The 55854-nt window shown below is 75.1% G+C and carries 53 protein-coding genes (1 of these 53 running past the window's edge); 22 read left to right on the forward strand and 31 right to left on the reverse strand.

What is annotated here, in order from left to right; all coding sequences use genetic code 11:
- The 6 genes from QP089_RS38805 to QP089_RS38830 form a co-directional block, all read right to left on the reverse strand.
- Nucleotides 1-1480 carry the 5' portion of an MMPL family transporter gene (locus QP089_RS38805; RefSeq protein ID WP_285918913.1) on the reverse strand. It extends 662 nt beyond the left edge of the window, so 1480 of the gene's 2142 nt are visible here — the first part of the coding sequence; it begins with the start codon at nucleotides 1478-1480; the stop codon falls past the left edge of the window.
- 202 nt (nucleotides 1481-1682) lie between these two features.
- Nucleotides 1683-2471 (reverse strand): alpha/beta fold hydrolase, encoded by a 789-nt coding sequence (locus tag QP089_RS38810; protein ID WP_285918915.1) that lies wholly within the window; start codon nucleotides 2469-2471, stop codon nucleotides 1683-1685.
- Between the two features lie 119 nt (nucleotides 2472-2590).
- Nucleotides 2591-3370, reverse strand: coding sequence for a class I SAM-dependent methyltransferase (locus QP089_RS38815; RefSeq protein ID WP_285918918.1), 780 nt, complete (start codon nucleotides 3368-3370; stop codon nucleotides 2591-2593).
- 37 nt (nucleotides 3371-3407) lie between these two features.
- Nucleotides 3408-4454 (reverse strand): 4-hydroxyphenylpyruvate dioxygenase, encoded by a 1047-nt coding sequence (gene hppD, locus QP089_RS38820; protein ID WP_285918919.1) that lies wholly within the window; start codon nucleotides 4452-4454, stop codon nucleotides 3408-3410.
- A gap of 110 nt (nucleotides 4455-4564) precedes the next feature.
- Entirely contained in the window at nucleotides 4565-6094 is a 1530-nt protein-coding gene (locus tag QP089_RS38825; RefSeq protein WP_285918921.1) for a 4-hydroxyphenylacetate 3-hydroxylase family protein, read from the reverse strand.
- A complete protein-coding gene (locus tag QP089_RS38830) occupies nucleotides 6094-6873 on the reverse strand; it encodes an SDR family NAD(P)-dependent oxidoreductase (RefSeq protein WP_285918923.1) in 780 nt (259 codons plus the stop codon). Before QP089_RS38830 ends, QP089_RS38825 begins: the two co-directional genes overlap by 1 nt.
- Before the next feature lie 184 nt (nucleotides 6874-7057).
- Here QP089_RS38830 and QP089_RS38835 point away from each other — a divergent pair, with 184 nt between their 5' ends.
- The 13 genes from QP089_RS38835 (at nucleotide 7058) to QP089_RS38895 (ending at nucleotide 22937) form a co-directional block, all read left to right on the forward strand.
- Nucleotides 7058-8284: a glycosyltransferase gene (locus QP089_RS38835; RefSeq protein ID WP_285918924.1), complete on the forward strand. Its 1227-nt coding sequence runs from the start codon at nucleotides 7058-7060 to the stop codon at nucleotides 8282-8284.
- 7 nt (nucleotides 8285-8291) lie between these two features.
- Nucleotides 8292-9038, forward strand: coding sequence for a class I SAM-dependent methyltransferase (locus tag QP089_RS38840; RefSeq protein WP_285918925.1), 747 nt, complete (start codon nucleotides 8292-8294; stop codon nucleotides 9036-9038).
- A gap of 78 nt (nucleotides 9039-9116) precedes the next feature.
- Nucleotides 9117-10463 carry a condensation domain-containing protein gene (locus QP089_RS38845; RefSeq protein WP_285918926.1) on the forward strand — a complete coding sequence of 449 codons (1347 nt, stop codon included), beginning with the start codon at nucleotides 9117-9119 and terminating at the stop codon, nucleotides 10461-10463.
- 10 nt (nucleotides 10464-10473) lie between these two features.
- The gene (locus QP089_RS38850) at nucleotides 10474-12225 is read left to right on the forward strand and encodes a non-ribosomal peptide synthetase (RefSeq protein ID WP_285918927.1); all 1752 of its coding nucleotides are present in this window, start codon (nucleotides 10474-10476) and stop codon (nucleotides 12223-12225) included.
- Between the two features lie 15 nt (nucleotides 12226-12240).
- Nucleotides 12241-13896 (forward strand): MFS transporter, encoded by a 1656-nt coding sequence (locus QP089_RS38855; protein WP_285918928.1) that lies wholly within the window; start codon nucleotides 12241-12243, stop codon nucleotides 13894-13896.
- Nucleotides 13841-14620 (forward strand): alpha/beta fold hydrolase, encoded by a 780-nt coding sequence (locus QP089_RS38860; RefSeq protein WP_285918929.1) that lies wholly within the window; start codon nucleotides 13841-13843, stop codon nucleotides 14618-14620. Before QP089_RS38855 ends, QP089_RS38860 begins: the two co-directional genes overlap by 56 nt.
- A 146-nt stretch (nucleotides 14621-14766) precedes the next feature.
- Nucleotides 14767-16716: an ArnT family glycosyltransferase gene (locus tag QP089_RS38865; protein WP_285918930.1), complete on the forward strand. Its 1950-nt coding sequence runs from the start codon at nucleotides 14767-14769 to the stop codon at nucleotides 16714-16716.
- Nucleotides 16713-17726: a fatty acid desaturase family protein gene (locus QP089_RS38870; protein ID WP_285918931.1), complete on the forward strand. Its 1014-nt coding sequence runs from the start codon at nucleotides 16713-16715 to the stop codon at nucleotides 17724-17726. Before QP089_RS38865 ends, QP089_RS38870 begins: the two co-directional genes overlap by 4 nt.
- Nucleotides 17723-18703 carry a class I SAM-dependent methyltransferase gene (locus tag QP089_RS38875; RefSeq protein WP_285918932.1) on the forward strand — a complete coding sequence of 327 codons (981 nt, stop codon included), beginning with the start codon at nucleotides 17723-17725 and terminating at the stop codon, nucleotides 18701-18703. Before QP089_RS38870 ends, QP089_RS38875 begins: the two co-directional genes overlap by 4 nt.
- A gap of 100 nt (nucleotides 18704-18803) precedes the next feature.
- Nucleotides 18804-19913 carry a glucose-1-phosphate thymidylyltransferase gene (locus QP089_RS38880; protein ID WP_285918933.1) on the forward strand — a complete coding sequence of 370 codons (1110 nt, stop codon included), beginning with the start codon at nucleotides 18804-18806 and terminating at the stop codon, nucleotides 19911-19913.
- Nucleotides 19910-20935, forward strand: a complete 1026-nt coding sequence (gene rfbB / locus QP089_RS38885; RefSeq protein ID WP_285918934.1) for a dTDP-glucose 4,6-dehydratase — start codon at nucleotides 19910-19912, stop codon at nucleotides 20933-20935. The genes QP089_RS38880 and rfbB overlap by 4 nt, the downstream gene beginning before the upstream one ends.
- Nucleotides 20936-20991: 56 nt before the next feature.
- Nucleotides 20992-22251 (forward strand): class I SAM-dependent methyltransferase, encoded by a 1260-nt coding sequence (locus QP089_RS38890; protein ID WP_285918935.1) that lies wholly within the window; start codon nucleotides 20992-20994, stop codon nucleotides 22249-22251.
- A 149-nt stretch (nucleotides 22252-22400) separates the two neighbouring features.
- A complete protein-coding gene (locus QP089_RS38895; protein WP_285918936.1) occupies nucleotides 22401-22937 on the forward strand; it encodes an SRPBCC domain-containing protein in 537 nt (178 codons plus the stop codon).
- Between the two features lie 11 nt (nucleotides 22938-22948).
- On the opposite strand, the gene rfbD is transcribed toward QP089_RS38895, so the two are convergent.
- The 6 genes from rfbD to QP089_RS38925 all read right to left on the reverse strand — a co-directional run bounded on the left by rfbD (nucleotide 22949) and on the right by QP089_RS38925 (nucleotide 28896).
- Entirely contained in the window at nucleotides 22949-23812 is an 864-nt protein-coding gene (gene rfbD, locus QP089_RS38900) for a dTDP-4-dehydrorhamnose reductase (protein ID WP_285918937.1), read from the reverse strand.
- Entirely contained in the window at nucleotides 23809-25326 is a 1518-nt protein-coding gene (locus tag QP089_RS38905; RefSeq protein WP_285918938.1) for an FAD-binding oxidoreductase, read from the reverse strand. Before QP089_RS38905 ends, rfbD begins: the two co-directional genes overlap by 4 nt.
- 20 nt (nucleotides 25327-25346) lie before the next feature.
- Nucleotides 25347-26129 (reverse strand): SDR family oxidoreductase, encoded by a 783-nt coding sequence (locus QP089_RS38910; RefSeq protein WP_285918939.1) that lies wholly within the window; start codon nucleotides 26127-26129, stop codon nucleotides 25347-25349.
- A 67-nt stretch (nucleotides 26130-26196) separates the two neighbouring features.
- Nucleotides 26197-26544, reverse strand: a complete 348-nt coding sequence (locus QP089_RS38915; protein ID WP_285918940.1) for an MmcQ/YjbR family DNA-binding protein — start codon at nucleotides 26542-26544, stop codon at nucleotides 26197-26199.
- The gene (locus QP089_RS38920) at nucleotides 26541-27839 is read right to left on the reverse strand and encodes an activator-dependent family glycosyltransferase (protein ID WP_285918941.1); all 1299 of its coding nucleotides are present in this window, start codon (nucleotides 27837-27839) and stop codon (nucleotides 26541-26543) included. Before QP089_RS38920 ends, QP089_RS38915 begins: the two co-directional genes overlap by 4 nt.
- Nucleotides 27840-27861: 22 nt before the next feature.
- On the reverse strand, nucleotides 27862-28896 hold the full coding sequence (locus QP089_RS38925) for a methyltransferase (RefSeq protein WP_285918942.1): 1035 nt from the start codon (nucleotides 28894-28896) through the stop codon (nucleotides 27862-27864).
- A gap of 226 nt (nucleotides 28897-29122) precedes the next feature.
- On the opposite strand from QP089_RS38925, the gene QP089_RS38930 reads away from it, so the two are divergent.
- Genes QP089_RS38930 through QP089_RS38940 form a run of 3 tightly spaced genes read left to right on the forward strand, consistent with a single transcriptional unit; the run spans nucleotide 29123 to nucleotide 31790 of the window.
- The gene (locus QP089_RS38930) at nucleotides 29123-29335 is read left to right on the forward strand and encodes an MbtH family protein (protein WP_285918943.1); all 213 of its coding nucleotides are present in this window, start codon (nucleotides 29123-29125) and stop codon (nucleotides 29333-29335) included.
- Nucleotides 29336-29388: 53 nt separating this feature from the next.
- The gene (locus QP089_RS38935; RefSeq protein ID WP_285918944.1) at nucleotides 29389-30531 is read left to right on the forward strand and encodes an epoxide hydrolase family protein; all 1143 of its coding nucleotides are present in this window, start codon (nucleotides 29389-29391) and stop codon (nucleotides 30529-30531) included.
- Nucleotides 30532-30545: 14 nt separating this feature from the next.
- Nucleotides 30546-31790, forward strand: coding sequence for a cytochrome P450 family protein (locus QP089_RS38940; protein ID WP_285918945.1), 1245 nt, complete (start codon nucleotides 30546-30548; stop codon nucleotides 31788-31790).
- A gap of 190 nt (nucleotides 31791-31980) precedes the next feature.
- Here QP089_RS38940 and QP089_RS38945 read toward each other — a convergent pair whose 3' ends face one another.
- Nucleotides 31981-33165: an acyl-CoA dehydrogenase family protein gene (locus tag QP089_RS38945; protein ID WP_285918946.1), complete on the reverse strand. Its 1185-nt coding sequence runs from the start codon at nucleotides 33163-33165 to the stop codon at nucleotides 31981-31983.
- A 212-nt stretch (nucleotides 33166-33377) separates the two neighbouring features.
- Between QP089_RS38945 and QP089_RS38950 the strand changes: the two genes are divergently transcribed.
- Nucleotides 33378-33791, forward strand: coding sequence for an SgcJ/EcaC family oxidoreductase (locus QP089_RS38950; protein WP_285918947.1), 414 nt, complete (start codon nucleotides 33378-33380; stop codon nucleotides 33789-33791).
- A 34-nt stretch (nucleotides 33792-33825) separates the two neighbouring features.
- Nucleotides 33826-35175, forward strand: a complete 1350-nt coding sequence (locus QP089_RS38955) for an FAD-dependent oxidoreductase (protein ID WP_285918948.1) — start codon at nucleotides 33826-33828, stop codon at nucleotides 35173-35175.
- A 110-nt stretch (nucleotides 35176-35285) separates the two neighbouring features.
- Here the strand turns inward: QP089_RS38955 and QP089_RS38960 are convergent, their stop codons facing one another.
- From QP089_RS38960 to QP089_RS39040, 17 genes are read right to left on the reverse strand one after another with little or no spacing between them, the layout of a single operon-like run.
- Complete coding sequence (locus QP089_RS38960; RefSeq protein ID WP_285918949.1) at nucleotides 35286-36515, reverse strand: cytochrome P450; 1230 nt, start codon at nucleotides 36513-36515, stop codon at nucleotides 35286-35288.
- Nucleotides 36512-38053: an AMP-binding protein gene (locus QP089_RS38965; RefSeq protein ID WP_285918950.1), complete on the reverse strand. Its 1542-nt coding sequence runs from the start codon at nucleotides 38051-38053 to the stop codon at nucleotides 36512-36514. The genes QP089_RS38960 and QP089_RS38965 overlap by 4 nt, the downstream gene beginning before the upstream one ends.
- Nucleotides 38054-38066: 13 nt before the next feature.
- A complete protein-coding gene (locus tag QP089_RS38970; RefSeq protein ID WP_285918951.1) occupies nucleotides 38067-38846 on the reverse strand; it encodes a class II aldolase/adducin family protein in 780 nt (259 codons plus the stop codon).
- Entirely contained in the window at nucleotides 38843-39001 is a 159-nt protein-coding gene (locus QP089_RS38975) for a hypothetical protein (RefSeq protein WP_285918952.1), read from the reverse strand. Before QP089_RS38975 ends, QP089_RS38970 begins: the two co-directional genes overlap by 4 nt.
- Nucleotides 38998-39639 (reverse strand): 2-hydroxychromene-2-carboxylate isomerase, encoded by a 642-nt coding sequence (locus QP089_RS38980; RefSeq protein WP_285918953.1) that lies wholly within the window; start codon nucleotides 39637-39639, stop codon nucleotides 38998-39000. Before QP089_RS38980 ends, QP089_RS38975 begins: the two co-directional genes overlap by 4 nt.
- On the reverse strand, nucleotides 39636-40574 hold the full coding sequence (locus QP089_RS38985) for a thioesterase family protein (protein WP_285918954.1): 939 nt from the start codon (nucleotides 40572-40574) through the stop codon (nucleotides 39636-39638). The genes QP089_RS38980 and QP089_RS38985 overlap by 4 nt, the downstream gene beginning before the upstream one ends.
- Nucleotides 40571-41374, reverse strand: coding sequence for an alpha/beta fold hydrolase (locus QP089_RS38990; RefSeq protein ID WP_285918956.1), 804 nt, complete (start codon nucleotides 41372-41374; stop codon nucleotides 40571-40573). Before QP089_RS38990 ends, QP089_RS38985 begins: the two co-directional genes overlap by 4 nt.
- Complete coding sequence (locus QP089_RS38995; protein ID WP_285918957.1) at nucleotides 41371-42204, reverse strand: beta-ketoacyl synthase N-terminal-like domain-containing protein; 834 nt, start codon at nucleotides 42202-42204, stop codon at nucleotides 41371-41373. Before QP089_RS38995 ends, QP089_RS38990 begins: the two co-directional genes overlap by 4 nt.
- Nucleotides 42201-43310 (reverse strand): beta-ketoacyl synthase N-terminal-like domain-containing protein, encoded by a 1110-nt coding sequence (locus QP089_RS39000; RefSeq protein WP_285918959.1) that lies wholly within the window; start codon nucleotides 43308-43310, stop codon nucleotides 42201-42203. Before QP089_RS39000 ends, QP089_RS38995 begins: the two co-directional genes overlap by 4 nt.
- Complete coding sequence (locus tag QP089_RS39005; protein WP_285918960.1) at nucleotides 43288-44367, reverse strand: beta-ketoacyl synthase N-terminal-like domain-containing protein; 1080 nt, start codon at nucleotides 44365-44367, stop codon at nucleotides 43288-43290. Before QP089_RS39005 ends, QP089_RS39000 begins: the two co-directional genes overlap by 23 nt.
- Complete coding sequence (locus QP089_RS39010) at nucleotides 44364-45569, reverse strand: beta-ketoacyl-[acyl-carrier-protein] synthase family protein (protein WP_285918962.1); 1206 nt, start codon at nucleotides 45567-45569, stop codon at nucleotides 44364-44366. The genes QP089_RS39005 and QP089_RS39010 overlap by 4 nt, the downstream gene beginning before the upstream one ends.
- Before the next feature lie 2 nt (nucleotides 45570-45571).
- Nucleotides 45572-45826: an acyl carrier protein gene (locus QP089_RS39015; protein ID WP_285918963.1), complete on the reverse strand. Its 255-nt coding sequence runs from the start codon at nucleotides 45824-45826 to the stop codon at nucleotides 45572-45574.
- Nucleotides 45823-46866, reverse strand: a complete 1044-nt coding sequence (locus QP089_RS39020; RefSeq protein ID WP_285918964.1) for a 3-hydroxyacyl-ACP dehydratase FabZ family protein — start codon at nucleotides 46864-46866, stop codon at nucleotides 45823-45825. The genes QP089_RS39015 and QP089_RS39020 overlap by 4 nt, the downstream gene beginning before the upstream one ends.
- Nucleotides 46863-47603: a beta-ketoacyl-ACP reductase gene (locus QP089_RS39025; RefSeq protein WP_285918966.1), complete on the reverse strand. Its 741-nt coding sequence runs from the start codon at nucleotides 47601-47603 to the stop codon at nucleotides 46863-46865. The genes QP089_RS39020 and QP089_RS39025 overlap by 4 nt, the downstream gene beginning before the upstream one ends.
- A 38-nt stretch (nucleotides 47604-47641) precedes the next feature.
- Nucleotides 47642-48901, reverse strand: a complete 1260-nt coding sequence (locus QP089_RS39030) for a CaiB/BaiF CoA transferase family protein (RefSeq protein WP_285918967.1) — start codon at nucleotides 48899-48901, stop codon at nucleotides 47642-47644.
- 9 nt (nucleotides 48902-48910) lie between these two features.
- On the reverse strand, nucleotides 48911-50104 hold the full coding sequence (locus QP089_RS39035; protein ID WP_285918969.1) for a steroid 3-ketoacyl-CoA thiolase: 1194 nt from the start codon (nucleotides 50102-50104) through the stop codon (nucleotides 48911-48913).
- Entirely contained in the window at nucleotides 50104-50301 is a 198-nt protein-coding gene (locus QP089_RS39040; protein ID WP_285918971.1) for a ferredoxin, read from the reverse strand. Before QP089_RS39040 ends, QP089_RS39035 begins: the two co-directional genes overlap by 1 nt.
- Before the next feature lie 242 nt (nucleotides 50302-50543).
- Between QP089_RS39040 and QP089_RS39045 the strand changes: the two genes are divergently transcribed.
- On the forward strand, nucleotides 50544-51635 hold the full coding sequence (locus QP089_RS39045; RefSeq protein ID WP_285918973.1) for an LLM class flavin-dependent oxidoreductase: 1092 nt from the start codon (nucleotides 50544-50546) through the stop codon (nucleotides 51633-51635).
- A 30-nt stretch (nucleotides 51636-51665) separates the two neighbouring features.
- Here the strand turns inward: QP089_RS39045 and QP089_RS39050 are convergent, their stop codons facing one another.
- The gene (locus QP089_RS39050) at nucleotides 51666-52295 is read right to left on the reverse strand and encodes a ScbR family autoregulator-binding transcription factor (protein WP_285918975.1); all 630 of its coding nucleotides are present in this window, start codon (nucleotides 52293-52295) and stop codon (nucleotides 51666-51668) included.
- Nucleotides 52296-52516: 221 nt separating this feature from the next.
- On the opposite strand from QP089_RS39050, the gene QP089_RS39055 reads away from it, so the two are divergent.
- The 3 genes from QP089_RS39055 to QP089_RS39065 are packed head-to-tail and all read left to right on the forward strand — an operon-like array spanning nucleotide 52517 to nucleotide 55809.
- Nucleotides 52517-53086 carry a DUF5987 family protein gene (locus QP089_RS39055; protein WP_285918977.1) on the forward strand — a complete coding sequence of 190 codons (570 nt, stop codon included), beginning with the start codon at nucleotides 52517-52519 and terminating at the stop codon, nucleotides 53084-53086.
- Nucleotides 53083-54738: an FAD-dependent oxidoreductase gene (locus QP089_RS39060; protein ID WP_285918978.1), complete on the forward strand. Its 1656-nt coding sequence runs from the start codon at nucleotides 53083-53085 to the stop codon at nucleotides 54736-54738. Before QP089_RS39055 ends, QP089_RS39060 begins: the two co-directional genes overlap by 4 nt.
- 9 nt (nucleotides 54739-54747) lie before the next feature.
- A complete protein-coding gene (locus QP089_RS39065; RefSeq protein WP_285918980.1) occupies nucleotides 54748-55809 on the forward strand; it encodes a carboxymuconolactone decarboxylase family protein in 1062 nt (353 codons plus the stop codon).
- Nucleotides 55810-55854: the final 45 nt, after the last annotated feature.

Genomic DNA, 55854 nt, shown 5'->3' on the forward strand with positions numbered 1-55854 from the left:
CCGACCGGACCCGGTCGACCGTCCGGTACGCGGCGCCGGATCCGGGCTGCGCCGTCAGCGTGGCCTCCAGGTACACCGCGTCGCCGGCGGTGCGGGGCGCGCTCACGCCCGCGACGCCGGGGGTGTGCGACACGGCGGCGGCGAGCGGGCCGCCCGCCGCGGCCCGTCCGACGACCTGCAGCGGCTGTCCGGCGCCGGCGGGGAAGTGCCGGTCGCTGATCTGCTGCCCGACGACCGAGTCGGGCTTGTCGCGGAAGGAGTTCGTGCCGCTGAAGCCGTTGGCGTTCAGCCCGAGCACGCCGAGCGACAGCGCGCCGAGCACCACCGTCGTGCCGATCCAGATCACCCGCGGCCGCGCGGCGATCACCCGGCCCGCCCGCGCCCACAGGCCCTCGTGGCCGGGGTCGCCGGCGTCGGCGGTGGGACGCGCCGGCCAGAACAGCCACCGGCCGAACACCACCAGCAGGGCGGGGAGGAACGTCAGCATCACGGCGAGGCTGACCACGACGCCGATCGCGGCGACGGGGCCGAGGCTCCGGGTGGAGTTCAGGTCCGCGGCCGTCAGGCAGAGCATCGCCAGGGCGACGATGCCGGCGCTGGCGCACAGGCTCAGCGCGGAGCGGCGCAGCGCCGCCGCCATCGCCGCGTGCCGGTCGGTGTGCCGGCGCAGCTCCTCCCGGTACCGGGAGGTGATCAGCAGGGTGTAGTCGGTGGCGACGCCGAACACCAGCACGATGAGCACGAACGAGCTCTCGCCGCTGACGGTCAGCCCGGCGTGCTCGGCGAGCCCGTAGATGATGGCCTGCGCCACGTTCAGCGACACGAACGCGCCGATGAGCGGCAGCACCCACAGCACCGGACTGCGGTAGGTCAGCACGAGGATCGCGATGACGACGAGGACGGTCACCGCGAGCAGGCGGGAGTCCAGCCCCTTGAACGCCTTGCCGGAGTCGGCCTGGAAGCCGGCCTGGCCCGCCACGTGGGCGTGGAGGCCGCCGCCTCCGGCGCGGGCGGTCGAGCGCAGCCGGTCGACCATCGGGCCGAGCGCCGGCCACCCCTTCCGGCCGACGTTGATCTGCACGACCGTCTCCAGGACCCGGCCGTCCTTGGACGCCATCGGCCCGACCACGCCGACGACCCGGCTGTCGACCTCGCCGCCGGACCTCTCGGCGAGCGCGGTGAAGCGGCGCGCGTCAGCGGCGGCCTTGGCGCGGTCGGCGGCGGTGACGGCCGCGCCGTCCCGGTTGTAGACGACCAGCGCGGGATAGGTGTCGCGCGAGTGGAACCGCTGCGCGACCGCCAGGGCGCGGGTCGACTCGGCGTTGCCCGGCAGCCACTGGGACGCGTCGTTCTGCTGCGCGTCCGCGAGCTTGGACGACAGCGACCCGGTGGCGAGGAAGACGACCAGCCAGAACAGCACGACCAGCCATTTGGTCAGCCGCCCTCCGGGGAGCCCGGACAGCCTGTGCACCACGGACATGGGAACTGCAACCTCCCGCTCGTGTCGGATCAGTCGCCCTACCGACGAACGCGGGACGGCGGAAAGGACAGCCGGCGCCGGCGAGATCCCGCACGGAGGAAGTGCGCAGAAGAACGGCGCCCGCCCGGTCCGCGAACGGACCCGGCGGACGCCGATGCGGCCGGGCTCTGCCCCTAGAAATCCGCCCCCGGGAAGAAGGCCCTCAGCCCTCGAAGAACGCGGTGAGCGTCGAGGCGAGCACATCCGGGGCGGCGTCGTGGCTCTGCCCTTCCAGTTCCGCGAGGGTGCCGTCGGGCAGCAGCTCCGCGAGCCGCCGCGCGACCTGCTTCATCGGCTCGGGGCCTGCGCCGCCGTAGGCGACGAGGGCGGGCACGGTGATCCCGGCGATCAGGTCGTCGGGGATCGTGCCGTCGCCGCCCGCCGCGATGGCGGCGTGGTCGTAGGGCAGGGTGTGCGCGATCCCCTCCAGCGCCGGGAACATCGGGGCGTGCCGCATGCCCTGCGCCATCTCCTGCGGCATGCCGATCCCGGTCATGAACTCCACCACCGCGTCGCCGCGGCGGCCCTCGTCGAGCAGCGACTGGACCGCCTCGGCCCGCCGCGCGGCGTGCTTGCGCGCCTCGTCCTCGTCCGGGACGAACGGCACCTCGTACACCGCCACCCGGGACACCGGCACGCCCGCGGCGGCCGCCCGCAGCGCCAGCGCGCCGCCCGAGGAGATCCCGAACAGCGCGGGCCGGCCGCCGACCGCGCCGGCCAGCGCGGCCAGGTCGTCGATCTCGCGGGCTATGTCGTAGTGCGGGTGGTCGCCGCTGTCGCCGCGTCCCCTGCGGTCGTAGCGGACGACGGTGAAGCGCGGCTCGAGATGCTCGGCGAGCGGCACCGCCGAGCCCCGGTCGTTGAACGCCCCGCCCACCAGGATCACCGCCGGGCCCTCCCCGGACCGCTCGAACGCGATCGGGGTGGCGTCTGCCGAGGTCACGATCTCCATGGCTTGTCCCCTTCGTGGTTGCCGTCTGCCTCTTTCGCCCTACCGACGAACGAGGGGCCCCGGAGAGGACACTTCCAGAATCCGCGCCGCGCGCCCGGCGGACGCGCGGCGCGGGGGCCTCACTCGCCCCAGCGGAAGTAGATGACGGGCGGCTCGCGGCCCGGCACCGAGACCTGCCGCAGCGCCACCCGGTCGAGGCCGAGGACCTCGTGCAGCGCGGCCGTCTCCCCCGGCCACTTGGGGTGGGCGAACTCGTCGAACGCGACGATGCTGCCGCGCGTCAGGTGCGGCAGGATCGCCTGCAGCGTGTCGCGGGTCGGCTCGTACAGGTCGAGGTCGAAGTAGGCGAGGGCGATGACGGTCTCGGGGTGGTCGGCCAGGTAGCGCGGCACCGTCTCGCGGACGTCGCCCTTGACCACGAAGCTGCGCCGGGTGTGCCCGAACGGCTCGCCGACCTCGTGCGCCTCCAGCACCTCGCGCAGGTGGCCGACCTCGTCCGGCGGGACGGCGAACCGGCCGTCCACCGCGCTCGGGCTGGCCCGGTCGATGTCGGCGATGCCGGTGAGGCCCTCGAAGGTGTCGAACCCGATGACGCGGCGCAGCGAGTTGTAGGGCTCGTAGACGTGCCGCAGCGCGGTCAGCGCGGCCAGGTGCCGGCCGTGCAGCACCCCGAACTCCATGACCACGCCGGGCAGCTCGGGGATCATCCGGTACAGCGCGTCCATCGACAGCAGGTCGCTCAGCTCGAACCGGCGCAGGTAGACGGTCAGGTTGTCGATCAGGTACTCGGGCGGGATCGGGGTCGCGGCCAGCAGCTTGGCCAGCCGCTCGCGCGACTCGCGCTCCTGCTCGCCCTCGTGCGGGACGGTCCTCGGGTCGCGGTACTGGCTCTCGGTCATCTGCGTCCTTTCGCGCGGGCCGCGGCGGGCCGGGCGGTCACCCCGCCGCCCCGGTGCGGGCGGACTCCACGGCCCGGTAGAGCGCCCGGATGTTGCCGGAGCCGAACGAGCGCGACCCCAGCCGTTCGATCACCTCGAAGAACAGGGTTCCGCGCGGGTGCGCGGACCGGGTGAAGATCTGGAAGAGCTGCCCGTCGTGGTCCTCGTCCACCAAGACGTTCAGCTCCCGCAGCCGCGGGACGGTGTGCCGGGCGACGGTCAGCCGGCCGGGCAGCAGCCGGTAGTAGGAGTCGGGGGTGGTGAGGAAGTCGACGCCGGCGTCGCCCATGGTCCGTACCGTCCGGGTGATGTCGGGCGTGGCGAACGCGACATGCTGCACGCCGGGGCCGTCGTGGACCTTGAGGAAGTCGTTGATCTGGCCCGCGGCCCGGGACGCGTCCGGTTCGATCAGGGTGAGGGTGACCTCCCCGGACGGGCTCTGCACGACGGTGGTCACCATCGCCTGCGCGCCCACCGCGATGTGCTCGGTGAAGATCATCTCGAAGCCGAGGGCGCGGCGGTAGAACTCCACCGTGCCCTCCAGCTCGCCGGCTTCCACGCAGACCGCGATGTGGTCCACCTCGAACAGGCCGGTGTCCGGGCCGTCCTCCCCGGCGGACCCGGGCCGCGCCGGAAGCCCTGGCAGGGAGCGCGCGCCGGCGCCCGCGGGGCGCTGCACGAACGTGTGGACGGTGTCGCCGAACGCGCCGATCGTCGCGGTCACGAACCCGTCCCGCTCGATCGGGGCGGCGACCGGCCGGGCCCCGGACGCGACGGCCCGCGCGTAGGCGGCGCGGGCGTCGGGGACGCCGAGCGCGATGTCGGCGACGCCGTCGCCGTGCCGCGACAGGTAGGCGGCGCCGGGATGGTCGCCGTCCGGCGGGGCGGTCAGCACCAGCCGGATGCCGTGCGCGCCGAGCGCCGCCGAGCGGCCGTCGGCCGCGGATCCGGCGTCCGCGTACGGCCGGAATCCGTAGCCGCCCGCGAAGTGCCGGACACCGGCGTCGACATCGGTGACGTAGAAACGCAGATGGTCGATCGACATATCTGTGAACGGCGACCCTTGTGCCGGTGACATCATTTCCTCCACCGTGGGAGTTCCACTTTCCTCATTGTCGGCGCCGCCCGGCCGCCCGGGCATCTCCGGTATTGCGCTCAGACATCGCGGAATTTCCGCAGCTCGGGGAACGAGTCGAGATCCGGCGCGGTCCAGCCGTCCAGGTCGTACTCGGCCATGCAGCGCTCGGCGAACGCCTTGTAGCCGTCGATCTCCCCGCCGGCGAGCTGCGCGGTGAACAGGTCGAGCCGGGTCGTCTCGTGGCTGCCGAAATGGTTCAGCTCGTACAGTTCGTGGCGGCCGCCGAACTCGGTGCCCACCGCGTCCCACAGCAGTTTCATCAGTTTCACGCGGCCGAGCGCGTCGGTGCCGTCGGAGCCGCGGAGATACCGGTCGAGATAGCCGCGGATCTCGGGGTTCCCGAAATCGGCCGCGGACGAATTGACGTAGATGAGGCCGCTGGCGACGTCCTTGAGGATGTTCTGCCGGATCGCCGGGTACGCCTGCTGCATGAACCACCGGTAGGCCAGGCCGTACTGCAGGTTCGGCAGGACGGCGCCGTCGTGCCACGGCGTGGGGTTGCGGGCCGCCGCGTCCGACAGCGCCCAGAACAGGTTCCGCCAGGCCAGCACCTCGCCGACCCGGGTCTGCACGCCCCGGAACGCGTCGGTGCCGTTGATCTCCAGCGCCTTGACCAGCAGCCCGGCGATGAACTCCAGCTTCACCGCGAGCCGGGTGCAGCTGTGGAACGTGCCGCGCTCCAGGAACCCCGACTGGCCGGTGAACAGCTGCGACCGCCCGACGTCCCCGTAGACGAACACGTTCTCCCACGGGACCAGGACCTCGTCGAACACCAGGATCGTGTCGTTCTCGTCCAGCCGCGACGACAGCGGGTAGTCGAACGGGCCGCCCATCACGGCGGACGCGGCGGTGTAGGACGTCCGGCAGATCAGCTTCACCCCCGGCGCCGCCATCGGCACCGCCGCCACCAGCGCGAACTCCTTCTTCCTGATCGGCAGCCCGTAGTGGGCGATGAAGCTGAAGTGGGTCAGCACCGACCCGGTGGCGACCACCTTGGCGCCGCTGATGACGACGCCGGCGTCGGTCTCCCGGACGGCGTGCACGAACACGTCCGCGACCTCGTCGGGCGGGCGGGTCCGGTCGACCGGCGGATGGACGATCGCGTGGTTGAGGTAGAGGACCTTCTCCTGCGCCTCGGCGTACCAGCGGCGCGCGTTGTCGTCGAAGGGGCGGTAGAAGTCGGCGTTGGCGCCGAGGGTGCTCAGGAACGCCGCCTTGTAGTCGGGGCTGCGCCCCATCCAGCCGTAGCTGAGCCGCGCCCACTCCGCGATCGCGCGCTGCGCGGCCACCAGGTCGTCCGCCGACCGCGGCGTGGTGAAGAACGGATGGGTGTAGCCGCCGCTGCCGGTGTCGGTCGGGCAGGTCAGGACGTCGCGCCGGGCCGGGTCGTGCAGCGCGTCGTACAGCCGGGCCGTCATCGCCACCGGGTTGCGGAACGCCGGGTGCCGGGTCGGGTCCTTCACCCGGTCGCCGTACAGGTACACCTCCCGCCCGTCGCGCAGGCTCTCGACGTACTCCTCGCCGGTCAGCGGCCGGGACCCGGCCATCAGTCGACGACCGTGCCGCAGGAGACGTTCACCACGGTGCCCGTCATCGCCCCGGCGCGGTCGGAGGCCAGGAACGCCGCGACGTCGGCGACCTCCCGGACCGACGGGCGGCGCCGCAGCAGCGCCTCCTGCTCCACCACGTCGGTGATCGTCGCGCGGTGCGAGGCGGGGTCGGGGTCGGCGAACGGCTCGGCGATCCCCTCGGGGCGCAGGCACACCACGCGGACCCCGGACGTGCCGAGCTCCCCGGCGAGCGCGCGGGTCAGGCCCTCGATCGCGGCGCAGGCCACGCCGAAGCCGCCCATCGGGATCGGGGTGCGCAGCGCGACCTTGCTCAGCGTCCCGGTCGCGCTCAACGTGAGGATCACCCCGGACCCCTGCGCGGCCATGCGCCGGGCCGCCGCCCGCGCGGTGAGGAAATGCGCGGTCGTGGCGATCTGGATGGGCCGCAGGTAGTCCTCGGCGGCCAGCTCGACCATCGGGGTGGCCTGCACGTCGCCCCACGTCCCGACCGCGTTGAAGGACACGTCGATGCGTCCCGCGGCAGCGGCGACCGCGGCGGTGTGCTCCTCGACGGCCCGCTCGTCCAGCGCGTCGACCTCCGCGGTCTCGGCGTCGCCGCCGGCCTCGGCGATCTCGGCGGCCATCTTGTCCAGTGCGGCCCGGGTGCGGCCGGCGAGGAACACCCGGGCGCCCTCCCGGGCGAACGCGCGCGCCACCGCGCCTCCCACCCGGCCGCCGCCGCCATAGACGACGGCGTTCTTGTCCTGCAGCAGCATCGGCTCCTCCGCGGGTCGTCCGGATCTCTCCGCAACTTCATCCCAGCCCAGCTCACCGCGCATCTTCACGAATGCGGACGGGCCCGCGCCGGGCCGTTCGGCGAACGCATTTGCGGAGATGCGGGCGGCGGGGCCGGTGATGACGATGACCTCAGACGCCCGGCCGGAGAAAGGACAGCCCGCCGTGGAGGAGACATCTGTCCCGCGCCCCGCCGGGGCGGCGACGGGAACGGGGACCGCGACCCTCGACATCGTCATTCCGGTGTTCAACGAGGAACGGTCGCTGCCCGGTTGCGTGCGGACCCTGCATTCCTTTCTGAGCGATTCATTCCCGCTTTCGTGGCGCATCACGATCCTGGACAACGACAGCACCGACGGGACCTGGGGCATCGCCCACGACCTGGCGCGGCGGTTCCCCGAGGTGCGTCCGCTGCGGCTCGGCGTCCGGGGGAAGGGCGCGGCGCTGAAGGCGGCCTGGTGCGACAGCACCGCGGAGATCGTGGCGTATCTGGACGCGGACCTGTCGACCGGGCTCGACGCCCTTCTTCCGCTGGTCGCACCGCTGATCAGCGGGCAGTCGGAAATAGCGATCGGAAGCCGGCTGAACGCCCATTCCCGGATCCGCCGCGGCCTGAAACGCGAAGTCGTGTCCCGGACCTACAACGCGCTGCTGCGCCACGGGTTCGGCGTCAGTTTCAGCGACGCCCAGTGCGGGTTCAAGGCGGCCCGGACCGAGGCGATCCGGCCGGTGCTGGAGCGGGTCCGCAGCCAGGGCTGGTTCTTCGACACCGAACTGCTGCTGCTGGCCGAGTTCAACGGGCTGCGCGTGCACGAGGTCCCGGTCGACTGGGTGGAGGACGTGGACTCGCGGGTGCGGGTCGCGCGCGCGTCCTGGGAGAACCTCAAGGGGCTCGCTCGCCTCGCCGCGACGATGGCGACCGGGCGCGCCGACCTGCACCTGCCCCGGCCGCGCGAGCTGCGCACGACGCACCCCGACGCCGTCCTCGCCCGGCCCCGCTCGCCGCGGCTGCTGAAGGTGGCCTCGTTCGGCGTCATCGGCGCGCTGTCCACGCTGCTGTACGTGCCGCTGTACATGGCGCTGCGGTCGGTGTGGCCGGCGCTGGCCGCCAACTTCGGCGCGCTGGTGCTGGCCGGGCTGTTCAACACCGAGGCCAACCGCCGCTGGACGTTCAACCGCGCGGGCGGGCCGCTGGTCGTCCTGCACCTGAAGGCCGCGACGCTGTTCGCCGCCAGCTTCGCGGTGACCACGGCCGAGGTCGTGGTCCTCGACCTCACCGCACCGCACGCCGGGAAGCTCACCGAGGTGGTCCTGCTCGGCCTGGGCCAGCTGTGCATCACCGTCCTGCGCTACATCGGCTTCGACCGGTGGGTGTTCCGCAGAAAGGGCTGAGGCCGCCATGGACCCGAGCGAGATCCGCCGGCTCACCGAGCAGGAGGACCGGCACTGGTGGTTCCGGGAACGCCGCGCCCGGCTGGCGCGGGAGCTGCGGCGGCTGCCGCGCCCCCGCGCCGGCGACCGGGCGCTGGACGTCGGCGCGGCCGGCGGCGGCAACACCCGCGTCCTGGCCGCGCACGGCTGGCGGGCGCTGGCCGCCGACCTGTCCCCCGAGGCCGTCGCCATCGCGCGGTCGCGGGGCCTCTCGGCAGTGCGCGCGGACGCGCGTGAACTGCCGCTGCCGTCCGGCGCGTTCGGCGTGGTGACCGCGCTCGACCTGCTGGAGCACGTGGACGACGACGAGCGGGTCGTCCGGGAGATCGCGCGGGTGCTGCGGCCCGGCGGCACCGCGCTGATCAGCGTGCCGTGCGACATGGCGCTGTGGTCGGCGCACGACGAGGCGCTGTGGCACGTGCGCCGCTACGACCGGGCGGGCCTCGGCGCGGTCGTCGAGCGGGGCGGGCTGGTCGTCGACCGGCTGTGGAGCTGGAACGTGCTGCTGCGGCCCGTCGTGCGGTGGCGGCGCGGCCGGGGCGGGCGCGACGACCTCGGCCCGCCGCACCCGCTGGTCAACGCCGCGCTCGGCGCGGTCGTCGGCGCCGAGCGGTACCTGCCGGTGGCGTCGCTGCCGGGGGTCTCGCTGATGCTGCGCGCCCACCGCCCGCACCGTGGCAATCCGGGAGATGCGGCCGCCGCGGGCACCGGGTGATTCTGCGAGGGCGGCGGATCCGGGCACCGCGCCCACCGCCGCTCACCGCCACCACCAGACCCAGGGGAAGGACTTCGCATGGCCGATTCCGCAACGTCGCCCGCACCGGTGGGCCGGGGTCCGCTCTCCTTCAACCAGGAATTCCTCTGCATGTTCGACCGGGGCAACGGCGTCGGGCCGTTCGGGCCGCGCTACACCCTGGCGGACGGCTGGCGGCTGCGCGGCCCCCTCGACACCGGCGCGCTCCGCGCGGCCCTCGCGGACCTGGTCGCCCGGCACGAGGCGCTGCGCACCTCGCTGGTGCGCGGCGAGCGGGACCGCCACCAGGTCGTCCACCCTCCGTCCCCGCCGGAGTTGGAGGTCCGCGACCTGTCCGGCGCCGCGGACCGGGACCGCGCCGCGCAGGAGCTGATCAACGACGTCGAGGCCGGCGTCCACCGCATCGACGACCTGCCGCTGCTGCGGGCCGTGCTCGGCCGGTTCGACGACGCCGACGCCGCCCTGGTGCTCAACACGCACCACACCGCGTCCGACGGCTGGTCGATGCAGCTGCTCATCCGGGACCTCGCCGAGCTGTACGCGGCGCGCCGCGAGGACCGCCCGCCGCGGCTGCCCGAGGCGCCGTCCTACACCGCGTTCGCGGAGTGGGAGCGGGAGAACCTGACCGGCGACGCGGTGGCGGCCTCCCGCGAGCACTGGGAGAAGACGCTGCCCGGCGCGGAGATCCTCGCGCTGCCGGCCGATCGCCCTCGGCCGGAGGGCGAGGAGATGGTGGCGGCGGTCGACCGCTTCGTCCTGGACGGGGAGGTGGCCGCCGCCGCCCTCGGCTACGCGAAGGCGATGCGGTGCTCGCCGTTCATGGTGCTGCTGGCCGCCTACAACGCGGCGCTGCTGCGGATGACCGGCGTCACCGACCTGGTGGTGCCGACCATCACCTCCAACCGCCGGCAGCCCCGGTTCCAGGAGACGGTCGGGTCGTTCTTCAACTTCCTGCCGCTGCGCACGGACGTCTCCGGCTGCTCCACGTTCCGCGAGGTGACGGTCCGGACCCGCGCGACCTGCCTGGACACCTACGCCAACGACATCCCGTTCGAGTACATCGCCACGCCGGAGCTGATGCGGCAGTTCGCCGACCCGGACCGCGCCGTGTTCGGGTTCCAGGTCGCGCAGTTCCCGCCCGCGCCGGCCACCGCGCACGCGGGCGTCCGGATCACCCGGATCCGGCGGACGCTGCCGCAGGACGTCAGCTCGCACATCCCCGACGGCGCCCTGTGGGACCTGGAGGTGGAGCCGGACGGCGCCATCGTCGGCTCCCTGAAGTACAACAGCCGCGTCTTCGACGCGGCCACCATCGAGGCGACGGTGCGGCGCTTCACCGGCGCGCTGCGCGCCGGCGTCGCCGACCCCGACGCGCCCCTGCAGTGAGGCCATCGCGATGAACCACACCATTCCCGGGCGCTTCGCCGAGCAGGCCGCCCGCAGGCCGGACGCGTGCGCGCTGCGCGCCACCGGCACGTCCGTCACCTACGGCGAGCTCGACGCGCGCGCGAACCGGCTCGCGCACCGGCTGCTCGAACTCGGGCTGGAGCCGGAGCAGCCGGTGGCGGTGCTGATGGAGCGCTCCGCCGACCTCGTCGTCGCGCTGCTGGCCGCCGTCAAGGCTGGCGGCTGCTACATGCCGCTGCACAGCGCCGACCCGATCGAGCGGATGCAGGGGATCGTGGATGGCGCCGCCGCGCCGGTGCTGCTCGCCGACACCGCCAGCCGGCGCCGCGGCCTGCCGCACACCGACCACGTGCTGATCGTCGACCGCGACGCCGCGCCCGGCGGGCCGCCCGCGACCGCCCCCGCCGTGGACGTGCCACCCGACGGGCTCGCCTACGTGATCCACACCTCCGGGTCCACCGGGCGTCCCAAGGGCGTCGCGGTCACCCACCGGCACGTCACCGAACTGGTGGACGACCCCTGCTGGGACACCGGGCGGCACGAGCGCGTCCTCATGGTCGCCCCGTACGCCTTCAACGTGTCCACCTACGAGCTGTGGGTGCCGCTGCTGCGCGGCGGGACGGTCGTGCTCGCCCCGCCGGGCCGTCCGGACGTGGCAACGCTGCGGCGCCTGATCGGCGAGGAGCGCGTCACCGCCGCGCACCTCACCGCGGGCCTGTTCCGCGTCATGGCCGAGGAGGACCCGGGCGCGCTCGCGGGCCTGGCGGAGGTGCTGACCGGCGGCGATGTCATCGCCCCGTCCGCCGTCCGGCGGGTGCTGGACGCCTGCCCGGGCATCACCGTCCGCGCCATGTACGGCGCGACCGAGGCCACCCTGTTCAGCACGTCGCTGCCGCTGTCGGGCGCGGCGGGTCCCGGCACGACCGTGCCGGTGGGGCGGCCCATGCGCGGGGTGGCGGTGCGCGTCCTGGACGAGGCGCTCCGCCCGGTCGCGGCGGGCGAGACCGGCGAGGTCCACATCTCCGGACGGCTCGCCCGCGGCTACCACGGCCGCCCGGCCCTCACCGCCGAGCGGTTCGTCGCCGACCCGCACGGGGAGCCGGGCACGCGGATGTACCGCACCGGGGACCTCGCCCGCTGGACCGGCGACGGGCTCCTGGAGTTCGTCGGGCGCGCCGACGGACAGGTGAAGGTCCGCGGGTTCCGGGTGGAGCTCGGCGAGGTCGAGGCGGCGCTGGCCGAGCACCCGCAGGTGCGGCACGTCGCCGCGGCGGGGTACCGCGACGGTGCCGGGAGCCTGCGGCTCGCCGCGTACTACGTCCCCGCCCACGGCCGGCTCGACGCCGCCGACCTGCGCGACCACGCCCGCGCCACGCTGCCCGACTACATGGTGCCGGACGCGCTCGTCGCGCTGGAGGAGCTGCCGCTGACGCCCAACGGCAAGCTCGACCGGCGGGCCCTGCCCGCGCCGCCCGACGGCGCCCCGGCCGACGACGGCCCGGCGGACGGCGTCCAGGCCGTCCTGTGCGCCGCGTTCGCCGAGGTGCTCGGCTGCGGGACGGTCGGGGTGCACGCCAGCTTCTTCGACCTCGGCGGCCAGTCGCTGCTGGCCATGCGGCTCATCGCCCGGATCCAGGCCCGGCTGGGCGTGGAGCTGTCGATGGCCGACCTGTTCGACTCCCCCACCGTCGCCGAGCTCGCCGCCGCGATCGCCGGGCGGCGGGCGCCGGCCGCCGGCTGACCCCTGGAGGCCCCCGTGGACACCCCGACGGACACCGGCACCGCCGCGCCCGCCCCGCCCCGGGCCGGGCGCCGCGAATGGCTCGGCGTCATCGTGCTCGCCCTGCCGACGCTGCTGGTCTCGGTCGACCTCAGCGTGCTGTTCCTCGCCCTGCCCCGGCTCAGCGCCGACCTGGAGCCGAGCGCCACCGAGCAGCTGTGGATCCTGGACGTGTACGGGCTGATGCTCGCCTCGTTCCTCATCCCGATGGGCACCCTCGGCGACCGGATCGGGCGGCGCGGGCTGCTGTTCGCCGGCGCGGCGGTGTTCGGCGCGGCGTCGGTGTGGGCGGCGTGGGCCGGAGGGCCCGGCTCCCTCATCGCGGCCCGCACCGTGATGGGCGTCGCCGCCGCCACGCTCGCGCCGTCCTCGCTGGCGCTGATCAACAGCATGTTCGCCGACCCGAAGCAGCGGTCGGCGGCGGTCGCGGTGTGGATGAGCTGCTTCATGGGCGGCTCCATCGTCGGCCCCATCGTCGGCGGGACGATGCTCGCCGCGTTCTGGTGGGGGTCGGTGTTCCTGCTCGCCGTCCCCGTCATCGGGCTGCTGCTCGTCACCGGGCCGCTGCTGCTGCCGGAGTCGCGCGGGACGGCGGGCGGACGGCTCGACCCGGCGAGCGTGGCGCTGGCGCCCGCCGCGCTGCTGCCGATCATGTACGCGATCACCGAGGGGGCGCGGGGCGGGTGGAGCCCCGGCCCGGTGTTCGCCGGGCTCACCGGGCTCGCGCTCGGCGCCGTGTTCTGGCGCCGCCAGTCCCGCTCGTCCCATCCCGTCCTGGACCCGGCGCTGTTCCGCAACCGCACGTACCGGCCGGCGCTGGTGCTGTCGATGTCGGGAGGCGCCGTCCAGGGCGGCGCGCTGCTGATGGCGAACCTGTACCTGCAGTCGGTGGCGGGCCTGTCGCCGCTGTCGGCGGGCCTGTGGATGATCCCGGCGACGCTGGCGATGGTGGTCGGCATCATGGCGGGCGCGGGCGCCGGACGGGTGCTGCGGCCCGCGCACGTCACCGCCGCCGGGCTACTGCTGTCGGCGATCGGGTACCTGATGGTGACCGGGGTCGGCACCGGCACCGGCGTGCCCGCCCTCCTCGTCGCCGGGTTCGCGGTGGCGATGGCGGGCATCGGCCCCGGCATCGGGCTCGGCTACGACATGATGCTCGGCTCCGTCCCGCCGGAGAAGGCCGGCGCGGGCTCGGCGACGGTGGAGGCGGGCGGCCAGTTCGGCGTCGCCACCGGCATCGCCGTGCTCGGCAGCGTCGGCGCGTCGGTGTACCGCGACCATCTGCGCGTGCCCGCCGGCACGCCCGTCATGGCGGCGGACGCCGCGCGCGACGGCGTCACCGGCGCCGTCGCGGTGACCCGGCACTCGACCGCGGGGTGGGCGGACGAGCTGTCCGACTCCGCGCAGCACGCGTTCACGGCCGGCCTGCATTCGGTCGTCGCGGTGGGCGCCGTCCTGTTCCTCGTCCTCGCCGGGTTCGTGCTCGTCGCGCTCCGGCACGTGCCCCCGGTCGGCTCCGCCGGCCCGGAAGGGGGCACGGCGGACGACCGCAATGACCACGACCGGAAGGAGCGCCATGCGCACGGTGACGTCCAAGGACGGCACGGAGATCGCCTACGACCGGCTCGGTGACGGCCCGCCGGTCGTCCTGATGGGCGGCGCGCTGAACGACCGCGCCACCTGCGCGCCCATCGCGGAGCTGCTCGCGCCGCGGTTCACCACCTTCAACTACGACCGGCGCGGGCGCGGCGCGAGCGGCGACACCCCGCCCTACTCCGTCGACCGCGAGGTCGAGGACCTGCGGTGCATGCTGGACGAGGCGGGCGGCGAGGCGTTCCTGTTCGCCAACTGCACCGGCGGGATGCTGGCGCTGGAGGCGGTCGCGCGGGGCCTGCCGGTCACCCGGCTCGCCCTGTACGAGCCGCCCTACATCGTCGACGACAGCCACCCGCGCCTCGACGACGCCTACGTCCGTGACCTGGACGCGATGATCACCGAGGGGCGGCACGGCGACGCCGTCGAGCACTTCCTGGTCAAGGCGGTCGGGTTCCCGCCGGAGGCGGTGGCGCACTTCCGGACCATCCCGGCGTGGCCCGAGCTGGAGGCGCTTGCGCCGTCCCTGCCGTACGAGGCGGCCATCGCCGGGGACAACTCGCTGCCCGCCGAGCGGGTCGCGGCCGTCACGATCCCGACCCTGGTCATGGACGGCACGCAGAGCCCGCCGTTCCAGCGCACCGCGATGCGGGAGCTGGCCGGCCTGCTGCCGGACGTCACCTACCGGTCCCTGGAGGGCCAGAACCACCGGCTCGTCCCCGAGCTGGTCGCGCCGCTGCTGGAGGAGTTCTTCAGCGCGTGATCCCGCTTCGAGCAGCGCCCGCGCCGGGCCTCCCGGCGCGGGCGCCCCGCGTTGCGCGGCGGCGCGCGTCCGGCCTGGCCGGAGCGGGACGGGCCGGCGCACGGGAGAAGATGAGCGGTTCCCGGGCCGCGCTCATGCTGGGTCGCATGAGAACCGAGCCAGCAGACCACGGCGAGTCCGTCCGGGCGGCGGCCCCCGAAGCGGAGCCGCGGAGCCGCGGCGCCGGCGTCCTTTCCTGGTGGTGGGCGGGCATGGCCGCCTGCCTCGCGATCGCGACCGTCCTGCGGGTGTGGCACACCGCGGCGGACGCCGGGAACGGCAACGCCTACTACACGGCGACCGCGCTGAGCATGTCCAAGGACTGGACGTCGTTCCTGTCCGGCAGCCTGGACACCGGCCACTTCATCACCATGGACAAGCCGGCGCCCGCGCTGTGGCCGTCGGCGATCCTCATCGACGTCTTCGGCGTGCACTGGGCGACGATCTTCCTGCCGACCGCGCTGGCGGGCGTGGCCTCGGTGCTGGTGCTCGGACTGGCGGTGCGGGAGGCCGGCGCCGGCTCCCCGGCCGCGCGCGCCGCCGCGCTGCTCGCGGCGCTGGCCCTGGCGATCAGCCCGGTCAACGTCGCGGTCGAGCGGGACAACAACCCCGACGCGCTGCTGCTGCTGACGATGCTGACCGGCGCGTGGCTGCTGCTGCGCGCCCTGCGCCGCGACCGGACGCGGCCGCTGCTCGGCGCCGCCGCGGTCATCGGGCTCGGCTTCGACGTCAAGTACCTGGAGGCGTTCGTGGTCGTCCCGGCGCTGGCGCTGGTGTGGCTGCTGTTCGCCGCCGGACCGGTGCGGCGGCGGGTCGTCCGGCTGGCGGCCGCCGCGGTGCCGCTGGTCGCGGTGAGCGCGGCCTGGCCGCTGGTGTTCCGGCTCCTGCCCCATCGCCCGTGGGTCGGCAACAGCAAGGACGGGACGGTGGAGGACCGCATCGGCCAGATCTTCTCCGACCACCTGTCCGCGCCGGGCACCGACGTCAAGGGACCGGGGGCAGTCATCATCCACGCCTTCCAGACCGGGCAGGCGTTCCACGCGGGCGAGTCAGGGCCCGGGCGGCTGCTGTCCGGTGTGCTCGCCGACCAGATCTCCTGGTGGCTGCCGCTGGCCGTGGTCGGCGCCGCGACCATGGCCTACGACCTGCGTCGCCGCCGCGACGCCTCCCCCGCCGGGCTCGTGCTCTGGACGGGCTGGGCGGTGTGCTGCTGGGCGGTGTTCAGCTTCATGCAGGGCGTCCTGCACCCGTACTACACGAGCCTGATGGCGCCCGCTCTCGCCGCCCTGGCCGCGGGCGGCCTGGTGAGCGCGTGGACGGCGTGGCGGCGCGGCCGCGCCTACGGCGCCGTCGCCCTCGCCGCGCAGATCGCGGTGGCGGGCGGCTGGTCGGCGTGGGTGCTGCACGACACCTCGGCGCACCGGCCCGGCTGGCTGCCGCCGCTGGTGCTGGCCGCCGCGGCACTGGCGCTGCTCGCCGTCCCGCTGTCGCGGCCGCTGGCGTGGGCGGGCGGGGCCCTGGCGGTGCTGACCGCCGTCACGACGCTCGCGGCGCCCGCGGTGTGGTCGGCGAAGACCACCGACCAGAGGCTGCTCGGCATCAACCCGCTCGCCAACCAGGACGGCCGGTACGGCCTCGCCGTCGTGCCCCCGCAGATCGGCAACGCGATCATGGGCGTCATCTCGGGATCCCAGCGCGTCGACCCCGGCCTGCTCGGGTTCCTGCAGGCGAACCAGGGTTCGGCGCGGTGGCTGGTGGCCGTCCCGAGCGGGCTGCAGTCCGCGCCGATGGAGATCGCCGCCGGCGGCGCGCCGATCATGGCGATGGGCGGGTTCGACGGCTCCAACCCGACACCGACCCTGGCGCAGTTCCGGCGGCTGGTCGCGCGCGGCGAGATCCGTTTCATCCTCACCGCCCCGCCCGGCCGCGGCTTCACCGGGTTCGGCTCGGGCCCGTCCATCCAGGTGTCGCTGTGGGCGCTCAAGGCGTGCCGCATGGTGCGGCCCACCGCCACCGGGCTGCTGCTGCTCGACTGCCAGGGCGCCGGTGCGCGATGAACACGCCCCCGCTGGAGCTGTCCGCGGTGCGGCCCTCGTGGATCGTGGACGACGCCGGAATCCGCTACACCGCCTTCCGCCGCACGCTCGCCCCGCGCTGGGACGCGGTCTGGGGCAGGATGCTCGGCGGGCACCTCGCGGTCGCCTGCTGCGGCGCGGTGATCGCGCTGCTGGAGGGCACCGTCCACGGCACCGCACTGCCCGCCCTGATCGCCGACGCGGTGCTCGCCGTCACCGGCGGCGCCGTACTCGGCTTCTGGCTGCACTACCTGCTGCTGTTCCTGCACGAGGCCGCCCACTACAACCTGGCCCCGAGCCGCAGGCTGAACGACCTGCTGGCGAACGCGTGCCTCGGAGCGATCCTCGGGTCGGACGTGCGCGCCTACCGCAAGGTCCACTTCGCCCACCACCGCAACCTCGGCACCACCGCCGACACCGAGACCAGCTACTTCGCCCCGCTCGACCGCCGGTTCCTCACCGAGAGCCTGACCGGCGTTCGGCTCGTCCGGTCGCTGGCCGGCTACCAGAAGACGGCGGCCGGTGACGGGCCAGGACGGGACGAGACGTCGCGCGAGACCGCGGGCCCGCCCTTCCTCGGCGTGGTGTTCGTCGCGGCCGGGCTGGTGAACGGGACCATCGTCGTGGGCGCGCTGCTGCTGGGCCTGCCGGTGCTCGCGGCGTCCTGGGCGCTCGGCATGCTGGCCTTCCTGCCGCTGTTCAACAGCGTCCGGCAGGTTCTCGAACACCGCGGCGAGACCGCCGACGATGCCGTGGACTACCGACGGACGCCGCACGGCGCCGTCAACCGGCTGTTCGGCGACGGCATGCTGGCCGCCACCCTCGGCGGAGCCGGCTTCAACCGGCACCTGCTGCACCACTGGGACCCCAGCGTGTCGTTCACGCGGCTGCGCGAGATGGAGGGGTTCCTGCTGCGCACCGACGCGGCGCCGCTGCTGCTGCGGCGCCGCACGACCTACGCCAAGGCGTGGCGGGAGCTGAACCGCATATGACCGCGCCCGGCCTCCGGTGCCCCCTCTGCCGCGGCACGCGGACCCGCCCGTGGGCGCGGGCCCGCGACCTGGAGTACTTCACCACCGAGGACGAGTTCGCCTACCACCGCTGCCCCGACTGCCGGCTGGTGTTCATCGACCCGGTGCCGGCGGACCGGCTCGCGGAGATCTACCCCGCGTCCTACTACTCCTACGGGCCGCCCGACCGGTCGTTCGCCGCGCGGGTGAAGCAGCGGCTGGACGCCGCCGCGTTCCGCCACGTCCTGGCGCGGGTGCCGGGCGCGGCGGTGAACGTGCTGGACGTCGGCGGCGGCGACGGCGCGCACCTGTCCATGATCCGCGAGCTGGAGCCGCGGACGGCGCTCACCCAGGTCGTCGACCTCGACGAGCGGGCCGGGCGGCTGGCCCGCGCCCGCGGCCACCGCTACCACCAGGGGCGGATCGAGGACTTCGCGCCCCCCGAGCTCTTCGGCCTCATCCTGCTGGTCAACCTGATCGAGCACGTCGCCGACCCGGCCGCGGTGCTCGCCGCGCTCCGCCGGTGCCTGGCGCCCGGCGGGGTGATCCTGGTCAAGACGCCGAACACCGCCAGCCTCGACGCCCGCCTGTTCCGGCACCGCAACTGGGGCGGCCTGCACTGCCCCCGGCACTGGCGGCTGTTCGACCGCGGCAACTTCACCCGGCTGGCCGCCTCGGCGGGGCTGCGCGTCGACCGGTTCCGCCACACCCAGGGCGCGCCGTTCTGGACGGCGAGCGTGCTGGCCTGGCTCGCCGGGCGCGGGCTGGTCCGGCTGTCGGCGGCGCGGCCCGTCGTCCGCCACCCGCTCTACCCCGTGCTCACCCCGCTGTTCGCGGCGTTCGACTTCATCCGCACGCCGCTCGGCGGGCGGCCGTCCCAAATGTTCTTCGAATTGGCGGCCGACGACCGGGCCGAGGAATTGACCGGGCAATCTTTGAGAAGCACCCGGCACGCCTGACCAGTAGCGTTTCCGGTAACGGCGCGCTCCCGGCACGGCGGAACGGCGGCCGCGAAAAGGCTATGTGGAGGACTCCGATGCGGGACGCGGACGGATTCTCATGAAAGCACTCGTACTGGCCGGCGGAACAGGGATGCGGCTGCGGCCGCTCAGCTACGCGATTCCGAAACAACTGGTGCCGGTCGCGAACCGGCCGGTGCTCGACCACGTCGTGCGCGGCGTGCGCGACCTCGGCGTCACCGAGATCGGCGTCGTGGTCGGCGACGGCGGCGCGCAGATCGCCGAGGCGCTCGGCGACGGATCCCGGTTCGGCGCGCGGATCACCTTCATCCGCCAGGAGGCGCCGCTCGGGCTCGCGCACTGCCTGATCGTCGCGCGCGAGTTCCTCGGCGACGACGACTTCGTGGTGTGGCTCGGCGACAACCTGCTGCTGGACGGGGTCGCCGGGATCGCCGCGCAGTTCCGCGAGCGCCGCCCGGCCGCGCAGATCGTCGTCGGGAAGGTCTCCGACCCGCGCCGGTTCGGCGTCGTCGAACTGGACGGGGACGGCGCCGTCACCGGGATCGCGGAGAAGCCGCGCCGGCCGCGCAGCGACCTCGCCGTCATCGGCGTCTACTTCTTCACCGCCGCGGTCCACGAGGCCGTCGCCGCGATCGCCCCCGGGGAGCGCGGCGAGCTGGAGCTGACCGACGCGCTGCGGTGGCTGCTGGAGCACGGCCGCCCGGTCACCGCCCGGCAGTACGACGGGCACTGGCAGGACACCGGCCGCCCCGACGACGTCCTCGCCGCGAACCGGCGCGTGCTGGCCGGGCTGTCGCGCGAGGTCGGCGGGCACGTCGACCCGGCCAGCCGGCTGCTCGGGCCGGTGGTGGTCGAGCCCGGCGCCCGGGTGCTGCGGTCCACGCTGCACGGCCCGGTGGTCGTCGGCGCGGGCAGCGTCGTCGCCGACAGCCGGCTCGGCCCGGACGTGTCCGTCGGCCGCGGCTGCACCCTGCTCGGCGCCCGCGTCAGCGACTCGATCCTGCTGGACGAGGCCGTCGTGCGGGTCTCCCATCCGCTGCGCGGATCGCTGATCGGCCGCGGCGCCACCGTCGCGCCCGCCGAACCCGGCGCCGGCGGCCACCGGCTCGTGCTCAGCGACCACGCCGAGATCGGGCTGGAGCAGCCCGCGGACCCGGCACCGGCACCGGAAGGAGGCGCGCGACCGTGAGGATCCTCGTCACCGGCGGCGCCGGTTTCATCGGCTCGGAGTACGTGCGGTCGGCGCTGCGCGGGGACCTGCCCGGGTCCGCCGGCGTCCATGTCACCGTCCTGGACCTGCTCACCTACTCCGGCAACCCCGCCAACCTGGAGGCGGTCCGCGACCATCCCCGGTACCGGTTCGTGCGGGGCGACACCAGCGACCCCGTCGTCGTGGACGAGGCCGTCGCGGGCCACGACGCGATCGTGCACTTCGCCGCCGAGACGCACGTCGACCGGTCCATCGTCAGCGGGGCCCGGTTCGTGCAGACCAACGTGCTCGGCACGCAGGTGCTGCTGGAGGCCGCCGACCGGCACGGCGTCGGCCGGTTCGTGCACGTGTCCACCGACGAGGTCTACGGCTCCATCCCCGAGGGGTCCTGGACGGAGCAGTCGCCGGTCGCGCCGAACATGCCGTACTCGGCGGCCAAGGCCGGGTCGGACCTGCTGGCGCTCGCCTGGCACCGCACCCGCGACCTCGACGTCGTCGTCACCCGCTGCACCAACAACTACGGCCCCCACCAGTACCCCGAGAAGGTCATCCCGCTGTTCGTGACGAACCTGCTGGACGGGCGGCGGGTCCCGCTCTACGGCGACGGCCGCAACGTGCGCGACTGGCTGCACGTGTCCGACCACTGCCGCGCCATCCAGCTCGTCCTGCTGGGCGGGCGGGGCGGCGAGGTCTACCACATCGGCGGCGGCACCGAGCTGACCAACCGGGAGCTGACCGAGCGGCTGCTGGCGGCCTGCGGCGCCGGCTGGGACATGGTCGACCACGTCCCGGACCGCAGGAACCACGACCTGCGGTACTCCCTCGACATCACCCGGATCCGCGAGGAGCTGGGGTACGCGCCGCGCGTCCCGTTCGAGCGGGGCCTCGCCGAGACCGTCGAGTGGTACCGCGCCCACCGGTCCTGGTGGGAGCCGCTGAAGGAGTCCGCGGCCGCCGTCCCCGGACCGGCCGGCGCGCGGCCCGGCCCGGTGACCGCGTGACCGGCCGGCGGCCCCGCGCGGCGGCGGCCGCGCCCCACACACCGACAGGAGATGCGATGCAGGAGATCGTGCGGAGGGCCGACCGGTGCCGGGTCTGCGGACGCGACGACTGGCTGGACGTCGTCTCGTTCGGCGAGACCCCGCTCGCCGGCGACTTCCTCCCCCCGGACGCCCCGCCCGGCGCCGAGCGGCGCGCGCCGCTGGAGGTCGCGGTCTGCCGCGGCTGCCGGCTGATGAGCCTGCGGCACGTCGTCGATCCGGAGGCGCTGTTCGGGCACTACCGGTACGTCTCGTCCGAATCCGACCTGATCATGAACCACATGCGCCGGCTGGTGGCGGACGCCGGCCTGGACGCGGGCGACCTCGTCGTCGAGTTCGGCAGCAACACCGGCGTCCACCTGGAGCTGTTCCGGCGGGCCGGGATGCGGGTGGTGGGCGTCGACCCGGCCCGCAACCTCGCCGAGATCGCCAACGGGCGCGGCGTCGAGACCGTCGCCGAGCCGTTCACCGCGACGGTCGGCGCCCGCGTCGCCGCGCGGCACGGCCGCGCGGCGATGGTGCTGGGCCGCCAGTGCTTCGCCCACATCCACGACGTGCACGAGGTGCTGGACGGGGTGAACGCCGTCCTGGACCCGGCCGGCGTGCTCGCCGTCGAGGTGCCGTACCTGGTCGAGCTGCTGGCCAGCGACGAGTTCGACACGATCTTCCACGAGCACCTGTCGTACTTCTCGCTGGGCACGCTGCGGACGCTGTTCGGCATGCACGGCCTGCGCGTCGTGGACGTCCGGACGGCCCCCGTGCACGGCGGCTCCATCGTCGTGTACGCCGCGCCGCGCGCGTCCGCGCGGGACGAGCGACCGGCGGTCGCGCGGATGCTGGCCCGCGAGGACGAGCTGGGCCTGTCCGGCGACGGCCCGTACCTGGAGTTCGCGCGCCGCACCGAGACGGCACGCGCGGAGATCGGCGACCTGGTCCGATCGCTGGCCGCCGAGGGCCGCACGGTCGCCGGGTACGGCGCGCCCGCCAAGGGCAGCACGCTGCTCAACGCATGCGGGCTGACGAGCGAGCACGTGCGGTTCTGCACCGACACGACCGCGCTGAAGCAGGGGCGGCTGATGCCCGGCTCGCGCGTCCCGATCGTCGCGCCGGAGGAGGGCCTGGCCCGCCGCCCGGACTACTTCCTGCTGCTCGCCTGGAACTACGCCGACGAGATCATCGGCCGGGAGCGCGCCTACCTGGAGGCGGGCGGCCGGTTCATCGTGCCCGTCCCCCGGCCGCGCGTGGTGTCCGCGCCGTCCGCCGTCGCGGCGCCCTGACGACCACCGGCCGGGCGCGCATGGGAGGGCGCGCCCGGCCGGGTGCCGCGCCGCGGATGTCCTTTCGGCGCGGCCGTGTTCGTCGGATAGCTGACACACGACGCCCGCACGGCACGGCCACCCCGTGCCCGACGTCCGAGAGGCCCTCCATGACCGACGCATCCGTCCAGCCCGGCGCCGCCCTGTCCCGTGACGCGGCGACGGGGCGGCCCGTGCTCAGGCTCGACCAGCGCTACCCGCACCCGCCCGGACGGATCTGGCGGGCGCTGACCGACGGCGCCGAGCTGTCCCGGTGGACGCCGTGGGAAGTGGCCATCGACCCCGTGCCCGGCGGCGCGGTGCTGCTCGCTTTCGCCGGCGGCGCCGCCGAGACCGGCACGGTCACCGCGGCCGAGCCGCCCCGGCTGCTGGAGTTCCACTGGCGGGGCATCCCCGGCAGCCCCTACGACGAGAACCTGCGCTGGACGGTCGCGCCCGTCTTCGGCAGCTCCGACCTCGCCCTCACGGTGACGTTGCAGGACCTCGCGCACGCGCCGCAGAGCGCCGCCGGGTACCACCTGTCGCTGATCCACCTCGGCGACCTGCTCGCGGGCCGGCCGGTGCGGCGCGCCGAGATACCGCCGGCCGACCCGCGCTTCCAGCCGCTCGTCGACCACTACACCGGCACGCTCCCCGGCGAGGTCTGAGCGCCTCCGGGCTAGGCGGGCAGGTCCAGCTGCGGGAACGCGGCCTCCAGGGCCTCCCGCCAGTCGCGGATCGGCGCGAGCCCGGCCCGCGACCACGCCGCGTGCCCGAGCACCGTGTACCTGGGCCGCAGCCGGGCGCCCGGGAACCGGTCCGCGCGCACCGGCCGCACCCGGTCCGGGTCGGCCCCGAGCAGCCGGAACACCTCGCTGGCCAGGTCGCGGCGGGACGCGGCGCCGCCGCTGGTCGCGTGGAACACCCCGGCGGCGCCCGTCCCGGCCAGCGCGACGATCTGCCGGGCCGCGTCCGCCGCCCATGTGGGCTGCCCCCACTCGTCGTCGGCGGCCTCGACGGAGGCGCCGGCCCGCTCCATCCGGGCCATGACGCGCACGAAGTCGGTGCCGTACCGGCTGTAAAGCCACGCCGTGCGGACGATCGCGGCCCGCCCGGCGGCGACCAGGTCCGCGACGGCCCGCTCCCCCGCGAGCTTGGTGCGGCCGTACGCGCTGAGCGGCCGCACCGGCGCGTCCTCGGCGTAGGGCTCCCTCGCCGTCCCGTCGAACACGTAGTCGGTCGACACGTGCACCAGCCGGACGGACTCGTCCGCGCACGCCCGGGCCAGCGCCGCGACCGCGCCGCCGTTGATCCGCAGCGCGTCGTCCTCGGCCTCCTCGGCGGCGCGGAAGTCGGTCCAGGCCGCGCAGTTCACCAGCACGGACGGCCGGTGCCGGCGGACCGCGGCGCGGACCGCGCCCGGGTCGGTCAGGTCCAGGTCGCCGCGCGTCAGGGCGACGGTCTCGGCCGCCTCGCCGCGCAGCACGTCGCGCAGCTCCCGGCCGAGGACCCCGCCCGCGCCGGTGATCATCCAGCGGGTCATGCCGGCGGCCGCACCGACAGGCCGTGCCGGAACACCCCGAGCGGGTCGTAGCGTTCCTTGACCCGCTGCAGGCGCGGATAGTTCCCGCCGTAGTACAGCTCGTGCCAGGGGACGCCGGAGGTGTTCCACTCCGGGTCGGCCAGGTCGACGTCGGGGTAGCCGATGTAGGAGCCGTCGCTGACGCCGTCGGGCACCGGCACCCCTCCCGTGTGCGCGAAGACGTCGCGGTAGAAGGCGCGGATCCAGGCGATGCGCTCGGCGTCCTCGTCCGGCGACGTCCACTGGCCGCCGCAGAACATCGCCTTCATCACGGGCGCGCGGTGCGCCACCGCGGTCGCCTCGGGCGCCGCCTCCGCGATCCGGCAGCCGTACCCCGACAGCACCAGGCAGGCGAACGGGTTGCCGCCGTCCCCGTCCAGGTACCGGTAGACGGTCTCCAGCTGCCGGTCGGTGAACCCCCGGCGCAGGTAGGCGGCCTTGTTCTTGTAGCGGCCCAGCGGCTCCGGCGGCCAGGTGTAGGACGGCATCCAGGAGCTCATCCAGGGCAGGACTGCCCGGTCGTTCACCACCGGGTCCACGCCGACGCCGCCGGTGAGCCGCGCGTACTGCTCGTCGAGCAGGTTCGCGGCGCCCGGCGCGGCCTCGTCGATCACCGAGGTCAGCATGACGGCGCCCGCCGAGCGGTGGCTGACGATGAAGTTGCTCCACAGCGGCGCGGCCGGCGACCCGGGAGCGGAGTTGTCCTCGTGCCAGCCGGCGAAGTTGCGCAGCAGCCGGGTCAGCGCCTTCTCGTCCATCGGCTCCCACGGCCACACCGCCGTCCGCCGCAGGACGCGGCCCGGCGCGCGCGGCAGCAGCCGGGCCGGGTCGGCGGAGTCCTCCCCGGGGCTGCGGAACCAGTAGCGGGTCACCACCCCGAAGTTGCCTCCCCCGCCGCCGGTGTGGGCCCACCACAGGTCGAGGTGCGGGTCGTCGGGCTCGCGGGTGGCGGTGACGACGCGCGGCTCGCCGGCGCCGTCCACCACGACGGCCTCGACGGCGTACAGATGGTCGACGGTCAGCCCGTCGCGGCGGGACAGGTGGCCGTAGCCGCCGGCCGCGACATGGCCGCCCATCCCGACGTCGAAGCAGGTCCCGGCCGGGAGGGTCACGCCCCAGCGGGCGTGCAGCGCCCGGTAGACCGGGCCGAGCCGGGCGCCCGCGCCGACCGCGAACGCGCGGCGGCCGGGATCGTGGGCGACGCCGTCCAGCGCGGAGAGGTCGAGCAGGATCTCGATGCCGGGCGCGGACGCGAACCCCTCGAAGCAGTGGCCGCCGCTGCGGGCGGCGATCCGCGCGCCGGCGCCCACGGCGTCGCGCAGCGCGTCGGCGACGTCCGCCGCCGACGCCGCCACCCGGATCTCGCGGGGCCGCGCGGCGAACCGGTGGTTGTAGGCGTCCAGCAGGTCCTCGTAGCGCGGGTCGCGCGGGGTCACCGCCGTGGCCGCGGGCGCCGCCGGGTCCGTTGCGGTCATGTGGCTCTCCGATCGCCGGTTCAGTTGTGGTACTGGCCGCCGTTGACGTCGAGGCAGTGGCCGGTGACGGCGCGCGCGAGGTCGGAGACCAGGAACACGATCGCGTCGGCGGCCTCGTCCGGGCCGGTGAGCCGGCGCCGGTCGATGGTCGCGGCGGTCTCGTCGTAGACCTGCCGGACGGGCACGCCGCGCTGCTCCGCGACGGCGGCGAAGTGCGTCTTGACGGCGTCCGCCCACAGCGGCCCGGGCGCCACCGCGTTCACCCGGACGCCGCTCGGGCCGAGCTCAGCCGAGAGCGTCTGCGCGACCGACACGAGCCCGGTCTTCACCATCTTGTAGACGCCGAGGGCGGGCGGGGACTCGCGGATCACGCTGGAGGCGACCATCACCACGGCACCGCCGCGCTCGGCGAGCGCGGGGGCGACCAGCCGGGTCAGGCGCAGCGCGGCGACGACGTCGACGCCGATGCCCGAGGTGAACGCGCCGAGGTCGACGGTCGTGAGAGCGGCCGGAGGGATGCCCGCGGTCGCGTTGTTGACCAGCGCGTCCAGATGCCCGAACGCGTCGACGGCACGGGCGGCGAGCGCTGCCGCAGAGTCCTCGTCGGTGATGTCGGCGGGCACCGCGACCGCCCGGCGGCCCAGCTCCGCCACCTCCCCGGCGACCGCGTCGAGCCGGTCGCCGTCCCGGGCGGCGAGGACGACGTCCGCTCCGGCGCGGGCGCAGCGCAGCGCCGTCGCCCGCCCGAGGCCCGGCCCCACTCCGGAGACCAGCACCACCTTGTCCCGCAACAGTCCGTCCATGCCCGTCCCTCCGTCCCCGGGCCGGGGCGGCGGCGCACCGCCGCCCCGGCCCGTCATCGGCCGCCCGTCACCGGGCGTCGTAGGCGGCGACCACCCGCTTGGGGGCCTTGTTGCGCCAGGCGCTCTCCACCAGCTCCCCGACGCGCTCCTCGGTGACCTTCGCCAGGTCGGCCCGCAGGCCGACGAAGATCTTGGTGGCGGCGGTGCGCCAGACCTCCTCGTAGACGTCGGGGTCGGCGGCGACGGCCTGCGCGGCCTCCTCCTCGCTCACCGAGAACACCGCGGTCTGCTCCCCCTTCTCCACCCCGGCGAAGGGCTTCTTGCGGACCTTGAAGCTCGGCAGCCCGAAGTGCGTGACCTCCTCCACCTCGGGCAGGGCGAGCGCGAACCGGCGGATGTCGTCGAGCGTGATCACTGCGGCACTCCTTCGGACTCGATGGCGGGGGCGCGCGGCCCTGACCGTCCGGCCGCCTGCCCCGCGAGGGCGGCGGCCACCTCGGCGGGGGCCGGTTCGCTCAGCGTCTCGCGGCGCAGCCGCCGCGCCGCCTCACCGAATCCGGGCTCCGCCAGCAGCCGGGCGACGGCGTCGCGCACGGCCTCCGGGGTGGCCTCGTCGTGGGAGATTACCAACCCGGCCCCGGCCGCCCGGAGCAGTTCCGCGCGCACCGTGGAGTCGCCCAGCTTGGGCAGGGTGAGCTGCGGGACGCCGTGCACCATCGCCGTGGACATCACCCCGAACCCGCCCATGTGGACGACGGCGGAGCACGTCGGCAGCAGCGCGTCCATCGGCACGAAGTCGACGAGCCGCACGTTGCGCGGCGGGGCGGGGCGGTCCCCGTCGCCGGCCGCGACCGTCGCGACCACCTCCACGTCCAGGGCGGCGAGCCCGTCCAGCATCGCGGGGCCGAGCAGGTCCGCGCCGTACAGGCCGCGCGCGGTGAGCCCGCCGGTCACGCACACCCGCGGGCGGGACGGCGGCTCGCGCAGCCAGCCGGGGATCTCGGCGGGCCCGTTGTAGGGGGTGTACCGGGCCGGGATCGTCCGCACCCCGGACGGCAGCCGCATGCTCGGCGGCGACTGGTCGACGGTCCACTGCCCGGTGAACAGCTCCTCGCCGAAGCCGGCGCCGAACCGCACGGCCTCGGCGCCGAGCCAGTCGCGCAGCGGGTCCGAGCGCTCGCCCGGCGGGCGCCGCTCCAGCAGCTCGGTGAAGCGGCGGCGGGCGCGCACCCACACGTCCGCGCCCCACGTGACGCGGGCGTGCGGGACGCCGGTGGCGCGGGCGGCGACGGCGGCGGCGAACGTGAACGGCTCCCAGAGGATCATGTCGGGGCGCCATTCGCGCGCGTAGCCGACCAGGCCGTCGAACAGGCCGCGGTTGAAGTGCTTCCAGGCGTGCTCGACCTGCTCCTCGAAGTAGGCGTGCAGGTCGTCCCAGCCCATCCGGTGGCCGTTCTCGGCGACGTCGGTGACGCGCCGCACCCAGTTCTCCCAGTCGCCCTTCTCGGCGCTCGCGGCCACCACCCGGCGCCGCCAGTCGTGGTCGCCCGCGACCTCCGCGACGGGCAGGCCGCTCCGCAGGACGGCCGGGACGAGCGGGCGCTGCGTCGCGACCCGCACCTCGTGCCCGGCGGCGCGCAGCGCCCAGGCGATCGGCACCATCGGGAAGAAGTGCGTGTCCTCGGCATAGGACGCGAACAGGAAGCGCATCGGGTTCCTCTCCCGGCCGGCCCTAGCGGGGGCGGGCCTCGACGATCGGCAGGCCGCGGGTGCGCACGACCCCGGTGAGGCGCAGCCCCGCCGTGGCCATCAGCTCCTCCAGCCGCGCCCGGCTGCGGCCGCCCCCGCCGCGCATGACCAGCAGGAGCAGGTCGTACAGCTTTCCCCAGCTGAACGCGTCGCCCGGTTCCGACAGCGGCTCGATCACCAGCAGCCGGGCGTCGGGGCTCATCGCGGCGCGCACCGCGCGCAGCACCTCCAGCGCCCGGTCGTCGTCCCCGATGTCGTACAGGGCCCGTTTGAGCACGTAGGCGTCGGCGCCGGACGGCACCGACGCGAAGAAGCTGCCGCCGACCACCGTGCACCGGTCCGCCACGCCCGCGGCCGCCAGCACCGGGCCGGCGGCGGCCACCACGTGCGGCTGGTCGAACAGCACGCCGCGCATGCCGGGGTTGGCGTCCAGCAGCGCCGCGAGGAAGGCCCCGTTGCCGCCGCCGACGTCGGCGACGGTGCCGAACCGCGACCACGGGTAGGCCGGCAGCAGCGTCCGCACCTCCCGCCGGGTCACCGCGCGCTGGGAGGCGTCGAAGCGGGCGCTCTCGTCGGGATGCTCGGCCATGTACGCCCAGTAGTCCCGGCCGTGCGCGTGGTCGAAGGCGGCCTTGCCCGTGCGCAGGCTGTGCGGCAGCGACGCCCACGCCTGGATGTCCGCCGGGATGAACGGGTAGGCGTCGCGCAGCGACCGCGGATGGTCGCTGCGCAACGGCTGCCCCAGATCGGTCAGCGCGAACGCCTCCGGCTCCGGTTCGCTGAACACGCCCCGTCCCGCGAGCGCCCGCAGCGCCTTCAGCAGCGCCCGCGGGTCCGTGCCGGTCTCGCGGGCCAGCTCCCGCACCGGGCGCGGCCCGTCGGCGAGCAGGTCGGCGACGCCGAGGTCGCAGACCGCCCGCAGCGTGAAGGGGACGATGTAGTCGGCCATCTCGGTGAGCCGCGCCACGGACTGCGCGTCCCGGCTCGGCGCGGCGGCCGCTGGGCTGGGCAGGGTCATCCGGGTCTCCCTCTGGGGCGTGCCTGGCTGGAGTGCGTCTGTGGTGCGCGCCGTACCAAGGCTCACCGGCCGGGCCGCGCCGCCGCATCTTCCGGAATGCCCTGCGGGCCCCGGCGCCGCGGTGGCGCCGCGGACCGGGCCAACCGGCAATACCGAAGATGCGCGCGCCCGCGCCGAATGGGACGGTCGCCTCACGGAACCCGTGCGGGGAAAGGGGCCGCCACCGGTGAATCCATTCGACGACGACGACATTTCCTTCCGCGTCCTCTCCAATGCCGAGGGGCAATTCTCGCTCTGGCCGGCGACGCTCGACGTCCCGGCCGGATGGGCGGTGCGCCACGGCCCCGCCGAAAAGGCGGCGTGCCTGGAATTCATCACCGTGCACTGGACGGACATGCGCCCGCGGCGGGCGGCCGCATCGCCGCCGGACGCCGCCTGACCGGCCGGCGTCACCCCGACACACCGGCAGACACCACAGCAGATGGGACAGCCATGCGTTCCTTCCGGATCGACATCCCGCAGGCGGAGCTGGACGACCTGCACCGCCGCATCGCCGCGACCCGGTGGCCGGACGACCTCGGCGGCCCCGGCTGGGACCGCGGGGTGCCGCTCGGCCACCTGCGCGACCTGGCCGAGCACTGGCGGACCGGCTTCGACTGGCGCGCCGCCGAGGCGGAGCTGAACCGGTACCCGCAGTTCGTCACCGAGATCGACGGCGCGCCGATCCACTTCCTGCACGTCCGCTCGCCCGAGCCCGGCGCCCGGGCGCTGCTGCTCACGCACGGCTGGCCCGGGTCGGTCGTCGAGTTCCTCGACGTCATCGGCCCGCTCAGCGACCCCCGCGCGCACGGCGGCGACCCCGCCGACGCGTTCCACCTGGTGATCCCGTCGCTGCCCGGCTACGGGTTCTCGGCGCCGCTGCGGCAGACCGGCTGGGACGTGCCGCGGATCGCCGCGGCGTGGGCGGAGCTGATGCGCCGGCTCGGCTACACCTCCTACGCCGCGCAGGGCGGGGACGCCGGGTCCCCGATCTCGCTGCAGGTCGGCCGGTGCGACCCCGACCACGTGATCGGCGTGCACGTCAACATGCTGATGGCGTTCCCGTCCGGCGACCCGGCCGAGCTGGAGGGCCTCGGCCCGGACGACCAGGCGCGCCTCGGCCGGCTGGCCCGCTTCGACCAGCAGCAGTCGGCGTACATGAAGGTGATGGCGACGCGGCCGCGGACCCTGTCGTACGCGCTGGACGACTCCCCGGTCGGGCACCTGGCGTGGATCGCGGAGAAGTTCGCCGAGTGGACCGACCCCGAGGGCGCCGTCGACCGCGACCGGCTGCTCGCCAACGTGTCGATCTACTGGTTCACCCGCACCGCGCACTCGGCCGCGAACTTCTACTACGAGGGCGCCGAGGCGGTCGCCCAGGCGGCCTCCGGGGCGCTGCCGCCGCCCGTCCCGGTGCCGGTCGGCGTCGCGGTGTTCCCGCACGACCTCTTCGTCCCCGTCCGGCGGCTCGCCGAGCGGGACCTGCCGACGATCGCGCACTGGACGGAGTTCGACCGCGGCGGCCACTTCGCCGCGCTCGAGCAGCCGGCGCTGCTGGTCGAGGACGTCCGCGCGTTCCTGCGCACGCTCAAGTAGAAGGAGACGATCCGATGCACGACGGCTGCCCAATCAAGCTGGACACCACCGGCCGCGACATCCACGGCGAGGCCGCCAGGCTGCGCGCGCAGGGGGAGGCGGTGCAGATCGAGCTGCCCGGCGGGGTGCTCGCCTGGTCGGTGAACCGACACTCGGTGATCAAGAGACTGCTGGCCGACCCGCGGGTGACCAAGAGCGCCCGCAACCACTGGCCCGCCTTCATCAACGGCGAGATCCCGCCGGACTGGGAGATGATCAGCTGGATCGCCATGGACAACATGGTGACCTCCTACGGCCGGGACCACGTCCGGCTGCGACGGCTGGTCGGCAAGGCGTTCACGCCGCGCCGCACCGAGGCGATCCGGCCGCGCGTGGAGGAGCTGACCGCCCAGCTGCTGGACGGGCTGGCGCAGGCCGGCCCCGGCGAGGTCGTCGACCTGCGCGAGCGGTACGCCTACCCGCTGCCGGCCCGGCTCGTCGCGGACCTGATCGGGATGTCGGAGGACGCCCGCGCCAAGACCGCGTCCGTCATCGACATGATGGTGGACACCACCGTCACGCCCGAGCAGGCCCAGGCGGTGCTGGCCGGGTGGCGCGGCGCGATGGCCGAGCTGATCGAGGCCAAGCGGCGCGAGCCCGGCGAGGACATCACCAGCGACCTGATCGCGGCCCGCGACGAGGACGGCTCGCGGCTCAGCGAGGCGGAGCTGACCGACACCATCTTCGCGATCCTCGGCGCCGGCTCGGAGACCACGATCAACTTCTTCGACAACGCCATCACCGCGCTGCTGACCCATCCGGAGCAGCGGGAGCTGGTGACGTCGGGCCGGGCGTCCTGGGACGACGTCATCGACGAGACGCTGCGGGTGGAGTCGCCGCTGGCGCACCTGCCGCTGCGGTACGCGGTGGAGGACATCGAGCTGGACGGCGTCACGATCCCGAAGGGCGACCCGATCCTGGTCAACTACAGCGCCGTGGGCCGCGACCCGGCCCTGCACGGCGACGACGCTGACGCCTTCGACCTCACCCGGGCCGACAAGGAGCACCTGTCGTTCGGGCACGGCCCGCACTACTGCCTGGGCGCCGGGGTGGCGCGGATGGTCGCCGAGACCGGCCTGTCCGGGCTGTTCGGCCGCTTCCCCGACCTGGAGCTGGCGGTGCCCGCCGGCGAGCTGACGCCGCTGCCGACGTTCATCATGAACGGGCACCGGACGCTGCCGGTGCGGCTGACCGTCCCCGCCGGGTCGGGACGGCGCTGAGCCGCGCGGCCCAGCGGGCCGCGCACCGCGCGCCGGCCGCCCGTGCCCACCGGGCGGCCGGCGCCTGCGCATGCCCGCCACCGATCCGTGCGGCCCGTCCCGAGCGGGCGCCGGGGAACGCCGAAGACCGCCGCCGGTGCTGCACCGGCGGCGGTCCTTCGGAGGGGCGGCGCGTCAGAAGTACGGCGCGTCAGAAGTACAGGGTGTTGGGCTCCAGGCCGCACAGGATCCGGCCGTACAGCTCGTCGTTGGTGTCGGGGTTCATCAGAGCGTGCGTCGTGATCGCCTGGACGTCGCGCAGGATGCGCTGGATCGGCACCGAGCTGTAGATGGACGACCCGCCGCTCGCCCCCGCCAGCGTGTCGACGGCCTGCTTGGCGAGGCGGACGGCCCGGCCCATGTCCGCCCGCGCCCGCGCGCGCTCCTCGGCGTTCCACGGGGCCCCCGAGGCGCCCTTGGAGCCGACGAGGTCGGCGAGCCGGTGCGCGTGGAAGAACGCCTCGTCGATCCGCATCGCGGCGTCCGCCAGCTGGAGATGGGTGACGGGGGCGGCGCTCTGCTCCTCGTACGCGGTGTAGGTGATCTTGCGGGTCGGCAGCCGGTCGAGGAACTCGGCCTTGGCGGCCGCCGCTAGCCCGACGGCGGTGCCGACCGACAGCGCGGACGCGGTCGGCAGCAGCGGAGCCCGCCAGACCGGCGAGGCGGCGTTGGCGCGCGAGGCGTACTGCTCGGCCAGCACCAGCGGCAGCGGCAGGATCCGCCGTTCGGGGACGTACACGTTCTCCGCGACGGTGCTCACCGAGCCCGTCCCGCGCAGGCCGGAGGTGTCCCAGTCGTCGACGATCGCCAGGTCCGCCATCGGGACGACCGCCATGACCGGCCAGAAGTCGCCGTCCGGCGCGGGCGCGACCGCGATGACGACCTGCCAGTGGCTGTGCGGGGCGCCGCTGATGAAGGCCCACTTGCCGTTCAGCACGAGGCCGCCGTCCGCCGGGACGCCCATGGCGGTCGGGCTGAGCGTGCCGCACAGCCGCACGTCCGGGGTCGCGAACACCTCGTCCTGCACCTCGTCGGGCAGCAGCGCCGCCATCCAGGTGGTGATCGCGTTGACGCCGGCGACCCAGGCGGCCGAGCCGTCGCCCGCGGCCAGTTCGGCGACGGCGTCGACCACGGTGCGCGCGTCGCACTCGAACCCGCCGTAGCGGGCCGGGAGCCGCAGCCGGAACATCCCCGCCTCGCTCAGCGCCGCGACCGCCTCCTCGTGCAGCCGCCCGTTCCGCTCGCCCCAGGCCGCGTGCTCCCGCAGCGCCGGCACCGCGTTCCGCGCGGCGGCCACCAGCTCCGCACGCGATGGTGCTTCGGTGATCGTCACCATTCCTCCCGCAGTCGGATTCGCATTGCATTCCGTTCGGATACTCACATCGGGCGGGCGGATGCGCCATCTTCTCGAATGCTCCCGGAAAATGCGCGGAACGCGATCGCGCAAGACAGGAGATGGCCTCCGCACGGCCGCGGTGCGATCGTCGGGAAGCGAGCACGTGACCGTGCTCAGGGAATTGTCCGCGCACCAGCCGAAAAGGACCGCACATGACCACGAGCACGTCATCTACTCCCGCGGAGCAGGCCGCCCTGGCGGCCGTCCCGGCGCGCATCGTCGAGGCCTGGGCGGCGCACGACGCCGCCGCGTTCGCCGAGGTGTTCACCGAGGACGGCACCATGATCCTGCCCGGGGTGTTCCGGGCCGGGCGCGAGGAGATCGCCGCGTTCATGGCGGCGGCGTTCGAGAACGACCTGAAGGGCACCCGGGTGACCGGGCGGCCGGTGCACGTCCGGCAGTTCGGCGACGCCACCGGGCTGCTGATCACCGAGGGCGGCGTCCTCGCGCCGGGCGAGAGCGAGCCGTCGGACGAGCGGGCCATCCGGGCGTCCTGGCTGCTGGTCAAGCGCGACGGGACCTGGCGGCTCGCCGCCTACCAGAACACCCCGCGCGACGCGCGGTGAGCGACGGCCTCCTACCTTCTCCCCGGGAGTTGACGTGAACGCAAAGGACGGGTCCGTCGGCGGGCGGGCCGTGGTGCTGGGCGGGAGCATGGCGGGCCTGCTGGCGGCGCGGGTGCTCGCGGACGCCTTCGACGAGGTGGTGGTGGTCGACCGGGACCGGCTGGTCGGCGTGACGACCGCGCGCCGCGGCGTCCCGCAGGGCCGGCACGTGCACGGGCTGCTCGCCCGCGGGCAGCAGATCCTGGAGGAGCTGTTCCCCGGCTTCACCGAGCGCGCCGTCGCGGCGGGCATCCCGACCGGCGACCTCGGCGAGCTGCGCTGGTTCTTCAACGGCAGGCGGCTGCGGCCCGCCGCAACCGGATGCGTGTGCGTGTCCACCGACCGGCCGGTCCTGGAGGCCCACGTGCGGGCCGGGGTGGAGGAGCGCGCCAACGTCCGGTTCATGGAGGAGTACGACATCGTCGGGCTCGCCACTGCTGCCGACGGCGGCCGGGTCATCGGGGCGCGGGTCCAGCGCGCCGGCCGCGACCCGGAGGTGGTCGAGGCGGACCTGGTGGTGGACGCGACGGGCCGCGGCTCCCGCACGCCCGCCTGGCTGGAGGAGCTCGGGCACGCGCGGCCGCGCGAGGAGCGGATCCGGATCGACCTGAGCTACACCACCCGGCACTACCGGCTGCCGGACGAGTCGATCCTGAACGGGGACCTGTCCATCAACCCGGTCTCCTCCCCGGCGACGCCGCGCGGCGCGTTCTTCTCCCGCGTCGGCCACGGCCGGTCGATCGTGTCGCTGACCGGGGTGCTGGGCGACAGCGCGCCGACCGACGACGAGGGCTTCGACGCGTGGCTGCGGTCGCTGCCCGTCCCGGACGTCCACGACGCGGTCAAGGACGCCGAGCCGCTCGACGAGCCGGTGGCGTTCCGGTACCCGGCGAGCGTCCGGCGCCGGTACGAGGAGCTGGAGAGCTTCCCGGACCGGTTCATCGTGGTCGGGGACGCGGCGTGCAGCTTCAACCCCGTCTACGGGCAGGGCATGACGGTCGCGGCGATGGAGGCGCTGACGCTCCGCGCGCACCTGGAGCGCGGGATCCCCGAGCCGCTGCCGTTCCTGAAGGACATCGCCGGGGTGATCGACGCGCCGTGGCAGATCTCGGCCGGCGGCGACCTCGCCTACCCGCAGGTCGAGGGCCCCCGGCCGCCGGAGCTGCAGATGGCGAACGCCTACATGGCGCTGCTGCAGTCGGCGGCGACCAAGGACGGGCAGGTCACCCGGGCGTTCATGCGGGTGGCAGGCCTGGTCGACCCGGCGGGCGCGCTGATGAGCCCGGAGATGATCTACCGGGTGCTGAAGAGCGGGACCCCGCCGGAGCAGGCGGCCGCCGGCTGACAACGGCGTCGCCGGACGGCGGAAGGGGAGCGAGGCGGGCCTCGCTCCCCTTTCCCGTGGTTTCTTTCCGTGGCGGGTCGCGTCCGGTCGAAGGGCCGCGCGCCCGCCGGTCAGCGGGACGCGAACCGGGCCGGGAGGGACTTGACGCCGTTGACGAAGTTCGACTCCAGCCGCACGGCCGGGCCGAGCGGCTCGAACCGGGCGAGGTGCGGGCGCAGCGCGGTGAGCAGCTCGGCCAGCTCCAGCCGGGCGAGGTGGGCGCCCAGGCAGAAGTGCGGGCCGATCCCGAACGCCAGGTGCGGGTTGGGCCGCCGGGACAGGTCGAGCCGGCCGGGGTCGGCGAACACCGTCTCGTCGCGGTTCGCGGACGTGTAGTAGACGACGACCTTGTCGCCCGCCCGGATCCGGCGCCCGCCCAGCTCGGTGTCGCGGACGGCGGTGCGCCGGAACTGCATGATCGGCGTCACCCACCGGATGAGCTCCTCCACGGCGTCCTCGATCGGCACCTCGCCGGCCGCCAGCGCGTCCCGCTGCCGGGGGAAGGCGGCGAGCGCCTGCAGCGACCCGGAGATCAGATGCCGGGTCGTCTCGTTGCCCGCCACGACCAGCAGCAGCCAGAAGCTGCAGAACTCGCGGTCGGACAGCCCGGCGGCCACGAGCCGTCCGGAGAGGTCGCCGGCCGGTTCCGCGCGGCGGCGGGCCGCGAGCCGCCGCGCGTAGCCGAACGCCTCGGCGAACGTCGCGCGGTAGACCTCGATGTCGCCGCCGCCGTACTCGGGGTCGTCGAAGCCGACCAGGTTGTTGCTCCACCGGTACAGCAGGTGCCGGTCCGCCTCGTCCACGCCGAGCAGGCCGGACAGCACCAGCAGCGGAAGCTCGGCGGCGAGGTCGGCGACCGCGTCGAACCGTTCGGCCGCAACCGCCGCGGCGGCGAGCGCGGACGCGTGCGCGGCCACCGATCCGGCGAGCGCGCGCACGGCCCGCGGCGTGAACACCGCGGTGATCGTCTTGCGCAGCCGCAGGTGCTCGGGCGCGTCCATGTTCACCAGCAGCTGCCGGGCCTGGACGAGGTCGGCGCGGCTGCGCGGATCGGTGAGGAAGGCGCCCTTGGCGGCCGAGGAGAACACCTCCGGCCGCTTGGACACCTCCCGCACCGCGTCGTGGGACGCGACCGCCCAGTACCCGGTGCCGCGCTGCGCGATCCGCCCGGCGCCGCCGTGCCGGACCAGCAGCGGCTCCTCCACCCAGCCGACCGGTTCGTCCCGGCGCCGCCGCGCGAACTCCTCGTGCGGGACGCCGACGGCGTAGGTGGCGGGGTGGGCGATGTCCGGGCGGCTCATCGCGGGGTCCCGGGCAGGCCGGTGAGGCGCAGCGCGTCCTTGCGGAGCTTGCCGGTGGGCTCGCGCGGCAGCGCGTCGACGAAGTGGTAGGCGCGGGGGGTCTTGAACCCGGCGAGCCGGCCGCGGCAGTGCCGGTCCAGCCGGACGGCGAGGTCGGAGCCGGCGCCCGCGGCGGGCTCCACCACGGCGACCACCCGCTCGCCGAACTCCGGATCGGGGACGCCCGTCACGGCGGCGTCGCGCACGTCGGGGTGGGCCAGCAGGGCCGCCTCCACCTCCGCCGGGTACACGTTGACCCCGCCGGAGACGATCATGTCCTGCTCGCGGCCGGCGAGGTAGAGGTAGCCGTCCTCGTCCAGCCGCCCGAGCTCGCCGAAGGTGAAGGTGTCGGGCGCGAGGTGCGCCTTGCGGGTCTTGCCCGGGTCGTTGTGGTAGCGGAACCCCTGGCCGCCCTTGCGGCGGACGAAGACGCGCCCTTCCCGCCCGGGCGGCAGCGGCGTCCCGTCCGGGCCGACGACGAGCAGCTCGTAGGCGGGGACGGCGCGGCCCACGCTGCCGGGGCGGCGCAGCCACTCGTGGGAGTCGATGAGGGTGACGGCTCCGCCCTCGGTGGCGCCGTAGTACTCCACGAGCACCGGCCCCCACCAGTCGATCATCGCGCGCTTCACCTCGGCGGGGCAGGGCCCGGCGCCGTGCCAGACCCGGCGCAGGCTCGCGCCGGAGAACGAGCGGCGGGTCTCCTCGTCCAGGCGCAACAGCCGCACGAACTGCGTCGGCACCAGGTGGACGGCGGTGATCTGCTCCCGGTCGATGGTGCGCAGCGTGGCGGCCGGGTCGAACCGGGGCCGCAGGACCAGCCGCGACCCCTGCAGCAGCGACAGCAGCGAGAAGAACAGCTGCGCCGAGTGGTACCAGGGGCCGTCCAGCATCACCCGCTCCCCCGCCGGGACGCCGAGGACCGTCCGCGCGTAGCGGGTGAGCCGGTCCACCCTCTCGAACGGCGCCCCGACGGTGAACAGGTTGTTGACCACGCCCTTGGGCGCGCCGGTCGTGCCGGAGGTGTAGAGCATCGTCGACCCGCAGGTCCGCCGCGCCGGCCCGGCGGGGTCGGCAGCGGCCAGTAGGGGCTCCGCGGCGGCGAACCCGTCGCGGTCCCGGTCGCCGAGCACCAGCGCGAGCGCGCAGCCCTCCGTGCGCGCCTCGGCCGCCGTGGCGGCGTAGGCGGGCTCGGCGACCAGGGCCCTGCTGCCGGAGTCGGCGAGGATGTGGCGGATCTCCGGCGCGGTCAGGTGCCAGTTCACCGGCACCAGGACCAGCCCGCTGTGCAGGCACGCCAGCAGCAGCTCGAACGTCTCCGGCCGGTTGCCGAGGACGGCGGCGACCCGGTCGCCCTCTCCGAGCCCGGCGCCCGCGAGCAGGTCGCTCCAGCGGTCGACGCGCTCGCCGAGCCGGCTCCAGGTGAGCGCCGCGCCGCCGGCGCCGCTGATCGCGATCGCGGAGCCGTCCCGGTCGATGTGTCGGTCCAGCAGGGTCGGCATGGGCGGCGGTCTCCTACTCCAGCAGGCCGGGCTCGGCCCGGACGATGTCGGCGTACAGCGGCCTGAAGTTCAGCCGTCCCATCGCGGGCGACCCCATGTGGACGCGGGTGCGCCGCGCGGTCGCGGCGGGGATCGCGACGGGCGTACCCGCTGCCTCGGCCAGGAGCTGGATCTGGCAGCACCGCTCCATCGAAACGAACCACCAGGCGGCCTCCTGCACCGATCCGCCGACCGTCAGCAGGCCGTGGTTGGCCAGGATCACGGCCTTGCCGGTGCCGAGGCTCCCGGCGACCCGGTCGCCCTCCTCGGCGTCCAGGACCACTCCCCCGAACTCCCGGTACACCGCGTGGTCCTCGAAGAAGGCGCACGCGTCCTGGGTGAGCGGGTCGAGCGGGCGGCCCAGCGCCGACCAGGCCCGTCCGTGCACGGAATGGGAGTGCGCGGCGGCCACCACGTCCGGGCGGGCGGCGTGGATCCGCGAGTGGATGGCGTAGCCCGCCGGGTTCACGCTCCCCTCCCCGTGCAGGACCGTCCCGTCGGGGTCGACGAGCAGCAGGTCACTGACCCGCACATGGCCGAAGTCGACGCCGAACGGGTTGATCCAGAAGCGGTCGGGGTGCTCGGGGTCGCGGGCGGTGATGTGGCCGCCGGCGCCCTCGGCGAACCCGAACCGGGCGAACAGCCGCAGCGCGGCGGCGAGCCGCTGCTTGCGGTACAGCCGTTCCTCGGCGGGCGTGCGTTCCGGGCGGCGCGCGGCGGCGCGCCGTTCTCCGGTGGCGGGGGCGGTCGTCATCCGCAGCCCCCCGCAGTGTCGGTGTCGTAGGCGCGGCCGCCGTCCAGCAGTTCGGCGGGGATGCCCTCCCAGGGGTCGGGCCCGTCCGCCGGCACCGCGGGCGATGCCTCGCTCTCGGACGGCGCGGGCGCGTGCGTGTCGGTCATATCGGTCATGCCGTGCTCCCTTCGAGCGCCGGTCTCCAGGTCTCCAGGAAGGCGTCGAGCCGGTCGTAGCCCCAGAACCGGTGCCGGCCCCACTTCAGGTAGGGGATGCCGAACACGTCGTCGAGGTAGGCCTGGTACAGGCAGTCGGCGGCCTCGTCCCTGATGGACGGGTCGCTCGGCGCGGCGACGGCCTCGTCCGGGTCCAGCCCCGCCTCGGCCGCGGCCGCGCGGACGACGGACGGCTCGCAGATGTCGTCGCCGCGGCCCCAGCGGGCCCGCACGATCGCGTCGTAGAACGGGCGGGCCAGGCCGCGGCGGCGGGCGAGCAGCCACGCCAGGTGCGGCGGCTCCCACCAGGGGTCGACGTCGATGGGCCAGGCCATGGCGAGCCCGGCCCGCTCGGCCGTCCGCTTGGTGTCGAGCAGCATGTACAGGTGCTTGGCACGGCTCATCTGCACGTAGTGGAACTCGCCGCCGCGGGCGCGCAGCGCCTCGCAGGTCCGCTCGTCCGGGTCCCAGTACGGGAACAGGTCGAAGGTCTCGAACGCGTCCGGCACCTCGGCGAGGAGGCGGTGGACGGTCAGCCAGCTGTAGGGGCTGCGGAAGGAGAAGTACAGCCGGGGCCGCCGGGTCTTCGCGCGCGTCATCGGCCGCCTCCAGTGAGCGCCTCGATCGTCGCGTCATCCAGCTCTGCGAGGCCGCCCGCCCCCTCGCCGGCGGCGATCGCGTATCCGTGCAGGATGCTGGCCGTCGCGACGGGGACCAGCCGGTCGCTCCGCCGGACGTAGCAGTCCATCCGGGCGTCGAACATCACGCCGCGCAGGACGTCCACGACGGTGAAGACGGTGTGCACCGTCTCCTCCATGTGCGCCGGCGCGAGCAGGCTGATCCGGGCGCGCGACACCACCGGGATCCAGGACCGCTCGTGGAGCAGCCGCCCGACCGAGATGCCCCGGTCGGCGAGGAACCGGTCGACGACCTCCTCCAGGGCGCGGACGTACCCGGAGTGCTGCACCCGGTCGGTGTAGTGGCAGTAGAAGTAGGGCGCCCGCCACGACCACAGGAACGCGTCGGCGCCGACGGCGGTCCGGACGGACCGTCCCGCCGGCAACGGGATCGGGGCGGGCCCGCCCGGCCGCGCCAGCGCGTCGGTCTCCAGGGCGGCGAGCCGCGGCGGCGCCGGGCGGTACCGGTCGGCTCTGCGCTCGCGGACCAGCGCCACCGTGACCTTGCCGCGCAGCACCGTCACCTCCGCGCCGTCCCGCAGCACGGTGAGCCGGACGTCGAGGCGGCCGTCGCCGCGGGCGGCGACCCGCGCGGTCACCTCGTCGTCGAGCTCCAGGACGGCGGGCAGCTGCACGGAGCACTCGACGATCTCGGCGCCGAGGCCGTGCTCCAGGAACAGGGTGCGCGCGCCCGCGCCCTGGTCGACCAGCCATTGCAGGACGGCCTGCTCGACGAGGTAGATGAAGTGCTTGAAACCGATCCAGGTGCGGATGTTGGCGCCCTCGAAGCCGGGGCGCGCCCGCACGACGGTCGGCGCGGCCGCTGCCGGCGCCGCTGCTGTCGGGGTGGCGGTCATCGTGACTGGCCTGCCGTTCTGGTCGGGGACGGGTGGACCTCGCGGGCCAGCCGGGCGATCCGGCCGGCGATGGCGGGGGCGTGCCGGAGATGGCAGAAGTGGTCGTAGCCGGGGTCGATGACGGCCCGCGCGCCGGGCATGCCGGCGGCGAGCTCGCGGGCCGCCTCCCCGGACGCGGCGGGGTCGCGGTCGCCGGCGATGACGAGCGCCGGCCGGCCCGCCGCCGCCAGCGGCAGGTCCGCGGTGGACGCGAACTGCTCGAACGCGGTGAGGAATCCGGCCGGCCCGACCCGGTCCACGGCGAGGTCCATCATCGTGTCGAGCAGCGCCGGGTTCAGCGTCGCGGCGCGCGCCCCCAGCCGGGCCCGCACGCCGTCCCGGATGTGCTGGACGAACGTCTTGCGCGACCGGTCGAGCATGCGCCAGGTGAGCCGGTGCCGGGGCGGCCGGTACAGCGGGCACAGCAGGGCCGACGACCGGCCGGCGCGGGGGTCGTCCGCGCACAGCAGCTCCAGCGTCGCGTTCGCGCCGAAGGAGTGCGCGACGAGGACGTCGGGGACGGCGCCGACGAGGTCGAGGGCGTCGCCGAGCCACGCGCCGGGCCGCCGGTTCCGCCAGCGGTAGTCGTTGCCGGCCCGCCACGGCAGGTCCAGCGCGACCATGCGCCAGCCGCGGTCGAGCCGCCCCGCCAGCGGCCCCCAGCAGGTCCAGGTGTCCTCCAGCCCGTGCGCGAACACGACCAGGGGGGCGCCGGGACGGCCGCGCGACAGGACGTGCAGCGCCGGTGTCGGCGTGGTCATCGCGCCCTCCGCACCCGCGCCGCGCCGTGCACGTCGGCGGCGTCCGCTCCCTCGTCGGCGACGAGGTGCGCGGCGAGCGCCAGCCCGACCACCGTCTCGGCGCCGCGGTGGTCGCCCCATTCCGCGGCCGTGTCGAACCCGCCGGGCCCGATCCGCACCGCGTCGCCGCCATCCGGGGCGCACAGTTCGAGCGATGCCCCCACCGGCGATGCCGCCAGGACGACGCAGGCGGCCCCGGCGGTGAGCGGCGCGGCGGGGCCGTCCGCGGCGTGCAGGGCGGCCGCCACCTCGTCGGCGGGTTCCGTGCCGACGAGGACCACCCGGTCCGCGCGGCCCGCGCGCAGCAGGACGAGCGCGAGCCGCAGCCCGCGCGCGCCGGCGTCCGGGCCCGAGCACACCATGAGGTTGGGGCCGCCGAGCCGGTACCGGATCGCGACCGTGGCGGCGACGACGTTGCCGGACACGTTCGGCGCGTCCAGGATGCTGACGGCCGTCCCGCCCTCGGTCGCGGCGGCCCGGGCCACCCGCGCGACGGCCTCGGCGGTCCCGAGGTCGCCGCAGGCCACCACGGCGGCGCGCGGGTCGGCGGGATCGTCCGGCCGGTGGCCCGGCGGCAGCCGCAGCGCGCGGTGCACCGCGCACAGCGCCAGCCGGGTCGCGGGCTCCACGCCCAGCAGCCCCTTGCGGCCGAGGAGGTCGGCGGCGCGGTCCGCCGGGACCGCGTCGGCGCGCGCCCAGGCGCCGGGACGCCTGCCGAGGCGGGCGGTCAGCGCGTCCGCCGGCCGCACACCCGGCAGGTGCAGGCTCCATCCGGTCACCGCGACGTTCATGCGGCCTCCAGGAGGGTGACCGCGTTGACGCCGCCGAACCCGAAGGCGTTCAACTGGATCGGGCCCGGCGGCAGCGCGGCCGGGCGGTCCACGACGAACCGCAGGCCCGCGCCCTCGTCCAGGACGGTCCGCAGTCCCGCGACGGGCGGCACGAGGCCCTCGTGCAGGCAGCGGATCGCGACGTCCAGGTTGACCAGCACGGCGGCGCCCGAGGTGTGCCCGACCGCGCCCTTGACGGCCGTCACCAGCGGCTCCCCGCCGAGCTCGCGCAGCGCCCGGCACTCGGCGGGGTCGTTCAGCGCGGTCCCCGTCCCGTGCGCGATCACCAGGCCGGTGTCGGCGGGACGCCGCCCGGCGCGGTCGTAGGCGTCCTGCATCGCGCGGCGGATCCCGGCGACGTCCGGCGCGGTCGGATGGCCCGCGTCGCACGACAGCCCCGTCGCGGCCAGCCGGGCGAGCGGCCATGCGCCCGGCCGAGTCGCGGGGACAACGACGGCCGCGGCCGCGCCCTCGCCGAGCAGCACCCCCTCCCGCCGGGCGTCGAACGGGCGGACCATCGCGGCGGGCACCGGCGCCACCCGGCCGATCATGGTGAGCATCGAGCGGGTCATCGTGTCGGCGGCCGCGGCGACGACGGCGTCCGCCTCGCCGAGCTCCACCAGGTCCTGCGCCAGCGCGAGGACGTGGCCGCCCGCGCTGCACGCGCCCGAGAGGGTCGTCACCTCGGCGGCGCCGGGCAGCACGGCCCGCACCGCCCCCTCGAAGTCCAGGGCCCGGGGCGGGACCGGCGTCCCGTCGATCGCCCACCGCTCCACCGCCGACAGCTCGCCCAGGCCGGTGCCCACGAGCACGGCCACCCGCTCGCGGGCGGGGTCGAGGCCCGCCTGCCGGACCGCCTCCCCGACCGCGTCCGCCAGCAGCCGGCTCGCCTTGAACGCCGAACCGCCGCCGTCGACCAGGTGGTAGCCGGTCTTGACGCCGAGCAGGCCGGGCTCGCCGTGCCGCAGCGGGCCGGCCCCGCTGCGGCCGGCGAGCAGCGCGGCGAAGGTCTCCGCCCCGGTGCCGAAGCAGGTCCGCACCGCGCTAGCCGTGATCAGTGCCGGCACCGGCGGCCCCCTTCCCGTTCCCGGCCGGCCCGCCGCGCACGACGGCGACGCCCGCCGCCCCGTCGGCGCCGCGCGCGGTCAGCAGCGCGACTTCCCCGCCGTCCAGGCGGCCGGAGGCGAGCAGGGCGCCGAGGCCGAGCGCGGGCGAGGCGGCGTCGCAGTCCCCGGCGTCCCGCTTGGCGGGGACGCGTTCCGGTTCGCGGCCGAGCACCCGCGCGACCGGGGCGAACTCGCCGCGGTCGGCGTCGGAGCCCTCGCCGGTGACCACGGCGGCGACCTCGGCGGGCCGGACGCCCGCGCGGGCGAGGGCCCGCTCGGCGCAGCCGGCCAGCGCGCGGCCGTCCGGATCGCCGCCGGGGCCGTACCCGGTCGCGACCGCGAGGATCCCGGCGGGACGCCGCGGCCCCGCCCAGGCCGGGGCGCGCGGCCCGGCCAGCACGAACACCCCGGCGCCCTCGCCCGGCTCGAACGCCCCGTCCGGCCCGGTCAGCCGGGCGGCCCAGGCGCGGTGCGGGGTGAACTCCTCGGCCGCGCCGGTGAGCATCACGTCGGCGTAGCCGCGCCCGATCGCGTTGCCGGCGTAGCGCAGCGCGTTCAGGAACGCGACCGGCCCCCCGGCGATCGTGGCGTTCACGGCCTTCAGCCCGAACCGGATCGCGACCTGCCCGGCCGCGCAGTTCATCACCGTGTTCGGGAACAGCAGCGGGTTGACCAGGTACGGCCGCTCCTGGACGAGGGTCTCGCGGCTGTAGTCGCTGGTGGACTTGAAGCTGCCCATCGTGGTGCCGAGCGCGACGCCGATCCGGGTGCGGGCCGCGTCGTCGACGGCGGTGCCCGCGTCCCGCAGCGCCTCCTGGCAGCAGACCACGGCGAGCGCGGTGACCCGGTCGTAGGAGCCGGTGCCCTTGCGGCCGAGCCGGGCGCGCGCGTCGAAGCCGGTGAGGGCGTGCCCGACGGGCCCGGGCAGCGGCTCGTCGTACAGCTCGGCTACCTTGGCGGGGCCGGCGCTGAGGACGCTCCACCCCGCGATGCCCATGCCGATGCCGGCGCCGGTCATGCGACCGCCCCCAGCATCACGATCGCGTTGTTGCCGCCGAACGCGAACCCGTCGTTCTGCGCGATCCGCGGCCGGGCCGGGCGGGCGACGTTCGGCACCGGGTCGATGCCCGGCATCTCGGGGTCGGCGGTGACCCAGTTGACGGTCGGAGGCAGGAACCCGCGGTCGAGGGCGAGGACGGTCGCGATCGCACCGAACCCGCAGGCCGCGCCCATCGTGTGCCCGATCATCGACTTGATCGAACTGACCGGCGGCGGCCGGTCCCCGAACACCTCCAGGATGGCCCGGCTCTCCACCAGGTCGTTGGTGGGGGTGCCGGTGCCGTGCGCGCAGATGTAGTCGACGTCGTCCGGCCCGACCCCCGCGTTGCGGTGCGCGAGCCGCATGCACTCGGCGACGCTCGCGGTGTCCGGCGCGACCGGATGCCTGGCGTCGCAGTTCAGGCCGTAGCCGAGCAGCTCGGCGTAGACGCGGGCGCCGCGCGCCCGCGCGTGGTCGAAGGTCTCCAGGAGCAGCACGGCCCCGCCCTCCCCGGTGAGGATCCCGGAACGGTCACGGTCGAAGGGGGCGCAGGCGTGCTCGGCGAGCGCCCCGAGCCGGTAGAACCCGGCGTGCGCCCACCGGCAGACCGAGTCGGCCCCGCCGGCCAGCACCACGTCGGCCTCGCCGGTGACCAGCAGGTCGTAGGCGTAGCCGAGGGCGTAGTTGCTGGCCGAGCACGCGGTGGCGACGGTGAGCGACTCGCCGCGCAGGCCGAGCTCCTCGCTGACCGCGTTCGCCAGCCGCCCGGCGGGCAGCCGCGCCAGCAGGCCCGGGTCCTGCCCGGCGAAGCCGTCCTCGACGATCTGCGCGGTGAGCGCCTCGGCGACCGTCGACTCGCCGCTGGTGGTGCCGATGACGGCGTGCGCCCTGGCCGGGTCGAGCGACCCGGGGTCCAGGCCGCCGTCGGCGGCGGCCAGCCGCGCCGCGCCCGCGGCGAACAGGCTGGACCGCCCCCAGCGCCGCGGATCCAGCCGGCGCAGGTGGTCGCGCGGCCGGAAGCCGCGGACCTCGCCGGCGTTGCGGTGCGGGAACCCCGACGGGTCGAAGCCGGTGATCGGCGCGATCCCGGAGCGTCCCGCGCGCAGCGCCTCGGCGAAGGCCGGCAGCCCCACGCCGATGCTGGACACCGGGCCGAGCCCGGTCACCGCGACGCGCGTCACGGTCAGCCCCGCCGGCCCGAGTGCCGCAGGAGCGCCGCGTGCACGGCCTTGAGGTTGCGCAGCTCGGGCAGCTCGGCCTGCGGGATCTGCACCTTGTACGCCTTGTCGATGCGGGCCAGGATCTCGATGGCCCGCAGCGAGTCGGCCTCGTAGTCCTCCACGAAGTCGCCGGTGTCGGTGAGCTCGTCCGGCTCCACCTCCAGCACCTCGGCGACCATCTCGCGCAGCTCCTCGAGCCGCTGCTCTTCCGGGGTCATCGCGTTCCTTCCCTGGACGACCGTGCGTCGTCGCTGTCGTGGGCGTCCGCGCCCGGGACGGGCGCGGAGTCGGTGGGGCGCACGGGGCGCCGGGTGGCGATCAGGTGCCGGACGGCGGCGACGCGGCGTCCGCCGACCCGGGTCTCGCCGCAGGCGAAGGCGGTGCCGGCGACCACGGAGTCCAGCCGGACCCGATGGACCATCACGTCGCCGGGCCGGACGGCGCCGTCGAAGGAGAAGTCGCGCGCGCCCGCGAACATCAGGACCGCGCCGTCGCCGCCAAGACTTCTGGGGTCGGCTGGGCCGGCCGGGTCGGCGGGGTCGCGCGTGCCGTCGCCGTCCAGCCAGAGCAGCGCCGCGGCCTGGCCGAGGGACTCGACGATGAGCGACGGCGGGTAGTGGTAGGCGTTCTCCCCCGCGCCGTCGGGGACGCCGGCGTAGCAGGGCTCGTTCGCGGTGACCGCCTTGACCGCGACGACGCCGATGCCGGGGTCGAACTCCACGACCCGGTCCACCAGCAGCAGCGGGTGCCGTTGCGGCAGTGTCGCGCGGACGGCGGGATGCTCGCGCACCCCCGCGGGCAGGCTGGTGAGCGGGCCGCCGGACGCGTCCGGCGGCGAGCCGAACAGCGCGCTGAGGCGGGTCACCGGACGCCCGTCGGCGCCGTTGCGGCCGGTACCGGTGACGTCCCAGCCGCCGTCCGGACGCTCGGTCGCCGTGATCCGCATGTGCAGCTCGTCGCCGTCCAGCAGCGGGGACAGGAAGCGCACCGAGCGCAGCAGGCGCAGCGCCGGGTCGCCGGGGACGGCGAGGGCCACGCTCTGGCGGAGGGTCTCCACCATGAACACGCCCGGGTAGACCGCGAGGCCGGGGAAGTGCCCGCGCAGGTTCGGGTCGTCCCCGCGGACCCGGACCCGCGCGGAGACCGTCCAGCCGCCGTCGATCGGCTCGGCCCGCCAGGCGTCCACGGCGCGGGCGGGCGCCGCGACCGGGGGCGCGGCGGGCGCGGTCCGCCAGGTCGGGGCCGGCGCGGTGGTCACAGCAGGATCCCCCCGTCCACCTGGAAGACCTGGCCGGTGATGTAGGACGCCCGCTCTGACAGCAGGAAGGCGACGAGCTCGGCCACCTCCTCGGGCCGGCCGAACCGTCCGACGGGGATCTGGGAAAGGGCCTGCGCCCGCAGTTTCTCCGGCAGTTCACCGGTCATGTCGGTATCGATGAAACCGGGGGCGACGACATTGACGCGGACGCCGTATCCGGCGACCTCCTTCGCCAATGACTTGCTGAACCCGATGATTCCGGCCTTGGTCGAGGCATAGGCGGTCTGCGCCGCGTTCCCGTAGATTCCGGCGACCGACGACATGTTCACCACGGCGCCGCCGTGGTTCTTCATGAACCGGAACGCCATGGCCCGGCACATGTTGCGGGTGCCGGACAGATTGGTGGCGAGGACCGTGTCCCAGTCCTGGTGGGAGGAGAGCACGAGCGGCGCGTCCCGGGTGATGCCGGCGTTGTTGACCAGCAGGCCGATCGGTCCGATGCGGTCCTCGGCGGCGCTGATGAACTCCTCGCCGGCCTCGGGGTCGGCCACGTCGCACTCGGCGAAATAGCAGCCGTTTCCGTAGCGTTCGACGTCCTTTTCGGTCTGCCGCGCCTCGACCCGAGCGCTGCGGTGGCAGCCCGCCACCGCATAGCCCTCGCGGGCCAGCCGCAAGGCGACGGCGCGCCCGATTCCGCGCGATGCGCCGGTGACCAGAACACCATGCCGATCCGACATCGCACCCCTCCCTGCGAATACTTCCGACGCCATGAACACTAAAGACCCGGCGGCGTTTCGTCGTTATTCACGCGTGCTGCCTTCCCGGGTGCTTTTCCGGCCCTTTCCGGAGCGGCCGGAAACTCCCCGGCGGGCGCGGCGCGGTCCAGCTCGGCCAGCACCTCGGCGGTGTCGGCGCCCGGCTCCGGTGCGCCGCGGCGGATCGTGGCGGGGGTCGCGGAGAACCGGGCGGGCGGCGCCACCAGCGGCGCGACCGTCCCGTCGCTCAGCCGCGTGGGACGCAGCGTGCCGCGCGCCGCCACCTGCGGGTCCCGGACGGCGGCGGCCAGGTCGCGGACCTCCGCCACCACCAGGCCCTGGCCTTCCAGCACCTCCAGCGCCTCGGCGACGGTGCGCCGCGCGCACCAGCCGGCGACGAGGGCGTTCACCGCGTCCCGGTTGCCCAACCGCTCCTCGTTCGTGCGGTACCCGTCGGCCCGGCCGAGGTCGGGCCTGCCGATCGCGTCGGCCAGCAACCGCCAGTGCTTGTTCAGCGCCACGGCAAGGTACAGGTGGCCGTCCGAGCAGGCGTACACGTTGGACGGCACCACGAAGTCGGTCTCGTTGCCGTACCGTGCCGGGGGCGCCCCGGTCGCGGCAAGCGTCGGCAGCCCGCTGCTGCTGAACAGCAGGCTGTCGAGCATCGACACGTCGACGTGCTGGCCCTCGCCCGTCCGGTCGCGGTGCGCCAGCGCGGCCAGCGCCCCGATCGCGGCGTGCAGGCCCGCCAGCTCGTCGGCCAGGAACGTCGGGGCGCGGACGGGCGGGCCGCCGGCCGGGCCGTTCAATGCCATCCAGCCCGCGGCGGCCTGCACGACCGGGTCGTAGGCGGGCGCGTGCGCCTTCGGGCCGTCCTGCCCCCACCCGGAGATCGACACGAACACCACGTCCGGCCGGACCGCGCGGCAGGCGTCGTAGCCGACCCCCCAGCCCGCCAGCGTGCCGGGCTTGTAGTTCTCCACGATCACGTCGGCCGTGGCGGCGAGCCGCAGGAAGGTCTCCCGGCCCTCGTCCCGGCGCAGGTCGACGGCCACGCTCCGCTTGTTGCGGTGCACCGACTCGCGGAACCACGACAGCCGGGTGCCGGGGATGAACGGCGGGACCCGGCCGTCCCGCGACCCGGGCAGTTCCACGTTGACGACGTCGGCGCCGAGGTCGGCCAGCACGCACGCGGCGAGCGGCCCCGACCACGCCTTGGTCACGGCCAGCACCCGGAGGCCCGCCAGCGGCCCCGCCGGCGCCGCGCTCTCCTCTTCCATGCCCGCCGCCTACAGCCGCCGGAGCAGGGACGCGGTGCCGAGCGAGCCGCCGCAGCACATCGTGACCAGCGCGTGGTCGGCGTCCGCGCGTTCCAGTTCGTGCAGCGCCGTCACCAGTAGCCGGGTGCCGGTGGCGCCGAGCGGATGGCCGAGGGCGATCGCGCCGCCGTTGACGTTGACGCGGTCCAAGTCGGCGTCGAACGCGGCGGCCCAGTTGAGCACGACCGACGCGAACGCCTCGTTGACCTCGTACCGGTCGACGTCGCCGATCTTCATACCGGCCCGCGCCAGCAGCCGCCGCGTGGCGGCCACCGGCCCGTCGAGCAGGTAGTACGGGTCGGCGCCGGTGACGACCTGGTGGGCCAGGGTGGCGCGGGGGCGCAGGCCGAGCGCCCGCGCCCGCTCCAGCGACGTCCACACGATCGCGGCCGCGCCGTCGGAGATCTGCGAGGTGGTCCCGGCGGTGTGCACGCCGCCCTCGACGTTCGGACGCAGCGCGGCGAGCCCCTCGGGGGTGGTCGGACGCGGTCCCTCGTCGCGGTCCACGCGGCGGCTCTCGCCGGTCGGGGCGCCCTCGGCGTCCAGCACGGGCGCGGTGACCGCGGTGATCTCGGCGTCGAAGCGGCCGGCGTCCCAGGCGCGAGCGGCGCGGCGCTGCGACATCAGCCCGAACGCGTCGGCGTCCGCGCGGTCGATGCCCTGCCGGCGGGCGATCCGCTCGGCGCCGCCGAACTGCGCCTTCGGCGGGTCGTCCCACGGATAGTCCGCGGTCTTGTAGTGCCCCGGCCCCTGGTACAGGTTCGTGCCGATCGGCACCCGGCTCATCGACTCCACGCCGCAGCCGATCCCGACGTCGATGGCGCCCGCCGCGATCAGCGCGGCCACCAGGTGATTGGCCTGCTGCGCCGACCCGCACGACACGTCCACGGTCGTGCAGCCGACCGCGGGGTCGCGGCCGGTGCTCAGCCAGGCGTTGCGCGTCACGTTCAGGCTCTGCTCGCCGGACTGGGTGACGCAGCCGCCGATGATCTGCTCCACGTCGTCCGGGGCGATCCCGGCCCGCCCGATTGCCTCCAGCAGCACGGCGCGCAGCAGCTCGACGGCCTTGAGCCCGGCGAGCCCCCCGCCGCGCCTGCCGATGGGGGTGCGGACCGCGGCGACGATCACGGGCGTGCGGCCGTCCGACACGGCGGCCACCGCCATCAGCCGCGCTCCGTCAGGGTGATGGCGAGCTTGGGGCACGCCTGCGCGGCGTCCTCGGCGGCCTGCCACAGCTCCGGCCCCGGATGCCCCTCGCGGACGCGCAGCACGTCGTCGCCGCCCAGCTCGAAGATCTCCGGTGCGAGCTCGCTGCACAGGCCGTTGCCGTCACACTGGTCGTAGTCCACGATCACCCGCATCGGGGCACCTCCCACACTGCGTCCTGCGCCGGTCGCGCCGGACGCGCCGGCCCGGCTCCCACCGCGTCATCGTCGGCGCGGCCCGGGCCGCGGCGCATCTTCCGGAATGCGGCGCGGGGCCGGCTTCTTCGCGATTGCCGAGTCCCGCCGCACCCCCTGTGACGTGCGGGAACCGCGGGTTAGGGTGAGGCCGCCCGGCCGGGACGCGCCGGGCCGTCCGCGGGGAAAGGGGACGCAGCATCGTGCACCTGTACTGGTTCCTGCCGCTGCACGGCGACGGCAGGGAGATCGCGAAACCGTCCGGGGGGCCGGCGGTGCCGGGCGTGCGCCGCGAGCCGGAGCCCGACTACCTCGCCCAGGTGGCGCTCGCCGCCGACCGGTTCGGCTTCACCGGGATGCTGACGCCGTTCGGCCTGTTCTGCGAGGACCCCTGGGTCGCGGCGGCGGCGCTGGCCGCCCGCACCCGGCGCGTCAAGTTCATGATCGCGCTGCGTCCGGGGCTGGTGTCGCCGCTGCTCGCCGCCCAGATGGCGGCCACGTTCCAGCGGGTGTCGGACGGCCGGCTGCAGCTCAACATCGTCACCGGCGGCGACGCCGACGAGCAGCGCCGCTACGGCGACGCGCTGGACCACGACCGGCGGTACGCGCGCACGGCGGAGTTCCTGGAGGTGTTCGGGCGCGCCTGGGAGGGCGAGCGGTTCGACTTCGCCGGGGAGCACTACCGGATCGAGGGCGGGCTGCTGGCCCGGCCGCATCCCGTCCGCCCGCACGTGTTCGTCGGCGGGTCGTCGGACGCGGCCCGGACGGTGGCGGCCGAGCACGCCGACACCTACCTCGCCTGGGGCGAGCCGCCTCCCGCGCTCGGGGAGCTGCTCGGCCGGGCCCGGGAGGCGGCCGCCGCCCGCGGCCGGGAGCTGAGCTACGGCACCCGCTTCCACGTCATCAGCCGGGACACCGCGGCGGAGGCGTGGGAGACGGCCCGGCGGCTCGTCGAGGGCATGGACCCCGAGCGGATCCGGCAGGCGCAGCGCCGGTTCGCGCGCAGCGAGTCCGAGGGGCAGCGTCGCGCCCTGGCGCTGCACGGCGGGAGCGCCGCCGGCCTGGAGGTCCACCCGAACGTGTGGGCCGGGTACGGTCTGGTCAGGCCGGGCGTGGGCGCGGCGCTGGTCGGCAGCCACGAGGAGGTCGCCGAGCGGATCGAGGAGTACCACGCGCTCGGCGTCGACCATCTGATCCTTTCGGCGCAGCCTCATCTGGAGGAGGCGTACGCCTTCGGCGAGGGCGTCCTGCCGCTGCTGCGCAAGCGCGGCCTGATCGACGATCCGCCCGCCTGACCGCGCCCGGTCCGGACCACCGGCCGCGCTTCAGCCGCCGGGCGCCGCGGGCAGCAGCGCCAGCAGCCCGGCCAGGCGGTCGGCGGGGACCAGGCCGGGCAGCAGGAACTGCCACATGTCGGCCACGCAGCGGTCGGGGTCGACGGGGCCGCCGCGCACCATCACGATCTGCTGCAGCCCGAGGAACGCGGCCACCAGCGACGGCGCGGCGGACGCCGGGTCGACCCAGGGCGCGAGGTCGCCCTGCTCGCGGGCGGCCTGCAGCAGCGTCCGCACGTTGTCGATCCGGCCGGAGAACGGCGGCGGCGCGGACGGGTCACGCAGCCGGCTCTCCAGGAGCAGCCGGATCCCGGCCCGCGCGACCACGTCGTCGCGGAACGCCCGGCCGACCCGGTGGGTGTACTCGATCAGCAGCCGCATGGCCTGCGGGAAGCGCGGGCGCAGTTCCTCGACCAGCTCGGCGTGCAGTTCCTCGCTCCGCCGGATGATCGCCAGCGCGATCGACTCCTTCGACGGGAAGTGGAAGTACAGCCCGCCCTTGCTGACGTCCTCCCGGTCGGTGATGTCCTGGAGGCGGGCCGCGCCGTACCCGTGCGCCTCGAAGGAGGCCGCGGCGGCCTCCATGATGTTCCGCCGGGTGCGCCGAGCACGTTCTTGCATGGAAATACCGCTTTCCAGTGAAGCAAGGGAACAGTTGGCATTTGTCACTTTGTCGTGGGCGCGACGCGAATGCAACGGTCCTTCGTTCGCCGCGCCCGCCGCCGGGGTTCGCCTCCGCTTCGGCGGTCCGCCGCGCGCCCCGCGAGCATTTCCGGAGATGCGGCGGCCGTTTCGTCCGACTTTAACTGAATTGCGTCGCTTACGCCGTGTGAGGAGACCGCATGGAAACCGAGAGGCCCGCCGGGCGCGCCGCGAGGACACTGACACTGGAGGCTTTCGCCGACACGATCGTCCCCGGGGAGAAGCGCGCTCCGGACGACCGGGCCGTGGCGGGCGCCGCCCCCGGGCCCGGCGCCGTCGCGGCCGGCGCCCTCGCCCTGCTGGAGACGCCCGCGACCGGCATCGCCGACGCCCTGGACGACTACACCGCCGCCCTCGACCGGCACGCGGCCGAGCACGCGGCCCGCCGCGGCCTGGACCTGGACGCCTCGGTCCCGCCGTTCGTCGCGCTGCCCTTCGCCGAGCGGACCGCGGTCGTCCGCGCCCTCACCGCGCCCGGCCACCCCGAGAAGGACCTGTGGGTGCTGCTCGCGCTGTTCAGCAACATGGCGTTCGACACCGCCGCGCACATGCACACCGCCGACGCGATCGCCGAGGGGCACCCGGGTCTGCTGGCGCTCGGGTTCGCGCGGCCCGACGAGGACGGGCTGTGGCGGTTCCCGCAGTTCTCCTACCGGCGCGCGCTCGCCTCCGTCCACCCGGCCACCGACGCCACCGGGAGCCTGGCATGACCGCCCGCGACAGCGCCGACATCGTGGTGGTCGGCACCGGCTTCGGCGGCGCGATCACCGCCTACCACCTGGCCGCCGGAGGCGCGAAGGTGGTCCTGCTCGAACGCGGCCCGTGGGTGGCCAGCGACGAGTTCGACCACGACTTCCTGCTCGGCTCGTCCTACACCCGGATCTTCGACTTCGTGGTCGGCGAGGGCATGAGCGTCCTCGGCGGCAACTGCGTCGGCGGCGGCAGCGTGGTGTACTTCGCTGCGATGCCCCGCGTCCCCTCCTTCGTGTTCGAGCGCCGCGGGAGCCTCGGCCGCCGCATGTGGCCGCGGTCCATCAGCCGCGACACGCTGGAGCCGTGGTACGACCGGGTGGCCGAGGCACTGCCGGTGATCCGGCAGGACTGGAACGACGTCACCTACTCCGGCGGGCTGTTCGCCGCCGCGTGCGCGCACGCCGGCCGCACCGCCAACCCCGCGCCCGCCGCCATCGACCGCGACAAGTGCACCAACTGCAACTGGATGATGTCCGGCTGCAGGTTCGACGCCAAGCGGTCGCTGCTGCTGAACTACCTCCCCGCGGCCGTCGCGCACGGCGCGGAGATCCGTCCCCTGCACGAGGTGCAGCGGCTGTCGCGCACCCCCGACGGCTACCGGGTGCACTTCAACCTCATCGACGGCGACGACTACCGGGTGACGGCCGGGAGCGGCACCATCGACGCCAAACTCGTCGTGCTCGCGGCCGGGGCGGGCGCCACGCCGGTGATCCTGCAGCGCTCGGAGGCCGGGCTCGGCGCGCTGCCCCCGGCCGTGGGCCGGTACTTCTCCGGGAACGGCGAGCGGCTCAACACCGCGGTCTTCGACGAGGAACGGGTCCGCGAGGTGCTCGGGCTGAGTCACGGCGGCGGCGCCTACGCCGCGTCCCAGATCGGCAAGGGCCCCTGCGTGACGAGCTGGGACCGGCTGGACGGGTCGCTTCCGGAGTTCGAACGGTTCACCCTCGAGCAGCTGTACTTCCCGCCCGGGTTCGGCACCATCCTCGCCCAGGTCCCGGGCGCCGACGGCGGGCTGACCTGGTTCGGTCCGGAGAAGAAGGAACTGCTGCGGCGCTGGCAGTCGTGGCTGACGATCTTCACGATGAGCGAGGACGACAACGAGGGTGTTTTCGGCGCGCCCCCGCCCACCGGCAACGCCGTCCGCATCTCCCAGCAGATGCTCGGCAAGGGCCCGCTGCGGTACGAGCCGACGCCGAACACGCTGCGCGGCTGGGCCGCCGCCGACGCCGAGGTCAAGGACATCCTGGAGCGCGACGGCCTCGCCACGGTCGAGCCGTGGACCAACGACCTCGTCGGCGCCTACACCGTCCACCCGCTCGCGTCCTGCCGGATCGGGGACGACCCGGCGACTTCCGCGCTGGACGACCGGCACGAGCTGCGCGGCCATCCCGGCATCTTCGTCACCGACGGGTCGGCGGTCCCGGGCGCGCTCACCGTCAACCCGGCGTACACGATCGCGGCGCTCGCCGAACGCGCCGTCCCGGGGATCGTGCGGGCCGCCCAGGACCGCGGCGTCCCCGTCGGGTACGGCGCGCCCGCGCCCGACGGCGCGACCAGCGCGCGGCGCGCGGTGACCCCGCTCGTGCGGGACCTGGTCGGCGGCGGCTGAGGGGGCGCGGTGACACCGGGGTTCGTGCGGCGCCCGCTGCGGCGCGCACTGGAGCAGGTCGAACACGTCACGCCCGTCCCGCCCTCGAGCGCCCGCGGCGCCGTCGCCGCGGTGTACGCGCAGGTGGAACGCGACTTCGGGATGCTCGCGCCGCCGGTGGCGCTGCACTCGCCCGCGCCCGGCCCGCTCGCCGCGTCCTGGGTGATGCTGCGGGAGACGCTGGTCGCCGAGGGCGCGGCGGAGCGGACCGACAAGGAGGCGGTCGCCGCCGCGGTCTCGCGCGCCAACCGGTGCCCGTACTGCGTGGCGGTGCACGGCGCGACGCTGGGCGCGCTGTCGTCGCCCGCGGCCGCGGCGGCCGTCGCCGACGGCCGGTGGGCGGCGGCCGGAGACCCCGCCCGCGGCCGGATCGCGCGCTGGGCGGCCGGCGAGGCGCCCGCGCCGCCGCTGGAGCCCGGCGCTCTCGCCGAGCTCACCGGGGTCGCCCTGACATTCCACTACCTGAACCGGATGGTGAACGTGTTCCTCGGGGACGCGCCGCTGCCGTCCCAGGTGCCGCGGGCCGCGCACGGCCCGATGATGCGGCTGCTCGGCCGCATGGCGGGCGCGGCGGCACGGAAGGGGCCGCCGCAGGGGGCGTCCCTGCCGCTGCTGCCGGCCGCGCCGCCGCCGCCCGACCTGGCCTGGGCGGCGGACGCCCCGCCGGTCGCGGACGCGCTCGCGCGCGCCGCGGCCGCGATCGAGGCGGGCGCCGTCCCGGACGCGGTGCGGGACCTGGTGCGGTCCCGGCTGGCGGCGTGGGACGGCCGCCCGCCCGGCCTCGACCGCGGCTGGGCCGCCCGGGCCGTCGCGGACCTGGCGCCGGCCGAGCGGCCGGCCGGCCGGCTGGCGCTGCTCACCGCGCTCGCCTCCGCCCAGGTGGGACCGGCCGACATCGCGCAATTCCGCCGGGAGCGGCCCGGCGACCGGGCGCTGATCGAGGTCACCGCGTGGGCCGCGCTGGCCGCGGCGCGCCGAATGGCCCACGCAATGCGGGCCGCGTCCGGGACGTCCGGGCGTCCGCTTCTCTGAGAATGCCGGAGTCCGAAGTTCACCCTTGCAAAAGACCGGTTTCCC

This window comes from Actinomadura opuntiae, assembly GCF_030283205.1.
Lineage (GTDB): Bacteria > Actinomycetota > Actinomycetes > Streptosporangiales > Streptosporangiaceae > Spirillospora.

Excerpts from the sequence above, each read along its gene's own strand:
- QP089_RS38830 (WP_285918923.1), bottom strand. The coding sequence starts at position 6,873 with ATGCTGCTGCAGGACAAGAACGCCGTCGTCTATGGCGGCGGCGGCCGG.
- QP089_RS38970 (WP_285918951.1), bottom strand. The coding sequence starts at position 38,846 with ATGACGACCGCCCCCGCCACCGGAGAACGGCGCGCCGCCGCGCGCCGC.
- QP089_RS39055 (WP_285918977.1), top strand. The coding sequence starts at position 52,517 with ATGGAAACCGAGAGGCCCGCCGGGCGCGCCGCGAGGACACTGACACTG.
- QP089_RS39005 (WP_285918960.1), bottom strand. The coding sequence starts at position 44,367 with ATGACCGGCGCCGGCATCGGCATGGGCATCGCGGGGTGGAGCGTCCTC.
- QP089_RS39025 (WP_285918966.1), bottom strand. The coding sequence starts at position 47,603 with ATGTCGGATCGGCATGGTGTTCTGGTCACCGGCGCATCGCGCGGAATC.
- QP089_RS39035 (WP_285918969.1), bottom strand. The coding sequence starts at position 50,104 with ATGGCGGTGGCCGCCGTGTCGGACGGCCGCACGCCCGTGATCGTCGCC.
- QP089_RS38980 (WP_285918953.1), bottom strand. The coding sequence starts at position 39,639 with ATGACGCGCGCGAAGACCCGGCGGCCCCGGCTGTACTTCTCCTTCCGC.
- QP089_RS38945 (WP_285918946.1), bottom strand. The coding sequence starts at position 33,165 with ATGGTGACGATCACCGAAGCACCATCGCGTGCGGAGCTGGTGGCCGCC.
- QP089_RS39060 (WP_285918978.1), top strand. The coding sequence starts at position 53,083 with ATGACCGCCCGCGACAGCGCCGACATCGTGGTGGTCGGCACCGGCTTC.
- QP089_RS38880 (WP_285918933.1), top strand. The coding sequence starts at position 18,804 with ATGAAAGCACTCGTACTGGCCGGCGGAACAGGGATGCGGCTGCGGCCG.
- QP089_RS38905 (WP_285918938.1), bottom strand. The coding sequence starts at position 25,326 with ATGACCGCAACGGACCCGGCGGCGCCCGCGGCCACGGCGGTGACCCCG.
- QP089_RS38815 (WP_285918918.1), bottom strand. The coding sequence starts at position 3,370 with ATGACCGAGAGCCAGTACCGCGACCCGAGGACCGTCCCGCACGAGGGC.
- QP089_RS38975 (WP_285918952.1), bottom strand. The coding sequence starts at position 39,001 with ATGACCGATATGACCGACACGCACGCGCCCGCGCCGTCCGAGAGCGAG.
- QP089_RS38990 (WP_285918956.1), bottom strand. The coding sequence starts at position 41,374 with ATGACCACGCCGACACCGGCGCTGCACGTCCTGTCGCGCGGCCGTCCC.
- QP089_RS38925 (WP_285918942.1), bottom strand. The coding sequence starts at position 28,896 with ATGACCCTGCCCAGCCCAGCGGCCGCCGCGCCGAGCCGGGACGCGCAG.
- QP089_RS38960 (WP_285918949.1), bottom strand. The coding sequence starts at position 36,515 with ATGAGCCGCCCGGACATCGCCCACCCCGCCACCTACGCCGTCGGCGTC.
- QP089_RS38910 (WP_285918939.1), bottom strand. The coding sequence starts at position 26,129 with ATGGACGGACTGTTGCGGGACAAGGTGGTGCTGGTCTCCGGAGTGGGG.
- QP089_RS38840 (WP_285918925.1), top strand. The coding sequence starts at position 8,292 with ATGGACCCGAGCGAGATCCGCCGGCTCACCGAGCAGGAGGACCGGCAC.
- QP089_RS38860 (WP_285918929.1), top strand. The coding sequence starts at position 13,841 with ATGCGCACGGTGACGTCCAAGGACGGCACGGAGATCGCCTACGACCGG.
- QP089_RS38870 (WP_285918931.1), top strand. The coding sequence starts at position 16,713 with ATGAACACGCCCCCGCTGGAGCTGTCCGCGGTGCGGCCCTCGTGGATC.
- QP089_RS38810 (WP_285918915.1), bottom strand. The coding sequence starts at position 2,471 with ATGGAGATCGTGACCTCGGCAGACGCCACCCCGATCGCGTTCGAGCGG.
- QP089_RS38995 (WP_285918957.1), bottom strand. The coding sequence starts at position 42,204 with ATGAACGTCGCGGTGACCGGATGGAGCCTGCACCTGCCGGGTGTGCGG.
- QP089_RS38890 (WP_285918935.1), top strand. The coding sequence starts at position 20,992 with ATGCAGGAGATCGTGCGGAGGGCCGACCGGTGCCGGGTCTGCGGACGC.
- QP089_RS38920 (WP_285918941.1), bottom strand. The coding sequence starts at position 27,839 with ATGCGCTTCCTGTTCGCGTCCTATGCCGAGGACACGCACTTCTTCCCG.
- QP089_RS38825 (WP_285918921.1), bottom strand. The coding sequence starts at position 6,094 with ATGGCCGGGTCCCGGCCGCTGACCGGCGAGGAGTACGTCGAGAGCCTG.
- QP089_RS38895 (WP_285918936.1), top strand. The coding sequence starts at position 22,401 with ATGACCGACGCATCCGTCCAGCCCGGCGCCGCCCTGTCCCGTGACGCG.
- QP089_RS39030 (WP_285918967.1), bottom strand. The coding sequence starts at position 48,901 with ATGGAAGAGGAGAGCGCGGCGCCGGCGGGGCCGCTGGCGGGCCTCCGG.
- QP089_RS39050 (WP_285918975.1), bottom strand. The coding sequence starts at position 52,295 with ATGCAAGAACGTGCTCGGCGCACCCGGCGGAACATCATGGAGGCCGCC.
- QP089_RS38850 (WP_285918927.1), top strand. The coding sequence starts at position 10,474 with ATGAACCACACCATTCCCGGGCGCTTCGCCGAGCAGGCCGCCCGCAGG.
- QP089_RS38875 (WP_285918932.1), top strand. The coding sequence starts at position 17,723 with ATGACCGCGCCCGGCCTCCGGTGCCCCCTCTGCCGCGGCACGCGGACC.
- QP089_RS38845 (WP_285918926.1), top strand. The coding sequence starts at position 9,117 with ATGGCCGATTCCGCAACGTCGCCCGCACCGGTGGGCCGGGGTCCGCTC.
- QP089_RS39015 (WP_285918963.1), bottom strand. The coding sequence starts at position 45,826 with ATGACCCCGGAAGAGCAGCGGCTCGAGGAGCTGCGCGAGATGGTCGCC.
- QP089_RS39040 (WP_285918971.1), bottom strand. The coding sequence starts at position 50,301 with ATGCGGGTGATCGTGGACTACGACCAGTGTGACGGCAACGGCCTGTGC.
- rfbD (WP_285918937.1), bottom strand. The coding sequence starts at position 23,812 with ATGACCCGCTGGATGATCACCGGCGCGGGCGGGGTCCTCGGCCGGGAG.
- QP089_RS38865 (WP_285918930.1), top strand. The coding sequence starts at position 14,767 with ATGAGAACCGAGCCAGCAGACCACGGCGAGTCCGTCCGGGCGGCGGCC.
- QP089_RS38935 (WP_285918944.1), top strand. The coding sequence starts at position 29,389 with ATGCGTTCCTTCCGGATCGACATCCCGCAGGCGGAGCTGGACGACCTG.
- QP089_RS38940 (WP_285918945.1), top strand. The coding sequence starts at position 30,546 with ATGCACGACGGCTGCCCAATCAAGCTGGACACCACCGGCCGCGACATC.
- QP089_RS38985 (WP_285918954.1), bottom strand. The coding sequence starts at position 40,574 with ATGACCGCCACCCCGACAGCAGCGGCGCCGGCAGCGGCCGCGCCGACC.
- hppD (WP_285918919.1), bottom strand. The coding sequence starts at position 4,454 with ATGTCGATCGACCATCTGCGTTTCTACGTCACCGATGTCGACGCCGGT.
- QP089_RS38950 (WP_285918947.1), top strand. The coding sequence starts at position 33,378 with ATGACCACGAGCACGTCATCTACTCCCGCGGAGCAGGCCGCCCTGGCG.
- QP089_RS38965 (WP_285918950.1), bottom strand. The coding sequence starts at position 38,053 with ATGCCGACCCTGCTGGACCGACACATCGACCGGGACGGCTCCGCGATC.